The organism is Prauserella sediminis, from assembly GCF_014195435.1.
In the GTDB taxonomy this organism is placed as follows: domain Bacteria; phylum Actinomycetota; class Actinomycetes; order Mycobacteriales; family Pseudonocardiaceae; genus Prauserella; species Prauserella salsuginis.
This window is the reverse complement of record NZ_JACIBS010000001.1, coordinates 346029-403699: the sequence shown is the minus strand read 5'-3', so window position 1 is coordinate 403699 and position 57671 is coordinate 346029. Positions and strand designations below refer to the sequence as shown.

The 57671-nt window shown below is 71.0% G+C and carries 50 protein-coding genes (1 of these 50 only partly in view); 31 read left to right on the top strand and 19 right to left on the bottom strand.

Annotation, left to right across the window (positions count from 1 at the left end; translation table 11 throughout):
• Positions 1-561, top strand: the 3' portion of a protein-coding gene (locus FB384_RS01830; RefSeq protein WP_372497690.1) for a uracil-DNA glycosylase. It extends 132 nt beyond the left edge of the window; only the last 561 of its 693 coding nucleotides appear in the window; its start codon lies beyond the left edge, outside the window; it ends in the stop codon at positions 559-561.
• Between the two features lie 487 nt (positions 562-1048).
• On the opposite strand, the gene FB384_RS01825 is transcribed toward FB384_RS01830, so the two are convergent.
• A complete protein-coding gene (locus tag FB384_RS01825) occupies positions 1049-1555 on the bottom strand; it encodes a CGNR zinc finger domain-containing protein (protein ID WP_183778549.1) in 507 nt (168 codons plus the stop codon).
• A 63-nt stretch (positions 1556-1618) separates the two neighbouring features.
• Between FB384_RS01825 and FB384_RS01820 the strand changes: the two genes are divergently transcribed.
• The gene (locus FB384_RS01820) at positions 1619-2251 is read left to right on the top strand and encodes a LysE family translocator (protein ID WP_183778547.1); all 633 of its coding nucleotides are present in this window, start codon (positions 1619-1621) and stop codon (positions 2249-2251) included.
• A 350-nt stretch (positions 2252-2601) separates the two neighbouring features.
• Here the strand turns inward: FB384_RS01820 and rpmB are convergent, their stop codons facing one another.
• Positions 2602-2793, bottom strand: coding sequence for a 50S ribosomal protein L28 (gene rpmB, locus FB384_RS01815; RefSeq protein ID WP_075846683.1), 192 nt, complete (start codon positions 2791-2793; stop codon positions 2602-2604).
• A gap of 147 nt (positions 2794-2940) precedes the next feature.
• Between rpmB and FB384_RS01810 the strand changes: the two genes are divergently transcribed.
• The 6 genes from FB384_RS01810 to FB384_RS01785 all read left to right on the top strand — a co-directional run bounded on the left by FB384_RS01810 (position 2941) and on the right by FB384_RS01785 (position 14032).
• On the top strand, positions 2941-4680 hold the full coding sequence (locus FB384_RS01810) for a DAK2 domain-containing protein (protein ID WP_323985093.1): 1740 nt from the start codon (positions 2941-2943) through the stop codon (positions 4678-4680).
• 114 nt (positions 4681-4794) lie between these two features.
• On the top strand, positions 4795-6951 hold the full coding sequence (recG, locus tag FB384_RS01805; RefSeq protein WP_183778543.1) for an ATP-dependent DNA helicase RecG: 2157 nt from the start codon (positions 4795-4797) through the stop codon (positions 6949-6951).
• Between the two features lie 252 nt (positions 6952-7203).
• Positions 7204-10578: a pyruvate carboxylase gene (locus FB384_RS01800; RefSeq protein WP_183778541.1), complete on the top strand. Its 3375-nt coding sequence runs from the start codon at positions 7204-7206 to the stop codon at positions 10576-10578.
• 219 nt (positions 10579-10797) lie between these two features.
• On the top strand, positions 10798-11676 hold the full coding sequence (locus tag FB384_RS01795) for an arginase family protein (RefSeq protein ID WP_183778540.1): 879 nt from the start codon (positions 10798-10800) through the stop codon (positions 11674-11676).
• 267 nt (positions 11677-11943) lie between these two features.
• Positions 11944-13194, top strand: a complete 1251-nt coding sequence (locus FB384_RS01790; RefSeq protein WP_183778539.1) for a PucR family transcriptional regulator — start codon at positions 11944-11946, stop codon at positions 13192-13194.
• A 208-nt stretch (positions 13195-13402) separates the two neighbouring features.
• The gene (locus FB384_RS01785) at positions 13403-14032 is read left to right on the top strand and encodes a hypothetical protein (RefSeq protein WP_183778538.1); all 630 of its coding nucleotides are present in this window, start codon (positions 13403-13405) and stop codon (positions 14030-14032) included.
• Between the two features lie 129 nt (positions 14033-14161).
• On the opposite strand, the gene FB384_RS27250 is transcribed toward FB384_RS01785, so the two are convergent.
• The 3 genes from FB384_RS27250 to FB384_RS01770 all read right to left on the bottom strand — a co-directional run bounded on the left by FB384_RS27250 (position 14162) and on the right by FB384_RS01770 (position 18512).
• Positions 14162-15217 carry a SagB/ThcOx family dehydrogenase gene (locus FB384_RS27250; protein ID WP_221212608.1) on the bottom strand — a complete coding sequence of 352 codons (1056 nt, stop codon included), beginning with the start codon at positions 15215-15217 and terminating at the stop codon, positions 14162-14164.
• A gap of 287 nt (positions 15218-15504) precedes the next feature.
• Entirely contained in the window at positions 15505-16215 is a 711-nt protein-coding gene (locus FB384_RS01775; protein ID WP_183778537.1) for a hypothetical protein, read from the bottom strand.
• Positions 16216-16379: 164 nt separating this feature from the next.
• On the bottom strand, positions 16380-18512 hold the full coding sequence (locus FB384_RS01770; RefSeq protein ID WP_183778536.1) for a HelD family protein: 2133 nt from the start codon (positions 18510-18512) through the stop codon (positions 16380-16382).
• A 238-nt stretch (positions 18513-18750) separates the two neighbouring features.
• On the opposite strand from FB384_RS01770, the gene rsmD reads away from it, so the two are divergent.
• The 7 genes from rsmD to mutM all read left to right on the top strand — a co-directional run bounded on the left by rsmD (position 18751) and on the right by mutM (position 23669).
• Positions 18751-19347, top strand: coding sequence for a 16S rRNA (guanine(966)-N(2))-methyltransferase RsmD (rsmD, locus tag FB384_RS01765; protein WP_183778535.1), 597 nt, complete (start codon positions 18751-18753; stop codon positions 19345-19347).
• A 159-nt stretch (positions 19348-19506) separates the two neighbouring features.
• Entirely contained in the window at positions 19507-19989 is a 483-nt protein-coding gene (gene coaD, locus FB384_RS01760) for a pantetheine-phosphate adenylyltransferase (protein ID WP_183778534.1), read from the top strand.
• 154 nt (positions 19990-20143) lie between these two features.
• Positions 20144-20923, top strand: a complete 780-nt coding sequence (locus tag FB384_RS01755) for a DivIVA domain-containing protein (protein ID WP_323985092.1) — start codon at positions 20144-20146, stop codon at positions 20921-20923.
• 194 nt (positions 20924-21117) lie between these two features.
• The gene (locus tag FB384_RS01750; protein WP_183778533.1) at positions 21118-21753 is read left to right on the top strand and encodes a YceD family protein; all 636 of its coding nucleotides are present in this window, start codon (positions 21118-21120) and stop codon (positions 21751-21753) included.
• An 87-nt stretch (positions 21754-21840) separates the two neighbouring features.
• Positions 21841-22023 (top strand): 50S ribosomal protein L32, encoded by a 183-nt coding sequence (gene rpmF, locus FB384_RS01745; protein ID WP_030531269.1) that lies wholly within the window; start codon positions 21841-21843, stop codon positions 22021-22023.
• A gap of 11 nt (positions 22024-22034) precedes the next feature.
• Positions 22035-22778, top strand: coding sequence for a ribonuclease III (gene rnc, locus FB384_RS01740; RefSeq protein WP_183778531.1), 744 nt, complete (start codon positions 22035-22037; stop codon positions 22776-22778).
• A gap of 18 nt (positions 22779-22796) precedes the next feature.
• A complete protein-coding gene (mutM, locus tag FB384_RS01735) occupies positions 22797-23669 on the top strand; it encodes a bifunctional DNA-formamidopyrimidine glycosylase/DNA-(apurinic or apyrimidinic site) lyase (protein WP_183778529.1) in 873 nt (290 codons plus the stop codon).
• A 33-nt stretch (positions 23670-23702) separates the two neighbouring features.
• Here mutM and FB384_RS01730 read toward each other — a convergent pair whose 3' ends face one another.
• The gene (locus FB384_RS01730; protein ID WP_183778527.1) at positions 23703-24275 is read right to left on the bottom strand and encodes a hypothetical protein; all 573 of its coding nucleotides are present in this window, start codon (positions 24273-24275) and stop codon (positions 23703-23705) included.
• Positions 24276-24462: 187 nt separating this feature from the next.
• On the opposite strand from FB384_RS01730, the gene FB384_RS01725 reads away from it, so the two are divergent.
• Both FB384_RS01725 and smc read left to right on the top strand, forming a co-directional pair.
• Positions 24463-24750, top strand: a complete 288-nt coding sequence (locus FB384_RS01725; RefSeq protein WP_183784795.1) for an acylphosphatase — start codon at positions 24463-24465, stop codon at positions 24748-24750.
• A gap of 400 nt (positions 24751-25150) precedes the next feature.
• Entirely contained in the window at positions 25151-28786 is a 3636-nt protein-coding gene (smc, locus tag FB384_RS01720; protein ID WP_183778525.1) for a chromosome segregation protein SMC, read from the top strand.
• Between the two features lie 43 nt (positions 28787-28829).
• Here the strand turns inward: smc and FB384_RS01715 are convergent, their stop codons facing one another.
• The 3 genes from FB384_RS01715 to FB384_RS01705 form a co-directional block, all read right to left on the bottom strand.
• On the bottom strand, positions 28830-29471 hold the full coding sequence (locus tag FB384_RS01715; RefSeq protein WP_183778523.1) for a class I SAM-dependent methyltransferase: 642 nt from the start codon (positions 29469-29471) through the stop codon (positions 28830-28832).
• Positions 29472-29605: 134 nt separating this feature from the next.
• Positions 29606-31120, bottom strand: coding sequence for a sodium:solute symporter (locus FB384_RS01710; protein ID WP_183778521.1), 1515 nt, complete (start codon positions 31118-31120; stop codon positions 29606-29608).
• Positions 31121-31129: 9 nt separating this feature from the next.
• Positions 31130-32362: an anhydro-N-acetylmuramic acid kinase gene (locus FB384_RS01705; protein WP_183778519.1), complete on the bottom strand. Its 1233-nt coding sequence runs from the start codon at positions 32360-32362 to the stop codon at positions 31130-31132.
• Between the two features lie 260 nt (positions 32363-32622).
• Here FB384_RS01705 and ftsY point away from each other — a divergent pair, with 260 nt between their 5' ends.
• From ftsY to FB384_RS01680, 5 genes are all read left to right on the top strand, one after another.
• A complete protein-coding gene (gene ftsY / locus FB384_RS01700; protein WP_323985091.1) occupies positions 32623-34134 on the top strand; it encodes a signal recognition particle-docking protein FtsY in 1512 nt (503 codons plus the stop codon).
• Positions 34135-34309: 175 nt separating this feature from the next.
• Positions 34310-34978, top strand: coding sequence for a DUF4333 domain-containing protein (locus FB384_RS01695; protein ID WP_183778517.1), 669 nt, complete (start codon positions 34310-34312; stop codon positions 34976-34978).
• 191 nt (positions 34979-35169) lie between these two features.
• Entirely contained in the window at positions 35170-35466 is a 297-nt protein-coding gene (locus FB384_RS01690; protein ID WP_183778516.1) for a DUF4333 domain-containing protein, read from the top strand.
• A gap of 150 nt (positions 35467-35616) precedes the next feature.
• On the top strand, positions 35617-35967 hold the full coding sequence (locus FB384_RS01685; protein ID WP_183778514.1) for a DUF4333 domain-containing protein: 351 nt from the start codon (positions 35617-35619) through the stop codon (positions 35965-35967).
• Between the two features lie 309 nt (positions 35968-36276).
• Complete coding sequence (locus FB384_RS01680; RefSeq protein WP_183778512.1) at positions 36277-36585, top strand: DUF4333 domain-containing protein; 309 nt, start codon at positions 36277-36279, stop codon at positions 36583-36585.
• A gap of 177 nt (positions 36586-36762) precedes the next feature.
• Here FB384_RS01680 and FB384_RS01675 read toward each other — a convergent pair whose 3' ends face one another.
• Positions 36763-37512, bottom strand: a complete 750-nt coding sequence (locus FB384_RS01675; RefSeq protein ID WP_183778510.1) for an IclR family transcriptional regulator — start codon at positions 37510-37512, stop codon at positions 36763-36765.
• A gap of 110 nt (positions 37513-37622) precedes the next feature.
• Here FB384_RS01675 and aceB point away from each other — a divergent pair, with 110 nt between their 5' ends.
• The 4 genes from aceB (at position 37623) to FB384_RS01655 (ending at position 43119) form a co-directional block, all read left to right on the top strand.
• Entirely contained in the window at positions 37623-39200 is a 1578-nt protein-coding gene (gene aceB / locus FB384_RS01670) for a malate synthase A (RefSeq protein WP_183778508.1), read from the top strand.
• Entirely contained in the window at positions 39201-40418 is a 1218-nt protein-coding gene (locus FB384_RS01665; protein WP_183778506.1) for a DUF6986 family protein, read from the top strand. It begins immediately after the preceding gene.
• Positions 40419-41038: 620 nt separating this feature from the next.
• A complete protein-coding gene (locus FB384_RS01660) occupies positions 41039-42211 on the top strand; it encodes an HNH endonuclease signature motif containing protein (RefSeq protein ID WP_183778504.1) in 1173 nt (390 codons plus the stop codon).
• 152 nt (positions 42212-42363) lie between these two features.
• A complete protein-coding gene (locus FB384_RS01655) occupies positions 42364-43119 on the top strand; it encodes a LamB/YcsF family protein (protein ID WP_183778502.1) in 756 nt (251 codons plus the stop codon).
• An 86-nt stretch (positions 43120-43205) separates the two neighbouring features.
• Here the strand turns inward: FB384_RS01655 and FB384_RS01650 are convergent, their stop codons facing one another.
• The 3 genes from FB384_RS01650 to FB384_RS01640 all read right to left on the bottom strand — a co-directional run bounded on the left by FB384_RS01650 (position 43206) and on the right by FB384_RS01640 (position 46818).
• Positions 43206-43469 (bottom strand): hypothetical protein, encoded by a 264-nt coding sequence (locus FB384_RS01650; RefSeq protein WP_183778500.1) that lies wholly within the window; start codon positions 43467-43469, stop codon positions 43206-43208.
• Between the two features lie 185 nt (positions 43470-43654).
• Positions 43655-45346, bottom strand: coding sequence for an ABC-ATPase domain-containing protein (locus FB384_RS01645; protein ID WP_183778498.1), 1692 nt, complete (start codon positions 45344-45346; stop codon positions 43655-43657).
• Between the two features lie 53 nt (positions 45347-45399).
• On the bottom strand, positions 45400-46818 hold the full coding sequence (locus FB384_RS01640; RefSeq protein WP_183778496.1) for a PucR family transcriptional regulator: 1419 nt from the start codon (positions 46816-46818) through the stop codon (positions 45400-45402).
• A gap of 124 nt (positions 46819-46942) precedes the next feature.
• Between FB384_RS01640 and FB384_RS01635 the strand changes: the two genes are divergently transcribed.
• Genes FB384_RS01635 through pucD form a run of 4 tightly spaced genes read left to right on the top strand, consistent with a single transcriptional unit; the run spans position 46943 to position 51889 of the window.
• Positions 46943-47809: an FAD binding domain-containing protein gene (locus FB384_RS01635; RefSeq protein ID WP_183778494.1), complete on the top strand. Its 867-nt coding sequence runs from the start codon at positions 46943-46945 to the stop codon at positions 47807-47809.
• Complete coding sequence (locus tag FB384_RS01630) at positions 47800-48261, top strand: (2Fe-2S)-binding protein (protein WP_183778492.1); 462 nt, start codon at positions 47800-47802, stop codon at positions 48259-48261. Before FB384_RS01635 ends, FB384_RS01630 begins: the two co-directional genes overlap by 10 nt.
• Positions 48258-49595: an 8-oxoguanine deaminase gene (locus tag FB384_RS01625; protein WP_183778490.1), complete on the top strand. Its 1338-nt coding sequence runs from the start codon at positions 48258-48260 to the stop codon at positions 49593-49595. Before FB384_RS01630 ends, FB384_RS01625 begins: the two co-directional genes overlap by 4 nt.
• Positions 49592-51889, top strand: a complete 2298-nt coding sequence (gene pucD, locus FB384_RS01620; protein ID WP_183778488.1) for a xanthine dehydrogenase subunit D — start codon at positions 49592-49594, stop codon at positions 51887-51889. The genes FB384_RS01625 and pucD overlap by 4 nt, the downstream gene beginning before the upstream one ends.
• Before the next feature lie 285 nt (positions 51890-52174).
• Here the strand turns inward: pucD and FB384_RS01615 are convergent, their stop codons facing one another.
• From FB384_RS01615 to FB384_RS01595, 5 genes are all read right to left on the bottom strand, one after another.
• Positions 52175-53554, bottom strand: coding sequence for a nucleobase:cation symporter-2 family protein (locus tag FB384_RS01615; protein WP_258937399.1), 1380 nt, complete (start codon positions 53552-53554; stop codon positions 52175-52177).
• A 108-nt stretch (positions 53555-53662) separates the two neighbouring features.
• Complete coding sequence (gene pucL, locus FB384_RS01610; protein ID WP_183778484.1) at positions 53663-54559, bottom strand: factor-independent urate hydroxylase; 897 nt, start codon at positions 54557-54559, stop codon at positions 53663-53665.
• A 5-nt stretch (positions 54560-54564) separates the two neighbouring features.
• Positions 54565-54888: a hydroxyisourate hydrolase gene (gene uraH, locus FB384_RS01605; protein WP_183778482.1), complete on the bottom strand. Its 324-nt coding sequence runs from the start codon at positions 54886-54888 to the stop codon at positions 54565-54567.
• Positions 54885-55358 carry a 2-oxo-4-hydroxy-4-carboxy-5-ureidoimidazoline decarboxylase gene (locus FB384_RS01600; RefSeq protein ID WP_183778480.1) on the bottom strand — a complete coding sequence of 158 codons (474 nt, stop codon included), beginning with the start codon at positions 55356-55358 and terminating at the stop codon, positions 54885-54887. The genes uraH and FB384_RS01600 overlap by 4 nt, the downstream gene beginning before the upstream one ends.
• A gap of 100 nt (positions 55359-55458) precedes the next feature.
• The gene (locus FB384_RS01595; protein WP_258937403.1) at positions 55459-55950 is read right to left on the bottom strand and encodes a helix-turn-helix domain-containing protein; all 492 of its coding nucleotides are present in this window, start codon (positions 55948-55950) and stop codon (positions 55459-55461) included.
• A 48-nt stretch (positions 55951-55998) separates the two neighbouring features.
• Between FB384_RS01595 and FB384_RS01590 the strand changes: the two genes are divergently transcribed.
• On the top strand, positions 55999-56823 hold the full coding sequence (locus FB384_RS01590; RefSeq protein ID WP_183778477.1) for a hydroxypyruvate isomerase family protein: 825 nt from the start codon (positions 55999-56001) through the stop codon (positions 56821-56823).
• Between the two features lie 30 nt (positions 56824-56853).
• On the opposite strand, the gene FB384_RS01585 is transcribed toward FB384_RS01590, so the two are convergent.
• Positions 56854-57555 (bottom strand): helix-turn-helix domain-containing protein, encoded by a 702-nt coding sequence (locus FB384_RS01585; protein ID WP_221212606.1) that lies wholly within the window; start codon positions 57553-57555, stop codon positions 56854-56856.
• Positions 57556-57671: the final 116 nt, after the last annotated feature.

Below are 57671 nucleotides of genomic sequence, written 5' to 3'. Positions count from 1 at the left end.
CGGACCTACCTGCCCGCGGGCGAACACATCCTGCGGGCGTTCCAACAGCCGCTGGCCGACGTGCGCGTGCTGATCGTCGGCCAGGACCCGTATCCGACGCCGGGGCACCCGATCGGCCTGTGCTTCGCCGTGGCCCCGGACGTGCGGCCGCTGCCGAAGAGTCTCGTCAACATCTACAAGGAGTACTGCGAGGATCTCGGGCATCCGATGCCGTCCAACGGCGACCTGACGCCGTGGACCCGGCAGGGCGTGCTGCTGCTGAACAGGTCGCTCACGGTGCAGCCCGGCAAGCCGAACTCGCACCAGGGCAAAGGCTGGGAGCAGGTGACCGAGCAGGCCATCCGCGCGCTCGCCGCCCGCGACCAGCCGCTCGTGGCGATCTTGTGGGGCAGCAACGCGCGCAAGCTCAAGCCGATCATCGGGGCCGAGCGGTGCGTCGAGTCCGTACATCCCAGCCCGCTGTCGGCCCACAACGGCTTCTTCGGCTCGCGCCCGTTCAGCCGCGCCAACGAACTGCTCCAGGCTCAGGGTGGCGAGCCGGTCGACTGGCGCCTCCCGTAACGATTCCCGCCGCGTGTCCTGAGCCCGCCCGTCGCCCCACCACCGCCCCAACACCGCGCTGTCGCGCGACTGCGTCCCCGCGCGTGTTCTGCACTCAGCACCGCGTGTCCTGCGTTCGGCACCGCGTGTTCTGCGTTCGGCACCGTGTGTTCTGCGTTCGGCACCGCGTGTTCTGCGTTCGGCACCGTGTGTTCTGCGTTCGGCACCGCGTGTTCTGCGTTCGGCACCGCGTGTTCTGCGTTCGGCACCGCGTGTTCTGCGTTCGGCACCGCGTGTTCTGCGTTCGGCACCGCGTGTTCTGCGTTCGGCACCGTGTGTTCTGCGTTCGCGGCTGTCGTGTTGTGTGTTGTGGGGCCCGAGTTGTGAGTCGAGGGGCGTGTGTTGCGCCCGCGCGTGTCCCTACCGCCGCCCCGCGGGTGAGCCGCTGAGCCCGTCGGGGCCGTGGGTGCATCGGTGGGCCCGGGGTGCGCGTCCTCGGGGCCGGGGATCAGTCGGTGCCTGCGGCGCGACGCCGGTGGGCGGCGACCTTGTGCCGGTTGAGACAGGTCGTCGAGCAGAACCGGCGGCGGCCCGCGGGAGAGGCGTCGGCGTAGACGTCGACGCAGTTCGCGCCCCGGCAGGTGCCGAGCCGGTCCGGCCCATGCCGCAGAAGCCACGCCAACACGGTGGTGGCGAGCGCGGCGGACAGCGTGTCGGTGGGGTGGTCCACGGTCCAGCGCAGCCCGTCGACCGCGGCCACGGGCGTCGGCCGCAGGTCGCGCAACCGGTCGTTGAGGCGTTCGCGGGCGGAGGTGCCGGCGGCGAACACCGGGTGGATCGCGTTGGCCGCGGCCACGAGGCCGTCGACGTCGGGCAGAGGTCCGGTCCAGGTCAGCAGCTCCGCGGCGTCGGGGTAGGCGGTGTGCTGCTCGCCCGCGGCGTCGCGGGCCGCGTCGGCGTACTCGTTCACGAACTCGACCACGTCGTGCATGTCGAGCACAGGCACATCCGGCATCCTGCAACACTAACTCGTTGCGGCGCTTTATATGGTTACACGATCTGTGTAACCATATAAAGTATGTTTTCGGGTTACATCGACGTCGGTGTGCTGCCCGCGTTCCTGGGTGCGGTCGTGGTGCTGATGGTCGTGCCCGGGCCCGACATGGCGTTCATGGTCGCCACCGGTCTGCGCGACGGGCGGCGTGCGGCAGCGCGGGCGGCGTTCGGCATCACCGCGGGCGTGAGTGTGTACGTCGTGCTGACGGCGCTCGGTCTCGGCGCGCTCCTGGCTGCGATGCCGCAGGTCGGCGACGTGATCCAGCTGTGTGGAGCCGTGTATCTCGGCTATCTGGCGTGGACGACGTGGCGTTCGGCGGGCGGCCCGGTCGCGGTCGACGAGCCGCCGCAACCGCGGGCGTTCCGGCGCGGATTCCTGGTGAACCTGTCGAACCCCAAGATCCTGCTGTTCTTCACCGCGTTCCTGCCACAGTTCCTGGGCGAGACCGGGGGCGACCCGACGCTGCAGCTGCTCCTGCTCGGCGTGCTCCTGCAGGTGATCGGCCTGGCTGTCGACCTCGTCACGGGGCAGCTCGCTGGCGCGGTCCGGGATCGGGTCCTGGGCAGTCCGCGCGTGCGTACGGCGTTCGAGCGGCTCGCCGCAACCGTCTACGGATCGTTGGCCGCCGCGCTGGTCGTCGACTCGCTCCGCTGACGGGCCGCGGTGCCACGAGCGCCGGCGACCCACGAGTGCCGGCGACGAGGTGTCGACTGTCGCGGCACGAGTGGAGGGTGCGCGAAGAGGCAGCCGTGCGGCGGCGCGTCGGTGGGGGTGGGTGACGCGCCGGCGCAGGGCTCGCGGTGCCGAGTGCAGGGCTCGCGGTGTTGAGCGCAGAACACGCGGTGCCGAGTGCAGGACACGCGGTGTTGAGTGCAGGACACGCGGTGTTGAGTGCAGAACACGCGGTGTTGAGTGCAGAACACGCGCGAAGTGGGTTGCGCACAGCACGAAGCCCCGGGGATCGATCGATCCCCGGGGCTTCGAGAGCTTCGGATTCTGAGGCGTCAGCCCCGAACGACCTTGCCGGCCTTCAGGCAGGAAGTGCACACGTTCATACGCTTCTTCTGGGAAAGCCCGAGCTTTGCGTGCACGGTCTGGATGTTCGGGTTCCACCGGCGGTTGGTCTTCCGGTGAGAGTGCGAGACCGACTTGCCGAAGCCCGGCCCCTTGCCACAGACGTCGCACACGGCAGCCACGTCGAACACTCCTCGAGAAAGTAGGTAAACACAATCCGCCCGGGAATGCCGGGCATCTCGAACAGGGTAGCCGGTGCGGTCTCCGCCGCTCCATCCGGGTCGATACGCTCGCGTCGAACCCACCTTTTCCCTGCAGGAGGACAAGCGGTGCACTCCCTGGACGCGGCAGCCGTGCGCGCGTGGGCGGGCGCCTGCGTACGGAGCCTCGAGGAGCTGCGCGCCGACATCAACGGCATCAACGTCTACCCGGTCGCCGATTCCGACACCGGTTCCAACCTGCTGCACACCGTCACGGCCGCCCGCGCCGCGCTGGAAGGACGCCCCGAGGTCGCGCATGCGGGCGAGGCGCTGCGCGCACTGGCCGAAGGGGCCGTCGCGTCGGCGCGCGGCAACTCCGGGGTGATCCTGTCACAGGTCCTGCGCGGGTTCGCCGAGTCAGCGGGCGACGCCGCGGTGCTGGACGGCCGGGGCCTCGCCGTCGCCCTGCAGCACGCCGATGCGCGCGCCACCGGCGCGGTCGCCCGGCCCGTGGCGGGGACGATGCTCAGCGTGCTGCACGCCGTCGGTATCGCGGTGGCCGGACCCGACGGCGGCAATCCCGACGACGGCGGCAACCTCACCGCCGGCGGCGCCGCAGGAGACGCCGCCCGCCCGCACGCCGCCTACGGCTACGGCACCCACCCGCACGCCGCCCACTCTCACGCCGTCCAAACCCGCGCCCACGCCGTCGCGGCGGATGGCGCCGGCACGCTCGAGGACGTGGCCCGCACCGCTGCGCGGACCGCGGCCGAGGCGCTGGCGGAAACCCCGCGCCAGCTCGCCGCCCTGGCGGCCGCGGGCGTGGTCGACGCGGGAGGCCGCGGGCTGGTGGCCGTGCTGGACGCGCTCGCCGCGGTCGTCGCGGGCGAGACGGCCGTCGCACCGGATCGTCCGGTGGCCGCCACGGCGGCGCTGCCCGCGCCGCAGGCGTGGGAGGTGATGTACCTGCTCTCCGACCTCGACCCCGCCGCCGAGGACGCCGCGCTCGCCGCCCTGCGCCGGGATCTGGCCGAACTGGGCGACAGCGTCACGGTCGCAGGCGACGGGGCGGGCAACCACGCCGTGCACGTCCACTGCGACGACATCGGGGCGGCGCTCGAGGCCGGGCTGCGGCACGGCAGACCGCACCGGGTGCGGGTCGAACCACTCATGACGCCGGCACCGCCGGAGAGCACGGCCGCCGACCGTGCCGTCGTCGCCGTGCTCCGCGGGGAAGGCGTGGCCGAGCTGGTCGGCGCGGAAGGCGTGCCGGTGCTGGCGGTCGCCGCGGGAGCGGAGCCGACGACGGAGGAGTTGCTCGGCCTCATCGGGGAGACGGCCGCGGAACACGTGACGGTCGTGCCCGGCGGGGTGGACCTCACGGCGGTCGCCGAACGCGCGGCGAGTCATCCCGTGCTGGCCGAGCGTGAGGTCGTCGTCGTGCCGTGCGCCTCGCCGACGCAGGCGCTGGCGGCGCTGGCGGTGCACGATCCGGAACGCAGGGCCGGTGCCGACGTCGTCGCGATGGCCGAGGCCGCCGCTGCCACCCGGCGCGGCGACATCGTGATCGCGGGCGAGGACGCGCTCACGTGGGTCGGCCAGGTGCGTGCCGGTGACGTGCTCGGGCTCGTCGACGGCGAGGTCGTGCGTATCGGCGAGTCGGGCGACGTGACCGAGGCGGCCGTCGAGGTGCTGGAGCGGATGCTGGCGGTCGGTGGGGAACTGGTCACGGTCCTGACCGGCGCCGGCTCGCCGCCAGATGTCGAGGACGTGCTGTCGGAGCATCTGCGCGTCGGCCATCCGGAGGTCGAACTGGTGTGCTACTACGGTGGGCAGTCCGATGCGGTGCTGTTGATGGGCGTCGAATGAACCGGCGCAGCGTGAACCGGGCCAGTGTGAAGCGGCGCCGTGTGAACCGGGCCAGTGTGAACCGGGCAGCGGCACGGACGTGCGAGGACAGGGCGACGCGGGCAGGCGAGTGACATGACGACGATGGCCGACAGGCTTTCCGGTGTGCTGGGTGCCAAGACGGCGAAGGCGCTCGCCGCGTCGCTGGACCTGCACACGGTCGCCGATCTGCTGCGGCACTACCCGCGCCGGTACGCGCGCCGCGGCGAGCTCACCGACATCGTCGGTCTCGAACTCGGCGAGTACGCCACGGTGCTGGCGCGGATCGAATCGACCAAGCGGCGCCCGATGAAGAACCGCAGGGGACAGATCCTCGAGGTCGTGCTCACCGACGGCAGCCGCCGCATGTCGTGTGCCTTCTTCGGTCAGGAATGGCGGGAGAAGGAGCTGCGACCCGGCAGGAGCGGTCTGTTCGCGGGCAAGGTGTCGGCGTTCCGCAGCAACCTGCAGCTGTCCAATCCGGAATACGAACTGTTCGACGATGACGACGACAGCTCGTCCACGGTGGACAGCTTCGTCAAGCAGATCATCCCCGTGTACCCGGCGGCGGCGGGCATCACGTCGTGGGCGGTCTCGCGGGCGGTGCGGCAGGTGCTCGACACGCTCGATCCGGTCGACGATCCGCTGCCCGAGGTGTTGTGCGCCGAGCACGGCCTCACCGACCTCGACACGGCGCTGCGCCGGATCCACCGCCCGGAGAGTCAGGAGGAACTCGATTCCGCGCGAGAGCGCCTCAAATGGGACGAGGCGCTGTCGATCCAGTTGATCTTCGCCCAGCGCAGACAGTCCGAGGTGAGCGATCCGGCGCCGGCCTGCCCGAGGATCGACGACGGTATCGCGGCGGCGTTCGACGAGCGGTTGCCGTTCGAACTCACCGAGGGGCAACGCGAGGTCGGGGAGGCGGTCGCGGCCGACCTGGCGACGGCGCATCCGATGAACCGGTTGCTGCAGGGCGAGGTCGGCAGTGGCAAGACGATCGTGGCGCTGCGGGCGATGTTGCAGGTCATCGACGCGGGCAGGCAGGCGGCGATGCTGGCGCCGACGGAGGTCCTGGCCGCCCAGCACGAGCGGTCGTTGCGGGAGCTGCTCGGTGATCTCGGCAAGGCGGGCGAGCTCGGTGCGGCCGATCCCGCGACGAAGGTGACGCTGCTGACCGGATCGATGAGCGCGAAGGAACGCAAACACGCGCTGCTCGAGGCGGCCTCGGGCGAGGCGGGCATCGTCGTCGGCACACACGCGCTGATCCAGGACCACGTGACGTTCGCCGATCTGGCGCTGGCCGTCGTCGACGAACAGCACCGCTTCGGTGTCGAACAGCGGGACGCGCTGCGCACGCGCGGTGCGGACGGCACCAGTCCGCACGTGCTGGTCATGACGGCGACGCCGATCCCGCGGACGGTGGCGATGACGGTCTACGGCGATCTGGAGACCTCGGCGCTGCGTCAGCTGCCGTCGGGCCGGTCACCGATCGCCACGACCGTCGTGCCGGTCGCGGAGAAGCCGTCGTGGCTGGACCGGGCGTGGCAGCGGATCACCGAGGAGGTCGGCAAGGGCAGGCAGGCGTACGTCGTGTGCCCGCGGATCGGTGACGAACCGCCGGGCGACACGGGTGACCGCCGCCCGCCGATCGCCGTGCTCGACCTCGTGCCGATGCTCGAACAGGGTCCACTGCACGGCCTGCGGATCGGCGTGCTGCACGGCAGGCAGCCGACGGAGGACAAGGACGCGGTGATGCGCGCGTTCGCCGCCGGGGAGGTCGACGTCCTCGTCGCCACGACGGTCGTCGAGGTCGGCGTGAACGTGCCCAACGCGACCGTCATGGCGATCATGGACGCGGAGCGGTTCGGCGTGAGTCAGCTGCACCAGCTACGCGGACGCGTCGGCCGTGGCTCGGAGCCGGGACTGTGCCTGCTCGTGACGGAGATGCCGGACGGCACGAGCACGCGGCAGCGGCTGGCCGCGGTGGAGTCGACGACCGACGGGTTCGAGCTGTCGAAGCTGGATCTGGAGCTGCGCAGGGAGGGCGACATCCTCGGTGCGGCGCAGTCGGGGACGAAGTCGGCGCTCAAACTGCTGTCGCTGCTGGACGACGAGGACGTGATCGCGCGGGCACGCACCGTCGCGCAGCAGGTCGTGGGTGCCGATCCGGAACTGGCGGGCAGTCCCGGTCTCGCGCGGATGGTCGCCGAGGTCATCGATTCCGAGCGGGCCGAGTACCTGGAGAAGTCCTAGCCTCACCCCGGTGCCCGGTGCCCGGTGCCCGGTGCCCGGTGCCCGGTGCCCGGTGCCCGGTGCCCGGTGCCCGGTGCCCGGTGCCCTGAAGCGCACCTTTGGGGCACCGGGCACCCCGAAGTGCCCTTCGGGGAACCCTGCGTTTGCCTTTGGGGCACCCTGTGTTCCCGATCCGTGGGAAGGAGCTCCCACGAGACGGGAGGTAGCGGGTAACGTGCCCCGCGACCGATCCGAGGGACGGAAGGACCGGGAATGTTCCGCAAAGTGCTCGTCGCCAACCGGGGCGAGATCGCCATCCGCGCGTTCCGCGCTGCCTATGAACTGGGTGCGGGAACCGTGGCCGTGTTTCCGCGCGAGGACCGCAACTCGCTGCACCGACTGAAGGCCGACGAGGCCTACGAGATCGGCGAACCGGGACATCCGGTGCGGGCCTACCTGTCGGTGGACGAGGTCGTCCGCGCCGCGCAGCGCGCCGGCGCGGATGCCGTCTACCCGGGGTACGGCTTCTTGTCCGAGAACCCCGACCTCGCGCGCGCGTGCGAGGAAGCCGGCATCACGTTCGTCGGCCCGGACGCCGAGACCCTCGAACTGACCGGCAACAAGGCCCGCGCCGTCGCGGCCGCCCGCGAGGCCGGGGTGCCGGTGCTCGGCTCGTCGGCCCCGTCGGCCGACGTCGACGAGCTGGTCGCCGCCGCTGAGCAGCTGACGTTCCCGGTGTTCGTCAAGGCCGTCGCCGGCGGTGGCGGGCGCGGCATGCGGCGGGTCGAGGATCCGGCGCAGCTGCGGGAGGCCATCGAGGCTGCCTCCCGCGAGGCGGAATCGGCGTTCGGTGACGCGACGGTGTTCCTCGAACAGGCCGTCGTCGAGCCGCGGCACATCGAGGTGCAGGTCCTCGCCGACGGCCAGGGCAACGTCATCCACCTCTACGAGCGCGATTGTTCGGTGCAGCGCAGGCACCAGAAGGTCGTCGAGCTGGCGCCGGCGCCGAACCTCGACCCGGACCTGCGCGAGCGGATCTGCGCCGATGCCGTGAAGCTCGCCCGGCAGATGGGCTACCGCAACGCGGGCACCGTCGAGTTCCTTGTCGACCGCAGCGGCAACCACGTCTTCATCGAGATGAACCCGCGGATCCAGGTGGAGCACACGGTGACCGAGGAGGTCACCGACGTCGACCTGGTGCAGTCGCAGCTGCGCATCGCCTCGGGGGCGAGCCTGGCCGATCTCGGGCTGTCGCAGGAGGCGATCTACCTGCGCGGCGCGGCGATGCAGTGCCGGATCACCACCGAGGATCCGGCCAACGGGTTCCGTCCCGACACCGGCATGATCAGCGCCTACCGTTCGCCGGGTGGGTCCGGTATCCGCCTCGACGGCGGTACGGCTTTCTCCGGTACGGAGATCAGTGCGCATTTCGATTCGATGCTGGTCAAGCTGACCTGCCGCGGGCGGACGTTCGACACGGCGGTGGGCCGTGCCCGGCGCGCGCTCGCCGAGTTCCGCATCCGCGGTGTCGCGACGAACATCCCGTTCCTGCAGGCCGTGCTCGACGATCCGGATTTCCAGGCGGGACGGGTCACCACGGCGTTCATCGAGGAGCGGCCGCATCTGCTCACCGCGCGCCACTCGGCCGACCGCGGCACCCGGCTGCTGACCTATCTCGCCGACGTCACGGTCAACAAACCGCACGGCGAGCGGCCGCGGCTGGTCGACCCGGAGGAGAAGATCCCGGCGCTGCCGTCCGGTGCGCCGCCCGCGGGGTCGAAGCAGAAGCTCACCGAGCTCGGTCCCGAGGGTTTCGCGCAGTGGATGCGCACCTCCGGCACGGTCGGTGTCACCGACACGACGTTCCGTGACGCCCACCAGTCGCTGCTGGCCACGCGTGTGCGCACGAAGGACCTGACGGCCATCGCACCCGCCGTGGCCCACACGATGCCGCAGCTGCTGTCGGTGGAGTGTTGGGGCGGCGCGACCTACGACGTCGCGTTGCGGTTCCTGGCCGAGGACCCGTGGGAACGTCTCGCGCTGTTGCGGGAGGCGATGCCGAACGTGTGCCTGCAGATGTTGTTGCGGGGGCGCAACACCGTCGGCTACACGCCGTACCCCACCGAGGTCACCGACGCGTTCGTCGAGGAGGCCACGGCGACCGGCATCGACATCTTCCGCATCTTCGACGCGCTCAACGACGTATCGCAGATGCGGCCCGCGATCGACGCCGTGCGGGCGAGCGGGAAGTCGGTGGCCGAGGTGGCGTTGTGCTACACCTCGGACCTGTCCGAGCCGGGCGAGAAACTGTACACACTGGACTACTACCTGCGACTGGCCGAACAGATCGTCGAGGCGGGCGCGCACGTCCTGGCGATCAAGGACATGGCGGGCCTGCTGCGTGCCCCCGCAGCCGAGAAGCTCGTCACGGCGCTGCGCCGGGAGTTCGACCTGCCGGTGCACATCCACACCCACGACACCGCGGGCGGTCAGCTCGCCACGTACCTGGCCGCGATCCGTGCGGGAGCCGACGCGGTGGACGGGGCGGTCGCGTCGATGGCGGGCACCACGTCGCAACCGTCGCTCTCGGCCATCGTCGCCGCGACCGATCACTCCGACCGGCCGACCGGGCTGGACCTGCGGGCGGTCGGCGATCTCGAGCCGTACTGGGAGACGGTGCGGAAGATCTACGCCCCGTTCGAGGCGGGGCTGGCCTCGCCGACCGGCCGGGTCTACGACCACGAGATCCCCGGCGGTCAGCTGTCCAACCTGCGCACGCAGGCGAAGGCGCTCGGACTGGGCGACCGGTTCGAAGAGGTCGAGGCGATGTACGCCGCGGCTGACCGGATGCTCGGTCACATCGTCAAGGTCACGCCCTCGTCCAAGGTGGTCGGTGACCTGGCGCTGCACCTCGTGGGTGCGGGCGTGGCACCGGCCGAGTTCGAGGCCGATCCCGGCAAGTTCGACATCCCCGACTCCGTCGTCGGATTCCTGCGCGGCGAGCTCGGCGACCCGCCGGGCGGCTGGCCCGAGCCGTTCCGTACGAAGGCCCTTCAGGGGCGTGCCGAGGCCAAGCCCGAATCGACGTTGTCCGAAGAGGACCGGAAGGCGCTCGACACGGATCGGCGGGCCACGCTGAACCGGCTGCTGTTCGCCGGCCCCACCAAGGAGTTCGACGCCCACCGCGACGCGTACGGCGACACGAGTGTGCTGCCGAGCAAGGACTTCTTCTACGGCCTGCGGCCGGGGGAGGAGTACACGGTGGACCTCGAGCCGGGAGTGCGGCTGTTCATCGCACTCGAGGCGATCGGTGAGGCCGACCAACGCGGCATGCGCACCGTGATGTCCACACTGAACGGTCAGATGCGGCCGATCCCGGTGCGCGACCGGTCCGTGGCCACGGACGTGCCCGTGGCGGAGAAGGCCGACAGTCGCGATCCGAACCAGGTCGCGGCGCCGTTCGCGGGCGTCGTCACGCTGCAGGTCGGCGAGGGCGACTCGATCGAGGCGGGCGACACGGTGGCGACCATCGAGGCGATGAAGATGGAGGCCGCCATCACCGCTCCCACGGGCGGCACGGTGCGACGGCTCGCCATCACCACGGTGCAGCAGGTCGAGGGCGGCGACCTGCTGATCGTCCTGGAGTGACCGCCGGCCGGTGCGTCACCCGAGTGCGGCGAGGGTGTCGTCGAGCTCGGTGACGCACCGGTGGCGCCGGTCGCCCGCGGGCTGCAGCAGGCCGCGGGCGACCGTTGTCGAGGAGCCCGGTCGGTTCGGCCGGCGACGTACATCACGAACGCCCGGTCGCGGCGGCCGGGCGGCCGAGGTCACCCGCGTGCGGTGCGGCTGACGAGTACCGTGCCCCCGGTGACGATTCAGGCGATACCGCAATGGCAGGGTGCTCTCTCCGACGACGCGGCACGGCGGCTCCCCGCGGGATGTCGCGCTCTCGCGGCGTTGGCAGGGGAGGTCCTCGGCGCCGAGGTTCGCGGGGTGCCCGTGGTTGCGGACGCCACGGCCACTGTGGATGGTGTCGGACACCGGAATGCGTTGGTACGCAACCGGGACGCCGTGTTGGCTGCATTGGGTCCCGGCGGGCCGGTGCTGACCGTGGGCGGGGACTGCGGCGTTGATCTGGTCCCGGTGGGATTCGCGCGTCACCGCTACGGTCCGGAGCTGACGGTCGCGTGGTTCGACGCGCATGCGGATTGCAACACGGCCGACAGCACGCCGTCCGGGGCGTTCCACGGTATGGTGCTGAGTGCGCTGTGTGGTCGGATGGAGCGTCGTAGCGCGCCGCCCGGCCGGCACTCCGGTGCCGACGCCCCGGCCGCAGACGCCGTCGACCGGGACTTCGACGCCAGTCCTGCCGTCGAGCGTGGGCGTGCGGTGCTCGTCGGCACGCGGGTGTTCGATCCGGAGGAACGCCGCGCCGTGGCCGAGGGTCTCGTGCGGCACGTTCCGCCGCCGGCCGAACCGGCCGCGGTGCGCGACGCCGTGGCGGATGGGCCGGTATATCTCCATGTCGACCTGGACGTCCTCGACCCCGCCGCGTTCGACGGCACGCGGTACCGCGAACCGGGTGGGCTCACGGTCGACGGGCTCGTCGCGGCCATCGACGCCGCATCGCAGGGCCGAGTGGTCGGCGCCTCGCTGACCGAGTGCGCCACCACCGACCCGGTGTCGCTGCGGCGGCTCGTGCCCGTCCTCGAAGCGCTCGGCAGGGCCCTGGAACCCGGTCGCTGACACGGAAAGCGCGCGCCTGCCCGGCAGGAAGCCCCGCCCCGCCCCGCCCCGGCGTGGCGTGGTGACCCCGGGGGCGAGATGTGCGACCCGGGGCAGATGTGTGGCCGGGCAGCTGGTCCCCGCGCCTGCCCGACCCACCGGTCGTACTGGGCTGCCCGGGTGAGTGCCGTGGTGCCTCCGCCAGTGCCGGTCTTCCGCCCCGCTGTTTCGTGTGGTGTGCTCGCTTCGTCCCTCCAATGACTGTGGGGAAGGGAGTTGTCACTGCCCGTGAGTGCTCACCGTGCACGAGAAGCGTCGGAGTCCGGCCTGTTGCGGGGCATCGGCGGGATCATGCGTCCCGAACTGGAGGATGTCGCCGGTGAGATCACCGCGGCGATCCGCGCGGCGATCCCCGAGTACCAGGGCTCGTTCGACGGCCCCTACGGCCGGTGGATGACCGAAGGTGTGCGACAGGCGATCGCGCTGTTCGTCGACCGGCTCGGTGACCCCGCCGCGGTGTCCGCGACGCCGACGAACCCACGCGGTTCCGCCGCACTGGACGGCCACGAGGTGCACCGCAGGATCGGCAGGCAGGAACTGCACGAGGGCCGCAGCCTGGACACGCTGCAGCGCGCCTACCGCATCGGGGTACGGGTGGCGTGGCGGCGGATCATGCTTCTCGGCAGGCGCAGCGGCTTCTCGTCGGCGGTCATGTCGCAGCTGGCCGACCGGATGCTGGCGTTGATGGACGAGCTCTCGTCCGTGGCGCTCGACGGCTACCGGGAGGCGGAGTCGGAACCGGCCGATCCGGTGACGGCGGCGCGGCGACGGCTGGTCCGATTGCTGGTCTGTGGGCGCCCCGTCGCCCGGGACGACATCGAGGATCTGGCCCGGCTCGCCCGCTGGCCCGTGCCCGACACGGTCACCGCGATCGCGTTGTGCCCTCCGGTGTGGCCGTCGTCGGGAGAGGTGCCCTGCGACATGCTGGCGGATCTGACCGGCACCAGTCCGTTCCTGCTCGCCCCCGGCGCCGTGACGGCCGACGAGGCGGCGCGGTTGCAGGCGTCGCTGGTCTGCGGGCCCGTCGGCGTCGGCGTGCCGGTCGAGCCGTTCGCCGCTGTGGACTCGTTGCGGCTCGCGCGGCGCGTGCTGGCGCTCGCCGGTGACGGCGCCCCGCCGTCGGAGGTCGTCGTATGGGCGGAGGAGCGTCTGCCCGAACTGCTGCTGCAGACCGCGGACGTCGTCACGGCCCAACTGCGCCGAAGGTTGTTCGAACCATTGTCGGATCTCACGGACCGGCAGCGGGAACGCACGATCGAGACACTGCGCGCGTGGCTCGAGGAACAGGGCAACGCTCATGCCATGGCCGACCGGCTGGGACTTCATCCGCAGACGGTCCGGTATCGGATGCGGCGGATCGAGGACGCGTTCGGGCCGCGGCTCCGCGACGCCAGGGGACGGTTCGAACTCGAAATGGCCGTGTACAGCCTCAGCGGCGATGCGTCCGGCGGCACCGGGAGCGGATTCGTCAGCCGGTGACAACGCGGCCGGAAAAGTTTGTGCCACCGGTGAGCGCTGAGTGGGCCGCGGTGCGAATGTCTTGTTTCGGCCGATCCGACCGACCTAGCGTCGCATGAGGCGATCCGGCGCGCCGGGTCATCGCCACGAGATCGGCCGGTCTTGCACGAGTTGTCGCACCAAGAGTCTGTTCCCCCAAGAGTCTTCGCCCAACGGAGGATGGAGTTCGATGCGTACACGTATGCCGGGCATCATGAGTGGTCTGGCCCTGTCGGCGGCGATCGCCCTCGCGGCGGCACCGGCCGCATCGGCGGCGCAGGACATCACCGTCACCAACCCGAACGAGGACGGAACGGTGGCCGCCACGGCCTCCGACGTCCGTTTCACCGACAGCGACACGGGCACCGAGGTGACCTGCTCGTCGTCGGCCGCCGACGGCACGATCGCCAGTGGAGACCACACCACGCCCGCGGCCATCGGCGACCTGTCGGTGAGCTTCGAGGACTGCAACGGCCCGCTCGGTAGCGTGTCGTTGACGCCGAACGGCCAGCCGTACCAGCTGCACATCGATGCCTTCGACAGCGGAACCGGCGTCTCGACCGGTTGGGTCGGCGAGGTCAACGTCAGCGTCTCGACCTCCACTTGCAGTTTCGAGGCCGTCGGCAACGCGCCCGGCCGGTACGACAACGGCACGGGCGAGCTCACCCTGACCCCGGACGTCGCGCTGCCGGACGGTGTCGCGCCGCTCGAGGCCAGGAACGTCGGCGGGTGCTTCGGAATGGTCAACGAGGGTGACGCACTGACCTTCGAGGCCGTCTACGAGGTCACCGACCCGGACACGCCGATCACCATCAGCTGACGCGGCCCCGGCGAATCGACAGCCCCGAGGGCACCCTGGTTGCTCCCGCCACCGCCGGCCGGACACGTTCCGCGCGGGCAGTGCCGACGGTTGCGACCGGGGTGCCCCGGGGCGTCGGTGCGTTCGGGGTCATTCCGGCGGGTGGCCGACCGGGACGAGCATCGTCGGGATCTCCGATTCGGGAACGCCGAGCAGCTGGGACAGGTTGGCGTCGTCGAAATCGGACACGGCACAGCAGGCCAGGCCGAGTGCCGTGGCGATGAGGTACACGTTCTGCACCGCGATACCGGAGTCGACGTGCATCGTCCGGTAGTGCCGCAACGGTTTGCGCTGGAACGCGACGTCCATCTGCGTCGTCAGCGCGATCGTGACCGGTGCCGCGGCGAACTCCGGCTGCCAGTACACCTGCTGGAGCGGCCGCACCGGATCCGCCGTGGTGAGGCGGGTGAGCTCGTGGGCGATGGCCTCGTAGCGGTACACGCCCGGTTCGAGGATATCGGTGCCACGGATCAGGACGTACGCCCGCAGCAGGTCCAGACCATCACCGCTCGGAGCCATGCCCATCGGGTGGTGCTCGGACCCGTAGGCGGGTTCGAACCGCTGCACGCCGAGGGCGAACCGCAGCAACCCGCTCAGCGCCGCGAGGTCCAGGCCACGGTGGGCGAACACGTCCCAGGACCGGCGCTTGACCAACGTCTTCACCAGGTCGGTGCGGGGCGGCTCGACGTCGGGAAGGGGGATCCGGCGCAGTGCGGGCAGCGTGTCCGGCGACGGTGGCGTCTGGCCGTTGAGCAGCCGGTGCACGGCGAGCGCGCGCTGGACGGTGTCGCGTACCGCGGGGTCGGTGGCGCCGTCGTCGGCGGGCTGCGGCGGGGCGGGTTCGGGTTCCGGCGGAGTCGCCGTGCTGTCCGGTGCACTGTCGGCCGGATACGGCGGGTCGTCTGGGTCGGGGAGGGCGTGGCGGCCGCTGGTGCTGGTGGGCCGGGCGGTGGAGTGACCGGGGTCGGCGGCGTGCTGCGCTGGGTACGGCTGCTGCGGCGGGTAGGGCTGCTGCGGCGGGTGCGGCTCCTGCGATGGGTACTGCTGCTGTGGTTCGGCACCGACACCGGGGAGCCACTCGTCGTAACCGGCCGCGTGGTGGCGGTCGTACTCCGAACCCCAATCGTGGCTCAGCGGCTCACCCATTGGTCCCTCCCCGTTACGCCTGGTCACGTCGAGCGCACGCCAAAACGCATCGTAACCGGTTCGGTCTAGTAATCGGGCCGTGTGAGCGAAGCCACGAGTTCACCGAAGCGCTTCCGGTCGGCGCGATCGCGGGCCATCGTGGTGATGATCACCTCGTCGCCCCGGTGCCGGCGGTCGGCCGGTCCGGTCGTGACCGCACGGTCGCCGGGCAGCAGACGAGCCGGAACGCCGACCGGTCGCGCCTCGCGACGAGGAGCGAGTCGCTCCGATCACGGCCGAGGTGGGGTTCAGCCGCCGGTCAGATACCCGTAGTGCTCGCCGAACGGACCGTCGAGGTGGACGGTGATCTCGTCCCCGCCGACGTCGGTGACCTGTTCGATCCGGTCGCCGCCGTCCCACCAGTACACCGCGGGCGTGACCCGGGTCCGCTCGTCCCGAGCGAAGGCGTCGGCGGCCATGCCCGCGAGCTGTTCCAGCGCGACGGCGAGGTCCGGACCTGCCGGCACGTGGTAGAGCAGCGCGGAGTTGACCGGGGTCGCCATCAGTGCACCGTGGCGGAACTCGTCCCGCCCGGTGCACTGCGACAGCACCTCCGGTAGGAGCAATGCGAGCGCGCCCGCGTGGTCGCCGGTCATCATCCACACGTCGTGACCGAGCTGTTCGGGACCGTCCACCGGCGCGGCCCGCAGGTTGCTCATCGCCGCATCGAACAGCTCCTCAGGGTCGTACCGCGCGACCGTGTCGCTGCCCAGGTAGCGATACATGTCCGGCAGGTCGTGCACGTAGAGCGTCAACGTGCCTTGCAGCATCGACGTCGCGTACTCCCAGCCGAGTTCGTGGAGGTCGACCGCCGCGGGAACCATGCGCGGGAAGATCGTGCCGTCGGGCGGCGTCGTACCGCTGGGCGGTGCCGTGCCGGCAGGGGCGCCGGGGCCGAGGATCCGCGCGAGCCGTTCGTCGTCGGTCTCGTCCTGTCCGCCGAACAGGGGCGTGCTCATGGTGCTCCCCGGAAGGTCGCGTGTCGTGAGGCGGGCAGCCTAGCGCCCTCGGCAGCGCGGCGCGGGCGAAACGGGCGAATCGGCGCCCCTCGACACGACGCCTCGTTTCCCAGCGAATCGGCGCCCCCGTGTCCCAGAATCTCGGCGCCCCGGTGTCTCGGTTCTCAGCGCCAGTCGTCGTCCGAGGCGAGGATCGTCAGCTGCTGCGTCGCACGGGTGAGCGCCACGTACAGCACCCGCCTGCCGGTGAGCGACTCGGTGATCAGTTCGGTCGGTTCCACCAGCGCGACGGCGTCGTACTCCAGACCCTTCGAATCGAGACTGCCGACGACCTTGAGCCGATCCTCCGACTGCCCGGCCAGCCAGCGCTCCACCTCGGGCACGCGGTCCATCGCACAGATGACGCCGACCGTCCCGTCGACCGCGTCCAGCAGCTCCTTCACCGCCGCGTGCACAGCCGTCTCGCGGCAGGCCGCGTCGGTGGTGCGGACCTCCGGTTCCAGACCGGTCGTGCGTACCGCGTTCGGCAGGTCCTCGTCGTCGGCGGCGCGGCCTGCGACCACGCGGGCCGCCAGGTCGAAGATCTCCGCCGAGTTCCGGTAGTTCGTGCGCAGCGTGTACCGGCGGTGCTTCGTCTTCGCCCCGAACGCCTGCGTGCGGGCCTGCTCGGCCTCGACGGGATCCGGCCACGAGCTCTGCACCGGGTCGCCCACGATCGTCCAGCTCGCGTGGCCCCCGCGCCTGCCGAGCATGCGCCACTGCATCGGCGACAGGTCCTGCGACTCGTCGACCACGATGTGCGAGTACTCGTCGTAGTGCGCGGGGCGCGACGTGCGCAGCCGGGCCGGATCGTCCGAATCGCGCGTCTGCTCGGCGTCCAGCTCGATGTCCTGCGCGCGCTTCCTGCGCTTCGGCGGCGGTCCGATCAGCACGCGGACCTCGTCCAGCAGCGCCACGTCCGCGACCGTCCAGTCGTCGCCGTCGCCGCGCAGCGATTCGGCCAGCAGCCCGACCTCGTCGGACGTGAGCACGTTCTTCGCCGCGCGCGCCAGGCGGTCGTCGTCGCCCAGCCACCGCAGCACCTGGGCCGGATACAGCACCGGCCACCACGTCACCAGGAACCGGTGGAAGTCGATGCGCTCGCCGAGATCCTGGATCACGTCGGCGCGGTCGAGCTGCGGACCACCGGAGGCCGCGTTCTGCTCGGCCTTGTCAGCCAGCAGTCCCAGCAGCGTCTCCGCGGCCCGCACCCGGGACCGGTTCGGCGGTCCACCCGCCGAATGCACCTTCTTGCGCGCCTTGTCCAGTTCCTTGGTGCCGAGCTTGAGGACCTCGCCCTTGTAGACGATCCGCAGTTCCGTCGGAGCGTCCGGGGGAGTGTCACGCACCGCCTTCAGCAGCACCTTCCGCATCCGCAGCGATCCCTTGACCGCGGCCAGCGGGGCGGGGTCGTGCCGGGTGGCCTCCATCCCGTCCAGGACCTCGCCCAGCGCGCGCAGCTCGACGTTCGTCTCACCCATCGACGGCAGCACCCGCGAGATGTAGGACGTGAACACCCCGGAAGGGCCGACCACGAGCACGCCCGCACCGCCCAGTTGCCTGCGGTAGCGGTACAGCAGATACGCCGCACGGTGCAGCGCCACGGCCGTCTTCCCGGTGCCGGGCCCGCCGGTGATCTCCGTGACGCCGCGCCACGGCGCACGGATCACCTCGTCCTGTTCCTTCTGGATGGTGGCGACGATGTCGCGCATCTTCTCGCCCCGGGCCCGGCCGAGGGCGGCCATGAGCGCGCCCTCACCGACCACCGGCATGTCGTCGGGCACCGACTCGGGCATCAGCACGTCGTCGTCGACGTCGAGCACCTGCTGCCCGGAGCACCGGATCACCCGGCGCCGCACGACGTCCATTGGAGCCTCGGCCGTGGCCTGGTAGAACGCGGCAGCCGCCGGCGCGCGCCAGTCGGTGACGAGGTTCTCGAAGTCGGAGTCGCGGATGCCGAGCCTGCCCACGTACACGGGTTCGGCGGCGGCGTGGTCCAGCCTGCCGAACACCAGGCCCTCGTACTCGGCGTCCAGCGACTGCAGCGTCTGGTTCGCGTGGAACACCATCATGTCCCGCTCGAACAGCATCGACGCCTGCTCGAACACGGCCTCCCGCTGCGCACCGTGGCCGATCTCGTAGCCCTTCGCACGCATGTCCTCGGCCTGGCTCCGGAGTTCGCCGAGCCGGCGGTACACCCGGTCCACGTGGGACTGTTCGATCGCGATCTCGGCCCGTCTGACCCGAGGTTCCGACACTGACGCGCTCCTGCCGCAAAGTCGCCGGGAAGGGGAAGAACGACAATACGCGAGTCGGCAGCCCGCCAGCACAAGGTCCGGCCAAGAGTCACACTCGCCACCATCGACCGTCGGACCCCCGATCCTCCCGGCGCTCCGGATCCGGTCCGCACCGGTAGCGCGTGCGGCCCCTAGGGCCCGCCTGTCTCCCACCACCGCCCAACCCGACAAGCTTCGCGTGACTGCCTAGGATTTGGGTGTGACCAGGATCGTGGCCGGACAAGCGGGTGGACGGACCCTGCGCGTGCCGCCGCGTACGACGCGGCCGACGTCGGAGCGGGTGCGGGAAGCCCTGTTCAACTCTCTCGAGAACGCGGGCGACCTCGACGGGACGCGCGTGCTCGACCTCTACGCCGGATCCGGCGCGCTCGGGCTCGAGGCGCTCTCCCGCGGCGCCGCCGACGTCCTGTTCGTCGAATCGGACCGCCGTGCCGCCGAGGTGCTGCGCGCCAACGTGGCCGCCGTCGGGCTCGGTGGGCACGTCCGGCAGGCCCCGGTCGAGGCGGTCGTGGCCGAGGGCAGCCGGGAACCGTTCGACGTCGTGCTGGTCGACCCGCCGTACGCGCTCACCGGCGACGCGCTCGCCGGGGTGCTGTCCGGGCTGGTCCGCGGCGGCTGGTTGACCGACCGCGGGCTCGTCGTCGTGGAGCGTCCGGCGGCTGGTGGCGACCCCGACTGGCCCGCGGGTCTGGCACCGCTGCGGACGAAACGCTACGGCGGCACCGCGCTGTACCGGGCCGAGGTCGACACCGATGCCGACGTCGCGACGGCGGGGACCGCGGTGGCCGGCGACTGACCTGCCGCGGCGGCCGGGGTCCGCGGGGCGAAGCCGACATCCCGGACAGGTGGAGATCGGCCACATCCGTGCCCGGTGCGGATGGGCGGTTGCTAACGTCCGCCCGTCCTTCGATCACACGAGCAGCGGTGCTCGGCATCGCGGTTAGGGTTCTGTGCCATGCGGCGAGCGGTATGTCCCGGTTCTTACGATCCGGCGACCAACGGGCATCTGGACGTGATCGAACGGGCCGCGAACCTGTTCGACGAGGTCGTGGTCGCGGTGCTGATCAACAAGAGCAAGCGGGGCATGTTCACGATCGCCGAGCGCATGGAGCTGCTCGAAGAGGCGACGGCGAAGCTCCCGAACGTGCGGGTCGACTCGTGGCACGGCCTGCTCACCGACTACTGCAAGGAGCAGGGCATCCAGTCGATCGTCAAGGGGCTGCGCTCGGTCAGCGACTTCGACTACGAACTGCAGATGGCGCAGATGAACCGGGAGATCTCCGGCGTGGAGACCCTGCTCATGTCGAACAACCCGGCGTACAGCTTCCTGTCCAGTTCGCTGGTCAAGGAGGTCGCGACCTACGGCGGCGACGTGACCGACATGGTGCCGCCCGTCGTACACGAACGTCTCCTGGCGCGGATCGCCGAACTCGACTGACCATCCGCGCCCCGGCCGGGGCGCGCGCCACCTTCTGGGCGTTCCGGCCGGGCACGCGGAGACTTGACACGCCCGGCCGCGCCCGGTCACCGAAAACCCGCGCCAGGACCGGCACACTGGTACGCGGCCACGTTCAAGTTCCAGGGGAGTTGCCGTGTACCGGGTGTTCGAGGCGCTCGACGAGCTCGTCACGATCGTCGAAGAGGCGCGGGGTGTGCCGATGACCTCGAGCTGTGTGGTGCCCCGCGGGGACGCGCTCGAGCTGCTCGACGACATCCGTGAGGCGTTGCCCACCGAGGTGGACGACGCGCAGGACGTGCTCGACAAGCGCGACGAGATCGTGCAGACGGCGCGCACCGAGGCCGACACGGCGATCTCGAACGCCAACGAGCAGGCCGAGCGCACCGTGTCCGAAGCCAACGCCGAGGCCGAACGGCTCGTCTCCGAGGCCAGGGCAAGGGCCGAGCAGCTCGTCACCGACGCGCAGGCGGAGGCGGAACGCACCGTGTCCGCCGGTCAGGCCGAGTATCACGACCTGACCGAGCGCGCGCGCACCGAGTCCGAGCGCATGGTCCAGGCCGGCAGGGACGCCTACGACCGCTCCGTCGAGGAGGGCCGTGCCGAACAGGCCCGGCTCGTCGCCCAGACGGAGGTCGTGCAGGCGGCCCACGGTGAGGCGTCCCGCATCGTCGACGAGGCGCACGCCGAGGCCGACAAGCAGCGCGGCGACTGCGACGCCTACGTCGACGGCAAGCTCGCCGAGTTCTCCGAGTTGCTGTCGACGACGCTGCGCACCGTCGACTCCGGCCGTAACCACCTCCGCGGCAGCGGTAGTTACAACGGCTCCGGCGGTTCCGGTTACAACGGCTCGGGCTCCGGCTCGTACACCTCCGGCGCGGGTGGCCGCGGCTTCTACGACTTCCAATCCCACTGAGCGTTCGTGATCACCGGCATCGGTGCCCGTGCGAGCGTGTCGGGTGCCGCCGCCGGCCCGTCCGGGCCCGTCGGGTTCTGCCCGGCCGCCGGGGACGGGTCCGCGCTGCTCGCGTACGCTGGATTGACGGCTCACGCCGGCCGGTGTGATCGCCGGCGCCGGTCGTTCCAACCTCCCTCGAACCGAGAAATCCGATGTCTGACGAACGTTCCCCGTATCCGAGCTCCGAACGTGCCGACCGCAACCCGTGGCTGGTCGACACGCACGAGCTGGGCCGCCGCCCCGGCGCCAGCCGGCCGCTGCAACGGGACATCCCCGTCACCGAGCCGCTGGGTGTGCCCGATGTGGTCACCGTGCCGTCCGGTGCGGCCATCGCCGTCGACCTGCTCATGGAGTCGGTCGTCGAAGGTGTGCTCGTCACCGGCTCGGCGAGCGCGTCGACCACCGGCCAGTGTTCGCGGTGTCTCGACCCGATCACCGGTGACGTGGCGATCGACGTCACGGAGCTGTTCGCCTATCCGGAGTCGACGACCGACGAGACGACCGAGGAAGACGAGGTCAGCCGGGTCGTCGACGATCGCATCGACCTGGAACCGGTGGTCAGGGACGCGCTCGTGCTCGCGCTGCCGTTGGTGCCACTGTGCAGCGACGACTGCGCCGGATTGTGCGCCGGATGCGGCGTGAAGTGGGCCGATCTCGAGCCCGGACACGGGCATGAGACGATAGATCCTCGGTGGGCCGCGCTCGTCGAGCGACTGCAGGACACGGAGGACGTCTCGGACGTCCCGAGTGACCGGGCAGAAGAAGGATCCGACGGCTCGGACCGGTGACACCGCACGTCGGTGCCGCATCCCACCCCGGAGTTCGAGCAAGCAGCTCGCGCGATCGCGGGCAGATTTTGATGAGGAGAATCAGCCGTGGCTGTCCCCAAGCGGAAGATGTCGCGCTCCAACACCCGCGCCCGCCGTTCGCAGTGGAAGGCGACGCCGGTGCAGCTCGTGGAGTGCTCCAACCGCGCCTGCAAGGCCAAGAAGCCGCAGCACGTCGCCTGCCCTGAGTGCGGTCAGTACGCCGGCCGGCAGGTCGTCGAGCCGGCCTGAGGTTTCGCGAGATGGGGGGTAAGGCACCGGCAGGCCCGGCTACGGATCCCGCACCGCTGCTCGAAGCGCTCGGTGTCGGCTTCGACAGCGAACTGCTGACGCTCGCGCTGACGCACCGCTCGTACGCGTACGAGAACGGTGGGCTGCTGCCGAACGAGCGGCTCGAGTTCCTCGGCGATGCGGTGTTGGGCCTGGTGGTGACCGATCACCTGTATCGCAAGCATCCCGATCTGCCGGAAGGGCAGTTGGCGAAACTGCGAGCGAGCGTCGTCAACATGCACGCGCTCGCGGGCGTCGCGCGTGAGCTCGGCGACGGTGGTCTCGGCACGTACCTGCTCCTCGGCAAAGGGGAGGAGCTGACGGGCGGCCGTGACAAGGCGAGCATCCTGGCCGACGGGCTCGAAGCCGTTATCGGCGCGACCTACATCGCGCACGGCATCGAGACCGCGCGTGAGCTCGTCCACCGGCTGTTCGGCCAGTTGCTCGAAGAGGCGCCGCTGCGCGGAGCCGGCCTGGACTGGAAGACCAGCCTGCAGGAGCTGACCGCGTCGGCGGGCCTCGGCGTGCCCGAGTACAAGGTCGAGGACACCGGGCCCGACCACCGCAAGGAGTTCACGGCCACGGTGTATGTGAGTGGCCGCGACCTCGGCAGCGGCAGCGGCACGACGAAGAAGGAAGGCGAGCAGAAGGCCGCCGAGACGGCGTGGCGTGCGCTGTCCGAGGAGCTCGACCTCGGCAACGAGTCGTCCTCCTGATCCCGTCCGGAGTCGCACGTGCCTGAGCTTCCCGAGGTAGAGGTCGTGCGTGCCGGTCTCGAACGGCACGTGGCGGGCCGGGTTATCGCCTCGGTCGACGTGCTGCATCCGCGGGCGATCCGCAGACACGTGCCGGGTGCCGACGACTTCGCGGGCAGGCTCACCGGCGTGAAGATCACCGCCGCGCGCAGGCGCGGCAAGTATCTGTGGCTGGATCTCGCCGACGGCGAGGCCATGCTCGCCCATCTGGGCATGAGCGGCCAGATGCTCGTTCAGCCGGCGTCGGCACCGGACGAGAAGCACCTGCGCGTGCGCATCCACTTCGCCGACGACGGCCCCGAGCTGCGGTTCGTCGACCAGCGCACCTTCGGCGGACTCGCACTCGACGACCTCATCGACGCCGACGGCACCCTCGTGCCCGCGAGCGTCGCCCACATCGGTCGCGACCCGATGGACCCGCGGTTCGACCTGGCCGCCGCGGTCGCGGGCCTGCGGCGCAGGCGCACCGAGATCAAACGGGCGCTGCTCGACCAGACGCTCGTCTCCGGTATCGGCAACATCTACGCCGACGAGGCGCTGTGGCGGGCGCGCCTGCACGGCGCGCGCCCCACCGAACGGCTCACCCGAGCGCAGGGCGAACTGGTGCTGACCGCCGCCAGCGAGGTCATGGCCGACGCGCTCGCCGCGGGTGGCACCTCGTTCGACGCGCTGTACGTCAACGTCAACGGCCGGTCCGGCTACTTCGAACGCTCGCTGGCCGTCTACGGCAGGGCGGGCCAGCCGTGCCGTCGCTGCGGCGCCGACATCCGCCGCGAAGCGTTCACCAACCGGTCCTCGTACTTCTGCCCGCGCTGTCAGCGCAGGCCCCGCCGGAGTCCCGCGGCCCGCTGAGCGTGTGCCGAGGCGGTGTCGACGGCCCGACGGTTACCGGCTGGACGTGCTCGAGCCGGTCGGTTCGGAACTCGGTCCGTCCGGAGTGGTGGTAGTCGTCGGCTCCGGTTCGGAGGACGTCGTTGTCGTCGTCGTGGTGGTCGACGAGGTGGTGCTCGACGTCGTCGGGTCCGGGTTGCCCGTCGGCTCCGGACCGGGGTCGTCCGGCTGGTCGTCGCGGGACGACGAGGACCGCTGCGGGTCGTCGGTCGTGGTGACGACGGTGGTCGTCGGTGTGCCGTCGGGCCCGATGCTGACCATGGTGCTCGTGGTCGACGTGGGCTCCGTCGAGGCGGGCACCGGCTTGCCGTCGACCATCACGGTCGTCGCGCCGGGCTCGGAACTGCCGGGGTCGGCCGTGGTGCTGTCGTTGCCCGCGTTGTCCACCTGGGAGCTGTCGTCGCCGTCTGCGGTGGCCTGGTCCCCGCCACCGGTCGTGACCTGGGCGAGCGCTCCGAAGGCGGTGGCCAGCACGAGGCCGCTCGCCGCCAGTGCGAGGTAGCCGGTGCGCTGCCAGCGTCCGGACGACTCGCGTGGGGGTGCGGTCTCGTCGTGCGAGGGGGCCATGCGGTTTCCTCCGACTCAGACAACCCGGATGGACGACGGCGGCACGCTATCACTGTCGGGTAAAGCCTGGGTGCGCGCAGGTGGGTAGGCCGGGTGGGCGGAGACTGCGCCGACGGAGCGCCATCATGGACGCGTGGGTGAAGGAGACGACACCGTGGGTACGGGCGAGACCGTGGATACGAACGACATCTCGCGGCCGGACGACTCGGCACGGGTGACCGCGTGGGTGCACGGAGCGGTGCAGGGCGTGGGGTTCCGGTGGTGGACCCGCAGCCGTGCGCTGGAGCTGGAACTGGTGGGAAGTGCGACCAACCTGCCGGACGGCAGGGTGCAGGTGGTCGCCGAAGGCTCGCGCGAGCGGTGCGAACGGCTGCTGGAGGCGTTGCGCGGCGGACAGCCGCCGGGCCGGGTGGATCATGTGGCGGAGCTGTGGGCCGAGCCGAAGGGCGGTCTGTCGGGGTTCGTCGAACGCTGACTCCCCGGACGCCGACCCCCTGAGTGCTGTTCTGGAGCGCTGATCTCGAGCACCGGGGGCACCGGGGCGCTTGGACACCGGCGCACTTGGACGCCGGGCGCTTGGACACCGGGGCACTTGGGCGCTGAGATCGAGCACTGATGCCGGACACTGACGTCGGACACGCACATCGGGTGCTGCCGCCCGCGCGGCCCACGGTGTGACGCCTGTGGTCACGGGGCGAACTGTGCCGGGTGGGGCGGGTGAGGCGAAAGCGGCTGGTCGGCGGGCCTCGGCGGTCGCGATGCGGGTGCGGCCGAGGTGGGCCGCGCCGGGGCGTCGTCCGACGGCGCGCGAGGGCACCCGGGTAGCATTCACCGATCGGAGATCGCCCCGGATGTGAGCGAAAGGTCGACGCCGCGTGTACCTCAAGAGCTTGACGCTCAAAGGCTTCAAGTCGTTCGCGTCGGCGACCACGCTGCGGTTCGAACCAGGTATCACGTGCGTGGTCGGCCCGAACGGCTCGGGCAAGTCCAACGTCCTCGACGCGCTGCGCTGGGTCATGGGTACTCAGGGCGCCAAGGACCTGCGCGGCGGCAAGATGGAGGACGTCATCTTCGCCGGCACGTCGGGTCGCGCGCCGCTCGGCCGCGCCGAGGTCACCCTGACGATCGACAACGCCGACGGTGCGCTGCCGATCGAGTACTCCGAGGTGTCGATCACCCGGCGGATGTTCCGGGACGGCGCCAGCGAGTACGAGATCAACGGCAGCGGGTGTCGGCTGCTCGACATCCAGGAACTGCTGTCGGACTCCGGTATCGGCCGCGAGATGCACGTCATCGTCGGACAGGGCCAGCTGTCGGAGATCCTGCAGGCCAAGCCCGAGGAGCGCCGAGCGTTCATCGAGGAGGCCGCGGGTGTGCTCAAGCATCGCAAGCGCAAGGAAAAGGCCGTGCGCAAACTCAATGCGATGCAGGGCAACCTGGACCGGCTCAACGACCTGACGACGGAACTGCGCAGGCAGCTCAAACCGCTCGGCAAGCAGGCGGAGATCGCGCGCAAGGCGCAGACCGTCCAGTCGGAGCTGCGCGACGCGAAGCTGCGCCTCCACGCCGACGATCTGGTGACCCAGCGGGAGGCGATCGCCAAGGAGGAGGCCGACGAGAACGCCGCGCGTGCCCGCCGGGCCGAGGTGGAGCAGGCGCTGGAGGTCGTCAGTTCCGAGCAGGCGGACCTGGAGCGCTCGCTCGCCGAGGACGCGCCGATGCTGCAGGCGGCGCAGGACACCTGGTACAAGCTGTCGTCGCTGGCCGAGCGGCTGCGCGGCACGGTGCGACTGGCCGTGGAGCGGCAGCGGCACCTGTCGGAGGAGATCGACACCGGCGGCACCGGCCGGGACCCGGAGGAACTACTCGCCGAGGCCGAGGAAGCCGCCGAGCGCGAGGAAGAACTCAACGAGGCCGTCACCGAGGCCCGCGCCGCGTTGTCCGACGCGACCGAACGTCGCGAGCATCTGGAACGGGTGGTGCAGGAGGCCGAGCGCGCCCACATGGCCGCGGTGCGCGCCATCGCCGACCGGCGGGAGGGCATCGCGAAGCTGTCCGGCCAGGTGGAGGCGCTGCGCAGCAAGAACAACGCCACGGCCGACGAGGTCGAGCGGCTCACCAGCGCGATCGAGGAGGCCGAAGCCCGTGCGGAGGCCGCCGCCGAGGAGCTGGAGGCCGCCCGTGCCGAGGGCGGGGTCGAGGACTCCGACGACGCCGGCCTGCAGGAACGCCACGAGCGCGCTGTGGCGGCTGCCGAGGCCGCCAAGCAGCGGGTCGACGAACTGGTCAAGGCCGAGCGCAGCGCCGAGCGGGACATCGCGTCCGAGAAGGCCAGGGTCGATGCGCTCTCGATGGGCCTGAGCCGCAAGGACGGCGCGGGTGCACTGCTCGGCGCGACGGACGAGCTGCCGGGCCTGCTGGGGTCGGTCGCGGCGCTGCTGACCGTCGAAACCGGGTTCGAAGTCGCCTTGGCGGCGGCACTGGGACCGGTCGCCGACGCCGTGGCCGTGTCCGCGGGTGAGGAAGCCCTGTCGGCGCTGCGGTACCTCAAGGACAACGAATCCGGCCGTGCTGGTCTGTTGCTCGGCGGTGCCCGCGGCTCGGTGGACACGTCGGCGTGGCCCGCGCTGCCCAGCGGTGCGCGGTGGGCCCGCGAGGTCGTGACGGCGCCGGACGCGCTGCGGCCCGCCGTCGAGCGCGCACTGGACCGCGTCGCGGTGGTCGAGACCCTGGACGACGCGCGTGAGCTGGTGCTCGCCGAGTCCGGGATCACGGCCGTCACCCGGGACGGCGACGTGCTGGGTGACCACTGGGCCGTGGGCGGATCGGCCAAGGACGAGAGCGTCATCGAGGTGCAGGCCGCCGTCGACGAGGCGCAGGACCGGCTGGCCGCCGCCGAGCGCGCCCTGGAACGGGCGTCCTCCGAACTGGAGGGCGCGCGCGCCGAGCAGGAGGATCGCCAGGCCGAGGTCACCGCGGCGAAGGACGCGCTGGGCGAGGCGAAGGTCCGCAAGGCCCGATCCACCGAGCGGCTCAGCAGCCTGGAACAGACCGCGCGGTCGGCCGAGTCCGAGGTGGAACGGCTGCGGAATCAGCGCGCGAAGGTGGAGCAGAGCCGCGAGGAGATGCTGACGCAGCTCGCCGAGCTCGAGGATCGCCTGGCCGCGGTGTCGGAACAGCCCGTGGAGGAGGACCCCGACACCTCGGAACGCGACGAGGCAGCCGAATCGCTCACCGAGGTGCGGCAGGAAGAGGTCGACGCGCGGTTGGCGCTGCGAACCGCCGAGGAACGCGCCCGGAGCATCGCGGGCAAGTCGGACGCGCTGGTGCGGGAGGCCGAGGCCGAGCGGCAGGCGCGGGAACGTGCCGAGCAGGCGCGCATCGCCCGCGAGCGCGGCGCGGCGATCGCCGAGGCGGTCGCCAGCGGCGGTGAGGTGGCGCTCGACCGTATCGAGACGTCGTTGCAGCGCGCCGCCGCCGAACGGGACGCCGTGAAGGCCCGCCGGGAAGAGCGTGAGACGGCGCTGACGCAGGTGCGCGGCAAGGTCAAGGAGCTGACCGGGGAGTTGGAGAAGCTCACCGACGCGGTGCACCGGGACGAGGTCGCGCGCGCCGAACAGCGGCTCCGACTGGAACAGCTCGAAGTGAAGATCACCGAGGAGTTCGGCATCGGGCTGGACGACCTGGTCGCCGAGTACGGGCCGCACGTCGACGTGCCGCCCGGCGCGGGCGAGTTGGCCGAGTACGAAGCCGCCAAGGAACGCGGCGAGACGGTCGCCGAGCCGCAGCCGATCCCGTACGACAGGCCCACGCAGGAGCGCCGTGCCAAGCGCGCGGAGAAGGATCTCGCACAGCTCGGCAAAGTCAACCCGCTCGCCCTCGAGGAGTTCGCCGCGCTGGAGGAACGCTACAAGTTCCTGTCGACCCAGCTCGAAGACCTCAAGGACACCCGCAAGGATCTGCTGCAGGTGATCCAGGAGGTCGACGACAAGATCCTCGAGGTGTTCAGGAGCGCCTACGAGGACGTCGCGCGGGAGTTCGAGACCGTGTTCTCGGTGCTGTTCCCCGGCGGCGAGGGCCGCATGGTGCTCACCGAGCCCGAGGACATGCTGGCCACAGGGGTCGACGTCGAGGCCCGCCCGCCGGGCAAGAAGGTCAAGCGGCTCTCGCTCCTGTCCGGTGGCGAGAAGTCGCTGGTCGCGGTCGGGATGCTGGTGGCGATCTTCCGTGCCCGCCCGTCGCCGTTCTACGTGATGGACGAGGTCGAGGCCGCACTGGACGACACGAACATGCGCAGGCTGATCGGCCTGCTGGAGCAGCTGCGCGACAGCTCCCAGCTCATCGTCATCACGCACCAGAAGCCCACGATGGAGATCGCCGACGCGCTGTACGGCGTCAGCATGCAGGGCGACGGCATCACGAAGGTCATCTCGCAGCGCATGCGCACCGACACGGGTGAGCCGGAACCGGATTCGTCGGACCGCGACCAGGCCGAGCCCATCGAGGCCTGAACCGCAACGGCCTGTGGGGACCGCGGGCGGGCGTCGCAGGCCGTCAGCGCCGGCGACGGGCGAAGACGACAGCGCCAGGCACGTCCTCGTCCGGCCGCAGGATCAGCTCGGCGTCGATCGTGAACCCCGCGTCGCGGAGCAGACCCGCGACCGCGTCGGGCCTGCGGTCGTGGCTGTCGACGTTGACCGATCGGCCCGTGTAGCCCTCGGATGTGTGCCGGATGCCGTCGCCGACGTGGAAGCCGACCAGGACGGGGCCCCCGGGGCGCACCACGCGGTGGAACTCGTCGAACACGCCGGGCAGGGCGTGGTCGGGCACGTGGATCACGGACCAGAACGCGAGCACCCCCGCGACGGCACCGCCGGCGAGGTCGAGGTCGGTCATGGTGCCGACGTCGAAGCGCAGGTGGGGGTAGGTGCGCCGGGCGAGGGCGACCATCTCGGGGGAGAGGTCGATGCCGAACGCGTCCACTCCCGCCTCGTGGAGGTGATCGGTGACGTGGCCCGGTCCGCAACCGACGTCGGCGACCGGGCCGCCTCCGCACTCGTGCACCGCTTCGACGAACACCGCCAGGCTCGCCCGCAGGTGCGGCATCTCGTCGAGCAGCCCGCGCACCTTGTCGGCGTATCCGGACGCGTCGGTGTCGTACGAGGAGCGGGTGTCGGACAGCCAGGCGTCGGCCATGAGGTGAACGGTAGTCGCTGCGCGGGCGGGCGGCCGGGCGCCGAACCGGTGGCGGCCGTCCGGGTGCGGGCGCGCGAAGGCCGGCGGGCGATCCGATCGCCCGCCGGCCTTCGCCGTCGTGGTACCCGCCGGTGCTAGACGGGTTCCTCCTCCTGCGTCTCCATCTCGGCCGCGCGGGGGTCGGGGCCGCTGTGCCGCAGCGACAGCAGGCCGCCGATGACCAGCGTGACGACCACGCCGAGCGGCACGTACCAGGGGAAGGCCAGGCCGACCTCCTCACCGTCCACGGTGAACGTGACACCCAGGACGAACACGGCGGCCACGACGACGGTGCACGCGAACGCGATGATCGCGTCGGTCTGCCGTGCCTTCTTGACGATCATGCCGAGGAAGAACGCGCCGAGCAGCGCACCGTAGGTGTAGCTGGCGATGCTCAGTCCGAGTTCGACGACCGGGGTGTCGGTGCTGGTGAACATCGAGGCGAACACGACGAACACGACCGCCCAGATGATCGTCCAGATCCGCGCCTGCTTGAGCATCACCGCGTCGGACATCTTCTTCTTCGTGAACCGCTCGTAGAGGTCGGCGATCGTCGACGTCGACAGCGAGTTCAGCGACGAGGAGATCGTCGACATGGCGGCGGAGAGGATGCCGGCGATGAGGATCCCGGACAGCCCGACGGGCAGTTCCTCGAGGATGAACCTGGGGAACAGGTCGTCCGGGTTGGCCAGGCCCAGCGCGTCGATGCTCTGCCCGCCGTAGAACGAGAACAGCATCGCACCGACCAGCAGGAACACCGCGAACTGGAAGAACACCACGACACCACTGGCGATCACGGCCTTCTGGCTGTCACGCACGTTCTTGCACGCCAGCAGGCGCTGCACCATCAGCTGGTCGGCACCGTGCGAGGCCATCGCGAACAGCGCACCGCCGACGACCGCGGTGATGAACGCGTACTGGTCGGTGATGATGTCGGAGCCGAACTCGAAGAGCTGGAACTTGCCCGCGTCGGCGAGCTCGCCGAACCAGCCGCTGGGCAGCTGGCCCGCCAGCACGAAGATCGCGGCGATGGCGCCGAGCACGTAGATGGCCATCTGGACGACGTCGACCCAGATGACGGCGCGGATGCCGCCGAAGTAGGTGTAGATGACCGCCACGAGCGCGATCGCGGCGATCACGACCCAGTACGACACGTCGAGGCCGATCCCGTCGAGCACGAGTTTGACCGGGATGGCCGTGGCGAACAGGCGAACGCCGTCCGCGAGCAGACGGGTGACCAGGAACGTCACCGAGGCGGTGCCCTGCAGTCCGCCACCGAAGCGCTTGCCGAGGAAGCCGTACGCGCTGACGAAGCCGCCTGCGTAGTACTTGGGTAGCAGCACGAATGCGACGACGACGCGGCCGATGAGGTAGCCGATCGCCAGCTGTAGATACGTGATGTTGCCGAGGTAGGCAACGGTCGGCACGCTCAGCACGGTCAGCGTCGAGGTCTCCGTGGCGACGACCGAGAAGGTGACCGCCCACCAGGGCACCTTCCGGCTGCCGACGAAGTAGTCGTTCGACGATCGCTGCTTCCCGCTGAGCAGGATGCCCAGGATGGGCGTTCCCACCAGGAAGATCGCGATGATCGCGAGGTCCAGTGCGCGCATTGGTCTCTCCTACCGTGTCTCGCGCGAGTTGGCCACCCTCAGCCGCGAAATCGGCGACGTCGGTGGGGTCGGAAGGGCGAGCCGTCGCTCACCAGGGGTGATGCTGCCGAGGACGCGTGGCCCGCGGGCGCCGGTGGCGCTGGGAACATTGCCCGCGGCGCCGTGCCACGACAGCCAGCCGAGCACGGCCGTCAGGTAGGCCTCCTTCGCGTCGGCGGGCAGCCCCAGCTCGTCGCTCCTGTGGACGACGAGACGGCGGCCCAACGCGCGCATCAGGGTCGGGTTGTGCACCCCGCCGCCCGAGGCGTACACGGTCGTGGCGCCGTGGCGGGCGCAGGCGTCGGCGATGGTGACGGCCGTGAGCTCGGTCAGCGTCGCCAGCAGGTCGGTGTCGCCGACCTGGGGCAGGCCGCCGAGTGCCGCGGCGAGGTATGTGCTGTGGAAATGCTCCTTGCCCGTCGACTTCGGCGGCGGGGCCGCGTAGTAAGGATCCGCGAGCAGCCGCTCGAGCAGGTCGGTGCGGACCGTGCCGGCCGCGGCGAGCGCACCGTCGACGTCACTGCGGGCGGCGCCGCCGGTGACCTGGGCGGCCGCGAGGTCGAGCAGCGCGTTGCCGGGGCCGGTGTCGTAGGCGAGCACGTCGCCGACCGCGCCGGAGCCGTCGTCGGAGTTGTTGCCGGAGCCGCCGGGCGGCACGACGGTGATGTTGCTGATGCCGCCGATGTTCAGTGCGACCGTCGGGGATCCCTCCCGGTCGGCGACCGTGCGCAGCAGCAGCGCGTCGAGCGTGCTCGCGAGCGGCGCGCCGTGACCACCGGCGGCGACGTCGCGCACTCGCAGGTCGGAGACGACGGGACGGCCGGTGCGCTCGGCGATCCAGGCGGGTTGGCCGAGCTGCAGCGTGCCGAGTGCCCGGCCCTCGTCGATCCAGTGGAAGACCGTCTGGCCGAGCGAGGCGACCACGTCGACGGGGCCGGCATGTGCCTCGGCGTGGCTGACGGCGTCGGCGAACGCCTGGCCGACGTGGGTGTCGAGTTTGGCGAGTTCTTCGGCGCTGCACGGTGCGGGCGGCAGCGCGGCGAGCAGTCGTGCCCGCAGCTCGTCGGGGTAGGGCAGCTCCCACTGGCCACACGGCGTGAGGACGAGCTCGCCGTCCGACTCGGCCAGTTCGGCGATGGCGACGTCGATGCCGTCCACGGAGGTGCCGGACAGTAATCCGGCGATACGGAGCGAAGGGGACACGGGAGTGGTCTAGTCCAATCAGCTGGTCTGTGCAACACGTTCGGTGGGTACCTGGCCTAGATCTATGCGAGACCGTTAACTTCCCACGCCGCGAGCCCTGACGCACCGTCCGACGCCCGGAGCGTTGCGCCGAGCGTCGAGCCGGGCGTCCGGGTTCGGCGCTACCGCGCTCCGGACGGACCCGGGCCGGTGGAGACGGCCGGCCGGGGCGCGGGGCGAGCCGTGTCAACCGGATCGGAGGCCAGTGGGAGGATGGCGGCGTGTCGAGCACAGCCGTGATCTGGATCGTTGTCGTTGTGGCCGCCCTGCTGGCGGTCGCCCTCGTCGTGGGGCTGACCCTGTCCCGCAGGCGCAAGATCAGCCTGGAGCAGGACCAGGAGAAGCAGGTCCCGAAGGGCGGCGGGTACCAGGCAGGGGGCGGCATCTCGCTCGCACCCGGCGGGGAGAGCGCCACCACCCGGCCGTCGGACGCGCCCTCCCATCCGGTCGAGGAACGCACCGAGGTCGACGGCCAGCCCGGGGTCGGCGACGACGCATCCGTGCCGCGTGATGCACCGCGTCGCGACATCGTCGACGTCGGACTGCCGGACACCGACCAGGAACCGGCGTCCACCGGCACCGCGGAGCCGGCCCCGGACACCGTGCGCGCCGACGACACAGCGACGGCCGCTCCAGGCACGACCACCCCGGACACGCCTGCCCCGGACACGGCGCCCGCGGAGCCGGCCGAAGCTCCGAAGACGGGCGAGCCCACGCCGGCCGCCCCGGAGCCGGCCGCCCCGGAAGCCGAGGCACCGAAGACCGCAGCGCCGGAGCCGGAGACCGAGGTCGAGGAGCCCGAGCCCGCCTCGGGTCGTATCGAACGGCTGCGGGGACGGCTGTCGAAGTCGCGGTCGGCACTGGGGCAGGGGCTGCTCGGTCTGCTGGGCGCGGGCGACCTCGACGAGGACTCGTGGGAAGAGATCGAGGACACGCTGCTCGTCGCCGACCTGGGCGCGTCGACCACGACCGAGATCGTCGAGAGGCTGCGCGAGGAACTGTCGGCCCGCGGCGTGCGGACCTCCGACGACGCGCGGGCGGCGCTGCGCGACGTGCTCATCGAGACGCTGTCGCCGGAGGCCGACCGTTCGGTGCGGGCGCTGCCGCACGAGGTGGACGGTGCGAAGCAGCCCGCCGTCGTCCTGGTCGCGGGTGTGAACGGCACTGGCAAGACCACCACGACCGGCAAGCTCGCGCGCGTGCTCGTGGCGCAGGGCAGGCAGGTGCTGCTGGGGGCCGCCGACACGTTCCGTGCGGCCGCCGCCGACCAGCTGGAGACCTGGTCGCAGCGGGTCGGCGCCGAGGTGGTGCGCGGTAAGGAAGGTGCCGACCCGGCCTCGGTCGCGTTCGACTCCGTCAAGCGTGGCGTCGACGCGGGTGTCGACGCTGTCCTGGTCGACACCGCGGGCAGGCTGCACACGAAGACCGGCCTGATGGACGAGCTCGGCAAGGTCAAGCGCGTCGTCGAGAAGCAGGCGAAGGTCGACGAGGTGCTGCTCGTGCTCGATGCGACGACGGGGCAGAACGGTCTGGCGCAGGCGCGGGTGTTCTCCGAGGTCGTCGACGTCACCGGCGTGGTGCTGACCAAGCTCGACGGCACGGCCAAGGGGGGCATCGTGTTCCAGGTGCAGCGCGAGCTCGGCGTGCCCGTCAAGCTCGTCGGTCTCGGTGAAGGGCCGGACGACCTGGCACCGTTCGAACCCTCGGCGTTCGTCGACGCCCTGCTGGGCTGAGCACGACCGACGTCACGGCCGCGCCCGGAACCGGCGCTGTGTGACGGAAGCCTGATATGTCGTGGTTCGGCCCGCTGTGCGGGTCGTGGTCTTCGCCCGGCCGAACCGGGCGGCGCCCGGAGAATCCTGCCCGACCCGGTTGCGGGTGGGCGTCACCTGTCGAGGAGTGCCTGTCATGTCCCGTCTGGCCCGTGTCGTCTTCGTGCCGGTCGCCTGCGCGGCGCTGGCGTTGACAGGGTGCTCGTTCGAGTTCTCCGTCGGGTCGACGGTCGGCAAGGACGAGCTCGAGAAACAGGTCATGGGCGCCCTGTCCGAACAGGACCGGCGTCCGAAGGACGTGACCTGCCCCGACGACCTCGAACCGGAGGTCGGTGCGACGACGACGTGCACCTCGACCGGGCAGGACGGTGTCCAACGCGATGCGAAGGTGACGGTCACCGAGGTCGGCGAGGACGACCGGGTTCAGTTCGACGTCGTACTCTCGGGCGGCTCCGGTGACGGCGACGGGCAGGCCGGCGGCGACCGGTCCGCGGCACCCGACGCCACGCCGGCAGGCGACGACGGCCGGGCGTCCGACGCGCCCGCCGGCGACGAGATCGACCGGGCCGTGCTGGCGCGGGAGGCTGCCCGGTCGCTCAGCCGCGAGGCCGGGCAGCACCTCGGTGAGGTCGGATGCCCGGAACACGTCGAAGCGACGGTGGGCGCCAGCACGCGCTGCGTGCTCACCAATCCGGCGGGGACCCGGTTCGGGGTCACGGTCGAGGTGACCGAGGTCGACGCGGAAACGCAGAACGCGAACTTCCACGTCCAGGTCGACGCGCAGCCGCTGAGTGGCGGTCGCTGACCGGGCGGAGCACGTCAGCCGGCCGAACTGAGGCGGGCGCGGCGATGCGGCGGATACGCCGCTGGTAGCTGCTGCTCGTATGTGACCTGTAACACCGATATGCCGGGGAACGAAAAGCGCACATGTGCGGTCTGACCGAAACATGAGGTTTCGGCATCCGGCCGGAGCCGCCGCGCCCTCAGGAGATCGTCATGCCCCGCGTGTCGCGCGCTCCGGCCCTGTCGGTTGCCGGCGTTTCCGTTCTCGGGCGGACGGCGTGTTCGGCGCACGTCGAGACGGACGAGCTGGAGAAACAGGTGGCGACGACACTCGTCCAGCGGGGCGACGTGGAGGTCGACAGCGTGCACTGTCTTGAGGAGCTCGACGCAGAACCGGATGCCACGACAGCGTGCAGCGTGACCGTCAAGGGTGGACGGAAGCTCACGGCGAACGTCACGGTGACCGACACCGGAGGTGACCTCGTCCAGTTCATGATCGATACCGAGTAGTGCGCCTCGCCGTAGCCGTCCGCCCACTCCGCGCCAGGCCCCGCGGATGCGCGCACACGCGCGGGCACGGATTCGGACCCGATTGCGGTGCGGCACAGTCCTCAGGACGCCCTCGTTTCTGCCCTCTCGTTTCTGCACTGAAGGAGACCCATGTCCACGACCGCTCGTTTCGTTGCTGCAGCTGCCGCCTGTCTGACGTTGGGGCTGGCCGCGTGCTCCGCCGAAGTGTCGGTCTCCACGGGCCCGCAGATCGAACAGGGTGAGCTCGAGAAACAGCTGCTGGCGTCGGTGACGGCGGAGGTCGGACAGCGACCGAAGGATCTCACGTGCCCGGGTGACGTCGATGCCGAGAAGGGCGCGAGGACCGAATGCACCCTGGTTGCCCCGGACGGAACCGCCGCGCCGGTGTCGGTGACCGTGACGCGTGTCGACGCCGACTCCGGTGATTTCGGGGTCGACTGGGAGGTCGGTCAGCCGGAATCGGCCACCGCCGACTCTTGATTCGGGCGCAGGCCGCTCGCGGTCCGAAGTAGACGGCGGCCTCGGCCCGCCGGTGCGACGGCCCGGCCTCGCGACGACAACCCGCTCCGGCCGGACGTGTATTCGTCATGTCGGATTGCGGCGCGGTGTGGATTGCGGCGCTGTGTGGATTGCGGCGCGGTGTGGATTGCGGCGCCGCGGGGGATGAGATGCCGTGTGGTATGGGACACCACGTAGCAACGGAACGCGCCGGGCGACTGTGAAGTCGGAGTGAAGTATGAGGCTGCGGCTGTCCGGCCGGAGCTCCCTTCACGTCTTCAGGAGATCGTCATGCCCCGCGTGTCCCGTGTTCTTGCACTGTCCGTCCTCGGCGTCGCCGTGTTCGGACTGGCCGGGTGCTCGATGTACGTCGAGAAGGACGACCTCGAGGAGCAGGTGTCGTCGTCGATCTCGCAGCAGGGCATGCCGGTGGACAGCGTCGACTGCCCCGACGATCTGGACGGCGAGGTGGACGCCACGACGACGTGCACGGTGACCGTGCAGGGCGGTACCGAGGTCAAGACCGATATCACCGTGACCAGTGTCGACGGTGACGAGGTTCGCTTCGACATCACGCCGCAGCAGACCGCGGGGGAGTGAGGGCGCCGGCCGCTCATCACTGACGACGGCGGGCGCCGGGACATCCGGCGCCCGCCGTCGTCGTATGCACGCCCGGCGCCGGTCGCGGTGTGGGCCGGCAGTGGTGTCGGCCGGGTGGTGTGGGCCGGGCGTGGTGTGGACCTGAGCGTGGCCCGCCGGTGCCGCGCCGCCGCGGCGTCACCCCGGTAGTTGTTTCGCCAGGGCCTCGGCGGTGCGCTGGACAGTCGGGGCGATGCGCACGACGGCGTCCTTGGTCAGCCTGCCCTCCGGTCCGGACACCGAGACCGCGGTCGGGGTCGGCGTGCCGGGAACCGGTACCGCTATGCACCGCACGCCCAATTCCTGTTCGCTCTCGTCGAGCGCGTACCCCTGTCGGGCGATCTCGGCGAGGTGTGCCAGGAACGCCTCGACGTCGGTGTGCGTGTGCTCGGTGTAGGCGGGCATGCCGGTCCGGTCGAGGAGGGCACGGACCTCGTCGGTCGGCAACTGCGCCAGGATCGCCTTGCCGACGCCCGTGCCGTGGGGCAGCAGTCGCCTGCCCACCTCGGTGAACATTCTCATGGAGTGTTTCGAGGGCGCCTGGGACACGTAGACGACCTCGTCGCGTTCCAGGACGGCCAGGTTGGCCGTCTCGCCGATCTCGTCCACCAGTTCGGCCAGCAGTGGCCGTGCCCAGGTGCCGAACTGCAGGCTCGCCTGTTCGCCCAGTCGGATCAATCGTGCCCCGAGGGCGTAACGCCGGTTCGCGTTCTGCCGTACGTAGCCGCAGGCTACGAGGGTGCGGATCAACCGATGGATCGTCGGCATGGGCAGCCCCGACGACGTCGCCAGCTCGGACAGACTCGCTTCGCCCCCGGCGTCCGCGAGCCGTTCCAGCAGCTCGAACGCCCGCTCGAGGGACTGCACTCCACCGCTCGTGGCCACCATGACTCCTTTCACCCTCGCTGCAGGGTTGCTCACATTGAGCTTCCGTAATGTAGAAACTATAGTCCGACATATAGAAGATCGATGCTCAACGACGTTCCCTGAGGTGTTCCATGTCTGATGTTCGTGTGCTCGGCGACGCGATCGAGCGCGGCGACGAAGTGCTGACGCAGGAGGCACTCGACTTCGTGGCCGGCCTGCACGAGAACTTCGCGGCCACTCGTGACCAGCTGCTGGAGGCTCGTAAGCAGCGCCGCGAGGAGGCCAAGCGCACCGGACGCCTGGACTTCCTGTCCGAGACCAAGCAGGTTCGCGAGTCCGACTGGCAGGTCGCCGACGCTCCGCCCGCGCTGCGCGACCGCCGTGTGGAGATCACCGGCCCGACCGAGCGCAAGATGACGATCAACGCGCTCAACTCCGGTGCCAAGGTGTGGCTCGCCGACCTCGAGGACGCGAACACGCCGCACTGGAGCAACGTCGTGAACGGGCAGATCAACCTGTCCGACGCGATCCGCGGCACGATCGAGCTCGAGTCGAACGGCAAGCACTACGCGCTGCGCGACGACGTGGAGCACGCCACCATCGTCGTCCGCCCGCGCGGCTGGCACCTCGACGAGCGCAACCTCGAGTTCAACGGCCGCAAGGGGGTCGGCGCGCTCGTCGACTTCGGCCTGCACTTCTTCCACAACGCGAAGGAACTGCTCGCCCGCGGCAAGGGGCCGTACTACTACCTGCCGAAGATGGAGAGCCACCTCGAGGCGCGGCTGTGGAACGACATCTTCACCCACGCCGAGAAGGCGCTCGGCGTGGAGCACGGCACCATCCGTGCCACGGTGCTGATCGAGACCATCCCCGCCGCGTTCGAGATGGAGGAGATCCTCTACGAACTGCGCGAGCACGCCTCGGGCCTGAACGCGGGCCGCTGGGACTACCTGTTCAGCGTCATCAAGTACTTCCGCGACGCGGGTGAGAAGTTCGTCCTGCCGGACCGCAACGCCGTCACCATGACCGCTCCGTTCATGCGCGCCTACACCGAGCTGCTCGTGCGCACGTGCCACAAGCGCGGCGCCTTCGCCATCGGCGGCATGTCGGCGTTCATTCCCAGCAAGGACCCCGAGGTCGCCGAGAACGCCACGAAGAAGGTGCACGCCGACAAGTCGCGCGAGGCCGGCGACGGCTTCGACGGTTCGTGGGTCGCCCACCCCGGCATGGTCGGACTGTGCAAGGAAGAGTTCGACAAGGTCCTCGGTGACAAGCCGAACCAGCTCGACCGCCTTCGCGAGGACGTGTCCGTCACCGCCGACCAGCTCCTCGACGTGGCCGCGACCGACGCGCAGTGCACCGCCGCCGGCCTGCGGGGCGCCGTGGACGTCGGCGTGCGCTACATCGCCTCCTGGTTGGGCGGTAACGGTGCCGCCGGTATCCACAACCTCATGGAGGACGCTGCGACCGCCGAGATCTCCCGGTCGCAGGTGTGGCAGTGGGTGCAGAACAGCGTCGTGCTCGCCGACACCGGGGCGACCGTGACCCGCGAGCTCGTGCGCTCCGTGCTCGACGAGATCAAGGGCGAGCTGGCCGACGAGATCCCGTCCGACCTGCTCCAGCCCGCGGTCGAGCTGTTCGAGGAGGTCGCGCTCGCCGACGAGTTCGCCGACTTCCTGACGCTGCCCGCCTACGAGCGGATCAAGTAAGTGACCGCCGGCCGGCTCACCGAGGACGTCTACGCGCGCATCGACGCCTCACTCGCGGCGTCCGACGCCCGTGTGGCAGCCGCCTATCCCGGTGAGCCGGCCGGACGGCAACCCGTTCACACCGTCTACGTCCCCGCGGGCCGTTACCACGCCGGGTTGGCGGGCCAGTGGGGCACTCGTGCCCTCGACGTCCTGACGTCCCACGAGCTGCCCGCGACCGACGACGTGCTCGCACGGGTGCGCACCAAACTCGCGTCGGAACCGATCGAAGACCTGCGCATCGACTTCGAAGACGGTTACGGCAACCCCGGCGACGACGTCGAGGACGCCGAAGTCGTGCGCTGCGGACGGGAACTCGCGTCCGAAGTGGCCGGTCGCGGCGACCCCGACAGCGGCCCCGTCGCGCCGTTCTGCGGTATCCGGTTCAAGAGCTTCGAGGTCGGCACCCGCCGCCGCGGCATGCGCACTCTCGACCTGTTCCTCGAAGCGCTCGGCGGTCCGCCGCCCGGCTTCGTCGTCACGCTGCCGAAGGTCACCGACGTCGACCAGGTCACCGCCGCCGCGGACGTGCTCAGCGAGCTGGAGAAGGTCCACGGGCTCGCCGTCGGGACGCTGCGGTTCGAGGTGCAGGTCGAGACCACCCAGTCGGTGTTGCGGGCGGACGGCACCGTCGCGTTGCCCGCCATCGTGCAGGCCGCCAACGGCCGCTGCAGCGGGCTGCACTTCGGCACCTACGACTACAGCGCGAGCCTCGGCATCGCGGGCGCGTACCAGAGCATGGACCACCCGGCCGCCGACTTCGCCAAGCAGTTCATGCAGGTCGCGGCCGCCGGCCGGGGTGTCCGGCTGTCCGACGGGTCGACCAACCGCCTACCGGTGGGCGAGGCCGTAGCCGACGGGTGGGCCGAGCATCTGCGATTGGTACGCCGGTCCCTCGAACGCGGCTTCTACCAGGGCTGGGACCTGCATCCGCACCAGCTGCCCAGCCGGTTCGCCGCCACCTACGCGTTCTTCCGCGAGAACCTCACGTCCGCCGCCGACCGGCTGCGCGCCTACGTCGGGGACGTCGACGGAGCGGTGCTCGACGAGCCCGCGACCGCCCAGGCACTCGCGACGTACGTGCTACGCGGCCTCGACTGCGGCGCCGTCGACGAGACCGAACTGGACGGTGGACTGGACCGGCGAGCACTGTCCCGGTTGGCCGCGCGCGCGGGTTGACCGCCGGCATACGGACGCGCGTGTCCTGCGTTCAAGAGCCCGTGTTGCAGATTCCGGGGCCCGTGTTCCGCATTCAGGGGCCCGTGTTGCGGTTTCCGGGCGCGTGTTGTGCAAACGGGGTTCGTGTTGTGGTTTCCGGGGCTCGTCGCCCTCGCCGGGCGGGCAGTTCTCCGGGATCAGGTGGAACTCCGCGTCATCGCCGCCGTGTGGCCGCGTGTATCACGCGGTCTTCAAAGCGCACGGTGTCGTCGGTGTGCGGCTGTTTCGTGTGCCTGCGTACTCGGTAGGTGTGCTGCTCGGGCTCGTTGGTGACAAGCCGGCACGCAGTTGATGATCTCGATATGGGTGGGTGCCTCCGCGCTCGGTGCGGATCACCACGAACAACACGCCGATCCGAGTAGGTCCTCCGGTGGTCCACCGTGACGCTCCACAGTGGTCCGCCATGGGGTGATGCCGCCGGGTGTACTCCCTCACGTTGACAGTCCTCCCGAAGCGCCCGGCCATCACGGTTGACGTCGTCCCCGAGTTGGCACTGTTCGGCACGACGACCGAAATCGGCACCGCGATATCGGCACTATTGGGTGAAGTTATTCGTACTGGTGTTCGGTAGTGTTGGTGGGGTGCTTGGTACTGGGGACATGGTCGCGGCTGCGCGTTCGCTGCGGGAGCAGCGGGCGCGGGTCGATGCTGCCGAGGTCGAGTTTCTCGCCGCGGTGGACACTGGTCCGGCCGAACGGCGGGGGCTGGCCGAGACGTTGGCACCCGAACTACGTATGTCGCCCCAGGAAGTCGAGGCACGGATCCAGGCAGCAGTGGACCTGGCCAGCCGGATGCCGCAGATGCTGACGGCCATGCGCCATGGGTTGACCGACGGCTACGGGGCGCGCCGGGTGCTGCGGGTGACCGCACCGTTGTCCGACGCTCACGCCCGGCGGGTGGACGAGCTGTTGGCCGATAAGCTGACGGATGCGCCGGTGTCGACGTGGCAGCCGGGCAACCTGGCCCGTCACGCGGCACGGCTGGTGCAGCGCGTCGATCCGGGCGGGCAGACGGCCCGCGCCCGCACTGCCGACGAGGACCGCAAACTCCAGCTCGATCACGGCGAGCACGCCCAATCACGCCTGACCGTCGACCTGCGCTCCGAAGTGGCCTCGGCGTGTTACGCCCGAGTCGATGCCATGGCCCGCCGACTGCGTCGAGGCGGCGAGACCCGCACGTTGGAGCAGTTGCGGGCCGATGTCACCGCCGACCTGCTACTCGGCAACGACCCCGGTGTTCAGGTGCCGCAGGCGGCGGCGCAGGTGTATGTGCACCTGCCGGTCGACGCGGCCCTGTCCATCAGCGACACCGGCTGCGAACTCGACGGCTACGGCCCCATCCCCGCCCCCATCGCCCGGGAGATCATGACCGGTCCGGAAAGCGTGTGGCGGGCGGTGTTGTGCGACTCGGCCACGGGCGAGCCGCTCGACCTTGGCCGGACCCGGCGCCGACCGACGGCCACCATCCGCGAACTCGTCCGCGTACGCGACCGCGAATGTGTTGTTCCCTGGTGCCGGAGGCCCGCGCGGCACTGCGACCTCGACCACGAACGCGAATGGGCCGCCCACCACGGCCCCACCTCGCTGACCAACACCGGACCACGCTGCCGACGACATCACCGGATGAAGAACGCACCCGGGTGGGTCACGCGCTACGACCCGATTCGCGCGCCACAACGATCACCACGCCCACCGGCGCCACCTACACCGGCGAACGCGAACCAATCCTCACCCCACGACGGCAGTCACCGCTGAGCCGTGACGAACCGCCACCCTTCTGACGGGAACGGCGGCCCAGGTCGGGCGTCGCCACGGGTACCCCGAGGAAACCGCTACCTCCGTGTCTGGTGGCTCTTCGGTGCACGCGCGCACGCCGCCGACCCGGGGCCTGCGTTTACCCTGACGGCATGGTGCTCGACCTCAACAGCGACCTCGGTGAAGGTTTCGGGATCTGGCCGTTGACCGACGACGACGCGCTGCTCGACATCGTGACCAGCGCCAATGTCGCATGTGGATTCCACGCGGGCGATCCGACCGTGTTGCGCCGCGTCACCGAACGCGCAGCCGAGCGCGGGGTGGCGATCGGTGCGCAGGTCGGCTACCGCGACCTGGCCGGGTTCGGTCGGCGGTTCATCGACGCAGACCCCGCCGAACTCGGCAACGACGTCATCTATCAGATCGGTGCGCTCGACGGCTTCGCGCGCATCGCAGGCACGCGCGTCCGCTACGTCAAACCGCACGGCGCGCTGTACAACGCCGTCGCCCACCACACTGCTCAGGCCGAAGCCGTCGTGGAGGCGGTACGGACCTACGACGCGAACCTGCCGATCCTCGGGTTGCCCGGTTCCGAACTGCTGCGGCTGGCCGGCGAGGCCGGGCTGCCGACGGTCGCCGAGGCGTTCGCCGATCGTGCCTACACGCCGGAAGGCAGACTCGTGTCCCGCCGGGCACCGGGCGCCGTCGTGCACGACGCCGACACGGTCGTCGCCCGTAGCGTGCGGATGGCGACCGAAGGAATGGTCACCGCGATCGACGGCACCGAGATCGAGGCGCGGCCGCGCTCGCTGTGCCTGCACGGCGACACAGCAGGCGCGGTCGAACTCGCCCGGCGAGTCCGGGAAGGGCTGCTCGACGCGGGCGTCGAGCTCGCGCCGTTCGCATAGCGGAAGCGCCGTCCTGTAACCCCAGAATCGCGGGAAACCACAGAGCTGCGCAGCGCTGCCGCTGCTGTCCGGCCGCGTGTAGCTGTTCACCGCCCGTCGGTGTCGGCGCGGCCGACCTCGCCGGTGTGGTCGGAGGCCGACCGCCGACGTCGCGGCCGGGAACGCCAGGCCGCCACGGTCATCGTCGCGCCCGCACCGACCTGCGCCGCGGACAGCCAGACCGGGTTGTCGGAACCGATCGCCAGAAAGAGCCCGACCAGAGCGACGAAGACGCCGCACGCGAGCTGCAGCACAGTGCGCTTGCCCAGGATCGTGCCTGCCTCGCCCGAGCCGTCCCGCACGTCGATCATCGTCACCGAGGTTATCCCCCGGTCCCGGGCCCGCGAGGGGTTCGTCGCCGGGACCGGCGGGTCGTGGACGGGCGCTCGGTTCGGCGCACCGTCGTCCGCGGTCAGGCACCGTTCGAGCCGTGAGCGGCCGGCGCCGAGCCACAGCCGCAGGTGCCGGCTCGTTTGCCGTCGCCAGTCGCCAGCCGTCAGCCGTCGCGGAGCCGGGCCACGCGTAGTGAGCGCAGCCGGGACAGTGCGGCGGCGACCTCGAACCGGCGCGGCACGACGTAGTCGCCGAGGAAGCCGTGGCGGATCGCGTCGGCGCCGTCGGCGAGGTCGTCATCGAGCAGGTCGAGGAACTCGGCGATGGTGCGGTCACCGTCGACCAGTCCCGCTTCGACGCCGTGAGCCAGTGCCAGGCCGATGCCCATCACCTGACCGGGGTCGACGATCTGTTCCACGGCACGCAGGTCGATGTCCGTGTCGCCGTAGGTGAGCGTGTCGATGCCGCGTTGCTTGACCTTGCGCCTGCCCTTGTGTTCGGGCGAGAGCGACGCGGGGTCGCACACCCGGTGCGCCGCGGCGGGAAACCCGCTGGCCTCGACCGTCCGGTCGGCCCGGCCGCGTAGCTGCTGAGCCCGTTCCGTCGCGTCCTCCGCGTGGTAGGACGCCATCATGATCACGCGGTCGGCGATGTCGAGGTAGTCGCCGGAGCCACCCATCACCAGCACGGTCGACACGCCGTGTTCGGTGTAGAGCGGCCGCACGAGATCCACGAACGGTGTCAGCGGCTCGTTGCCCTTGGCGACGAGCTCCTGCATCCGGGCGTCGCGGATCATCAGGTTCGTCGCCGCGGTGTCCTCGTCGATCAGCAGCACCTCGGCGCCCGCCTCGAGGGCCTCGACCGTGGTCGCGGCCTGCGAGGTCGACCCGGAGGCGTTCGACGTCGAGAAGTCCCTCGTGTCCGCGCCGGTGGGCAGCCCGCCGACGAACGCGCTGACGTCCACCCGCTCCACGCTGCGTCCGTCCTCGGCGCGGATCTTCGCCGTGGCAGACCGACTGACCACCAGTTCCCTGCCGTCGCCGGGAACGTGGTCGTACACGCCGCGCTCGAGCGCGCGCAGCAACGTCGACTTGCCGTGGAACCCGCCGCCGACGATCAACGTGATGCCCTCGGCGATGCCCATCCCGGTGACCGTCCCCCGGTTGGGCAATTCCACAGTGGTGCGCAGCGACTCGGGGGATTCGAACGGGACGCCGTCGGCCAACGGCCGGTCATCGGTGCCGCTGCGGCGTGCCAGCATCGCGCCATCGGCGACGAACGCCACCAGCCCGCGTTCGGGCAGGGCCTTCCGCAGCGCATCGGTGTCCTCCACGGAGTCGACGAACGCGGCGAGGTCGTCGGCGTCGAGCGCGTCGTAGCGCAGCGACTCGACGGCGCGGGGGAGCTGCTCGCACAGCGCCTTCCGCGCGCCGCGGCCGTCGATGCGGCGGCGCGGCCCCGGCAGGTCGATGCCCAGCCGTACGGTCAGTGCGCCGCCGGAGATCCGCAGCGCACTGCGGTCCAGCACCTGCTGTCCGCCCACGTCGGCGCGCAGCAGCGACCCGCGCAATTGCTGACCCAGTACCCGCAGCAGGCGGTCCGCGAGCGCACGTGCGCGGACCGGCGTGTGCCACAGTTCCTTCGGGAACCCGGCGTAGTCCGCCGAGATCCGCACCTCGATGCGGCTCGCCGGGGCGAACGGATCCGTCTGCGCCTTGCGGACGCCGACCGTGTATCCGCCCGCGTCCCAGTCGCCCTGGAGACTCTTGTACCTGCCGTAGCTCTGACCGTCGAGCCGGGACAGTGTCGCCCCCAGCTCGGCGAGCGTTCGTTCGTCACTCCTGTCGCGTGCCATCACTTCACACGGTACGGCCCACAGCGGTGTCGCGAAGGCCGCGGCGGGTCCTGTCAGGACTCCACGGACAGCGCGAGGAAGACCTCGACCTGGGTGCGGAAGTCCGTGAGGTCGGCGTCGAGGATCTCGCCGGCCCGCGCGATGCGGTACCGCAGCGTGTTCACGTGGACGTGCAGTTGCTTGGCCGCCTTCGCAGGGGATCCCGAGCATTCCAGGTAGACGCGGACGGTGCGCAGCAGCTCCGGATGCTGCGGTAGCGCCCCGAGTACGCGCCCGGCCAACGTGCGGCGCAGTTCGTCCGGCGCTCCCGCGAGCAGCAATCGGTGCATGCCCAGGTCGTCACCCGAGGCGACGGCGACCCGTTCGGGGCGGCGCTGTGCCGCCTGCACCGCGTGCCGAGTTTCGTCCGCCGCACCCCGCAGTCCCGGTACCTGCACCGGACCGCCCGCACCGACGAGGACGCGGCCTCGCCCGAGCGCCGCGAGCGCGTCGGTCGCCCGCGCGGCCCAATCCTCGGGCCAGCCGGCGCCCGCGGGTACGACCGCCCACGCCTCCTCCACGAGATCCGGGGCGCCCGGTCCGGTGAAGGCCGTGTCCTCGGCCGACAGGACCGCGAGCAATTCGTCGAGGATCTCCGCGGCCGCACCCGAACCGGGAGTGCGTGCGAGCAGGACCCGCACGGGCTTCTCGCCGGACAGTCCCGTCGCGGCCAGCGCCCGGGTGAGTTCCTCGGTCGTGCTCGCGGGGTCGGCCAGTGCCTGCACCAGGGGAGCGGCGACCTGCATGCGGGTGCGGCGTACCTCGTCCTCGCGGCCACGGGCCAGCCCGACCAGGCTCGCCAGTTCCTCGGCCACCTCCGATGCGCCGGGGCCCAGGTCCGCGTCGACGACGAGCGACCACGGCACCGCGTTCCTTCCTCCCACGGCGAGCACGCTGCGTCGCCGCGGCGGCCTCGGGTCGTTGGCGGCCACGACGCGGCCCGTCGGGGTGACGACCCAGCAGTCCGCGCCGAGTTCGGCGGCGCCGCAGGCCAACAGCGCGGGCAGCGACGCGTCGTCGGCCGCCGCCGACAGCAGCCGTTTGCGGGAACCGCCGGTCTCCGCGGCCAGGGCCAGCACGACCCGTTCGGTCACCACGGCGAACGAGAGGTCGGCGGGTACCTCCAGCAGCGGAATCCGATGCCGCCGGCACGCCTCGACCAGGTCGTCCGGGATGCCGCCGGTGTCGGCCCCCGACGCCGCCAGCCCGGCGCACCGCGCGTGGGCGAGCGCGTGCACGAACGGCTCCGCATCGCCCGGTTCGCGCCACCACAGCAGTCCCGACAACACGAACTCGCCCTCGGACAGGTAGCGGCTCGGATCGGGCAGTTCGGTCACGTAGATCCGGCTGACCTCGCGGTCGAGCAGATTCCCGCCCGTGTGCACGCGCAGTCGCAGGCTCGGGATCTCCAGCAGAGTCTTCACCAGCGTCATCAGATTTGTAGGAAAACACAAAATCAGCCGGTCGTGGGGCCACGCTTTCATGTGTGCGCGCCGTTGCCGCGGACCGGGTCGGGCTGTCTACTGACAGAAGCAACCCGACACCTGGAGCGAGGCCGTGGAATTCGTCCGACCGGACAGCCTGCAGGAGGCGCTCGCCGCGAAGGCGGAGCGTCCGGGGGCCGTGCCCATCGCAGGCGGCACCGACGTGATGGTCGAACTCAACTACGACCACCGGCGCCCCGAGGCGCTACTGGACCTGACGCGGATCGCCGAGCTCGCCACCTGGTCCGCGTCCGGCGGGTACGTCCGACTGGGGGCGGGCGTGCCCTACACCCGACTGATCGACGAACTCGGTGACACGCTCCCCGGCCTGGCGATGGCCTCCCGCACGGTGGGGTCGCCGCAGATCCGCAACCGCGGCACGGTCGGCGGCAACCTGGGTGCCGCCTCGCCCGCGGGCGACACGCACCCCGTACTGCTCGCCGCCGGCGCGGAGATCGAACTCGCCTCGGCTCGCGGCGTGCGGCGGATTCCGGCGACAGATTTCTACACAGGCGTCAAGCGCAGCGTCCTCGAACCCGACGAGCTGATCACCGCCGTGCTCCTGCCCACGGCGGGAACGGCCGCGGAACAGTTCAGCAAGATCGGGACGCGCAACGCCATGGTGATCGCGGTGTGCTCGCTGGGCCTCGTCCTCCGCGACGGCCGCGCCGGCGTCGCCATCGGATCGGCCGCGCCCACCCCGCGCCGGGTGTCGGGAGCCGAGGAGTTCCTCGCCGCCGAACTGCCGTGGGACGACGACGCGCCGCTGCCGGACTCGCTGAAGCGGCGGTTCGCCGAGCTCGTGGCCGCGGCCACGGAACCGATCGACGACGTCCGGGGTACCGCCGACTACCGCACCCACGCCCTCGGCGTCCTCGCGCGACGGACGCTGACCTGGGCCTGGGACGACTACCGAGGGAGCGTGCGAGCATGCGCCTGAATCTGACCGTCAACGGCGAGCGGCGCCGGGCCGACGACGTGTGGGAAGGCGAGAGCCTGCTGTACGTGCTGCGGGAGCGGCTCGGCCTCCCGGGGTCGAAGAACGCCTGCGAACAGGGCGAGTGCGGCTCCTGCACGGTGTATCTGGACGAGGTGCCCGCGTGCGCCTGCCTCGTCGCCGCGGGGCAGGCCGAGGGCAGGGAGGTTCGTACCGTCGAAGGGCTCGCCGACGGCGACACGCTCGATCCCGTCCAGCAGTCGTTCGTGGAGTGCGGCGCCGTCCAGTGCGGATTCTGCACGCCGGGACTGGTCGTCGCCGCGCACGACCTGCTGCGCCGCGAACCGGATCCGAGTGACGAGGAGATCCGCGAGGCCCTGGCGGGGAACCTGTGCCGCTGCACGGGTTACGAGAAGATCCTCGACGCGGTGCGCTCGGCGGCGAGTGCGCGATGATGATCATCGAGAACGCGGCGGTCGCGACCGTCGACGCCCAGGGGACCGAGTACCGCAACGGCCACGTCGTCGTCGACGGCGAGGTCCTCGTCGCCGTCGGGGACGGCCCCGCGCCCGCGCGGTACACCGGAACCCGGGTCGACGCCTCCGGGCGTCTCGTCACCCCAGGGCTGATCAACACCCACCACCACCTGTACCAGTGGGCCACGCGCGGCTACGCCGCCGATTCGACACTGTTCCAGTGGCTCGTCGAGCTGTATCCGGTGTGGGGCGGCCTCGACGCCGAGATCACCCACGCCGCCGCGTCCGCCGGACTGGCGCGCCTCGCGCTCACCGGCTGCACCACGGTCGCCGACCACCACTACGTCTTTCCGCGCGAGGGCGGCGACCAGCTGGCCGCCCTGGTGTCCGCGGTGGACCGGGTCGGTGTGCGCGGCCACCTCGTGCGTGGCTCGATGGACCGCGGGCAGTCCCACGGCGGACTGCCGCCGGATCACCTCGTCGAAGACCTCGATGCCGCCCTCGCGGGCACGGAAGCGGCCATCGACGCCCACCACGACCCGGCGCCCGACGCGCGGGTGCGCATCGCCGTGGGCCCGTGCTCGCCGTTCACCGTCACCGAGCGGCTCATGATCGATGCCGCGGACCTCGCGCGGCGCAAGGGCGTCCGGCTGCACACGCACCTGGCCGAAACGCTCGACGAGGAGCGGCAGTGCCTCGCCGAGTTCGGGTGCACGCCCGCCGAGTACGCCGACAAACTCGGCTGGCTCGGCGACGACGTGTGGCTGGCCCACACCGTGCACCTCGCCGACGACGCGGTCCGCCGCATGGGCGCCACCGGAACGGGAGCCGCGCACTGCCCGACCTCGAACGGCAGGCTCGGCACGGGCATCGCCCCGGCGCGGGCGCTGCTCGACGCGGGCGCACCCGTCGGCCTCGGTGTCGACGGTGCCGCGTCCAACGAATCCGGCGGCCTGGGGGAGGAACTGCACCAGGCCCTGCTGCAGGCCCGGCAGCAGGGCGGTCCCGAGGCGCTGACGACCCGGCAGGCGCTGTGGATGGGCACGATGGGCGGGGCACGCTGCCTCGGCCGCGAGGGGGAGATCGGTTCGCTCGAACCCGGCAAGTTGGCCGACCTGGCCGTGTGGGATCTCGGCGGACTGCGTTACGCCGGTATCGACGACCCGGTCGCCGCGCTCGTCCTCGGCGCGACACCCGATGTGAGCATGCTGCTGGTCGGCGGCGAGACCGTCGTCGCCGACGGGCGGCTGGCCACCACCGACGAGGAGGCAGTGACCGCGGAACTCCGCACCGCGAGCAGGAGGATGCGATGACGTCGACGACCGGCGGCCGCACCGCAGCCACGACCGTGAACGGGGTAGGCACCAGCCCGGCCCGCCCGGACGGCACCAGGAAGGTGCGGGGCGAGTTCGCCTACTCGTCCGACCTGTGGCACGAGGACATGCTGTGGGGCGCGACGCTGCGCAGTCCGTATCCGCACGCGCGCGTCACCGGCGTCGACATCGCCGCCGCCGTCGCCGTGCCCGGCGTGTACGCCGTGCTGACCCACGACGACGTGCCCGGCCTGAACCGCTACGGCCTCGAACACCCGGACCAGCCCGTGCTCGCCGACGACGTGGTGCGCTACCGCGGTGAACCCGTCGCCGTCGTGGCCGCCGACCACCCGGAGACCGCGCAGCGGGCGGTGAAACTCATCGACGTCACCTACGACGTGCTCGACCCGGTGACCGACGCCGAGGAGGCGGTGCGCGGCGACGTTGCGGCGGTGCACCCGGGCGGGAACGTGGTGCGGCACGCGGCGATCCGGCGGGGCGAGCAGGCCTCGCAGGCCGACGTCGTCGTCACCGGACGCTACGAGGTCGGCATGCAGGACCAGGCGTTCCTCGGCCCCGAGTCCGGTCTGGCCGTGCCCGACGGCAGCGGCGGCGTGGACCTGTACGTGGCGACCCAGTGGCTGCACGTCGACCAGCAGCAGATCGTCGCCGCGCTCGGCGTGTCGCCGGAGCAGGTGCGGCTGACGCTGGCCGGTGTCGGTGGTGCGTTCGGCGGGCGTGAGGACCTGTCGATGCAGATCCACGCCAGCCTGCTCGCGCTGTACACCGGCAACCCGGTGAAGATGGTCTACAACCGTGAGGAGTCGTTCTACGGCCACGTTCATCGGCACCCCGCGACGATGTACTACGAGCATGGTGCCACCCGCGACGGCAGGCTCGTCTATGTCACCGCCCGGATCTACCTCGACGGCGGCGCCTACGCCTCGTCGACGGGTGCCGTGGTGGGCAATGCCGCGACCCTCGGCGTCGGCCCCTACGACGTGCCGAACGTGCGCATCGACTGCTGGGGCACGTACACCAACAACCCGCCGTGCGGGGCGATGCGGGGATTCGGCGCGGTGCAGGCGGCGTTCGGCTACGAGTCGCAGATGGACAAACTCGCCGCCGCGTGCGGGCTCTCGCCCACCGAGGTCCGGCGCCGCAACGCCATGTGCGAGGGCACCGTCATGCCCACCGGGCAGACCGTCGACTCGGCCGCACCGGTGGCCGAGCTGCTGGACCGACTCGACGCCATGCCGCTTCCTACCGGTCCCTCACGGGACGCGGGCGTGGCCGATCTGCGCAGCCTTCCCGGCGGCGTGTCCAACACGACTCACGGTGAGGGCGTCGTGCGCGGCGTCGGCTACGCCGTCGGCATCAAGAACATCTGCTTCTCCGAGGGATTCGACGACTACTCGACCGCCCGCGTGCGATTGGCCGCCGTCGGCGGCGAACCCGCCGTGACGGTGCAGACCGCGGCCGCGGAGGTCGGCCAGGGGCTGGTGACGATCCTCCAGCAGATCGTCCGCACCGAGCTGGGCGTCGACCAGGTGACGATCCTGCCGGCCGGCACCTCGATCGGCAGCGCAGGCTCGACGTCGGCGTCCCGGCAGTCCTACATGACCGGTGGCGCCGTGCGGGCGGCGGCGCTGAAGGTACGCGGAGCGCTGTTGTCCCATGCCGCGACGACACTGTCCCGCACCGCCGCTGAGCTGCACCTCGACGGCGGCAAGCTCGCCTCCGCGGCGGACGGCGTGCTCGCCGACCTCGTCGACGTGCTCGGCGAGGCGGAGTTCGACGAGACCGTCGAATGGCGGCACCGGCCCACCGAAGCGCTCGACCCCGAGACCGGCCAGGGCAACGCGCACGTCCAGTACGGGTTCGCCGCCCACCGCGCCGTCGTCGACGTCGACGTCGAGCTCGGCCTCGTCAAGGTGGTGTCGCTGGACTGCGTGCAGGACGTCGGCAAGGCGCTCAACCCCCAGGCCGTCGTCGGCCAGATCCAGGGCGGCTCCGCCCAGGGGCTCGGCCTGGCGCTGATGGAGGAGATCCGGACCGACGGCGGCGTGATCCGCAACCCGTCGTTCACCGACTACCTCATCCCGACGGTGCTCGACATGCCGCCGATGAACATCGAGGTGCTCGAACTGGCCGACCCGCACGCCCCCTACGGCCTGCGCGGCGTCGGCGAACCTCCCACGATCTCGTCCACCCCGGCCATCGTCGCGGCCATCCGCGCCGCGACCGGCAAGGAACTGCTCCGAGTCCCGGTGCGCCCCGACCACCTCATCTGAGATCGCGGATCCGCGTTCCCGGCCTCGGACCGTCCCCGGAGCCGCGCAGGCCCGTGTTGCAACTTCCGGGGCCCGTGTTGCGTTTTCCAGGGGCCGTGTTGTGCGTTGCGGGGTTCGTATTGCGGATTCCGGGGCGGCGCCACCCCGCCGACTGGGAACCATCGGCACACGAGTCCGCAACACGGCCCCCTGGGTCCGTAACACGTCCGCCTGGATCGACAACACGGCGCCGTTGAAACCCGCCGGTGTCGTGCTCCCGGTGGCGATCGGGCACGCGGGAAACGGTCAGCTGCCGGACGACTCCGTCGGGTTCGGATCCGTCGAGCTCGTGCTTGCCGTGCCCGTGGGTTCCGTGTCCGTGGATTCCGGGTCCGCGGCGGACCGCCGTACACGGTCGCCGAACACGAGGTTGAGCACCACGGCGGCGAGACAGCCCGCGCTGATCCCGGAGTCGAGCACGGTGCGCAGCGCGGACGGGAACCCGGCGTAGAACTCGGGTGCCGCGATCGGGATGAGCCCGATTCCGAGCGCCGCGGCGACGATCGTGACGTTGGCGGGCCGTTCGAACGATGCCTTCGCCAGCGTCCGCAGGCCCGACACGGCGACGCTGCCGAACAGCACGAGCCCGGCACCGCCGAGCACGGGCTGCGGCACGAGGGCCACGATCCCTCCGGTCACCGGGAACATGCCCAGCAACACGAGAATCAGTCCGCTCGCCGCCACCACGTACCGGCTCACCATGCGCGTCAGGGCGACGAGTCCGACGTTCTGCGCGAAGGCCGTGCAGGCGAAGCCGCCGAACACGGTCGCCACGGCGGTGCCGAACCCGTCGGCGCGCAACCCGTCCGCCAGCGTGCGCTCCGAGGTGGGCCGGTCGACGATCTCGCCGAGTGCCAACATGTCCGCGGTGCTCTCGGCCATGATCACCAGCGCCACGATCGCCATCGAGACGATCGCCGCGATGTCGAACACCGGCGTGCCGAAGTGGAACGGTGTGACGATCCCGAAGGCGGGCGCCTCCGCGAGTGTCGACGTGTCGACCTCGCCCAGTGGCCAGGCGACGAGCGTGCCCAGCACCAGGCCCAGCAGCAGCGCGATCCGGCTCCAGAAGCCCGACAGGAACCGGTTGAACGCGAGAACCGCCACGAGCGTGATGCCCGCCAGCAGGAGGTTCGTCCCGCTCGCCGATTCCTCCTGCTGCGCGATCCAGCCGACCGCCACCGGCAGCAGCGACACCCCGATGAGCGTGATGACGGTGCCCGTGACGATCGGCGGGAAGAACCGAGTGAGCCGGGAGAAGAACGGTGCCGCCAGCACGATCAGCGCACCCGCGACGATCGTCGAACCGTAGACGACGCCGAGCGAGGCCTGCTGTCCGTGCTGTTCCACGATGGCCAGCACGGGCGCGACCGCCGCGAACGTCACGCCGTTCACCAGCGGAAGCCGGGCGCCGAACCGCCACACGCCGAGGGTCTGCAGGAGCGTGGCCAGGCCGGCGGTCAGCAGGCTTGCGCTGATCAGCAGGCTCAGCTGGCCGGGGGAGAGGCCCACCGCCCCGCCGATGATCAGCGGCGGGGCGACGACGCCCGCGTACATGGCTGCGACGTGCTGCAGGCCTCCGGCGATCAGTTGTGGCAGCGGCGGTTTCGTGTCGACGGGATGCACGCAGAACCCCTCCAAAGTGGTCGGTGGCTGCCTGGCGACGGTGACGGACGGCGGTACCGGTCGGCGGGGTGCGGTCTCGGCCGGTCGCGGCCGAACCCGGTCGGTGACTCAGAACTCGGGCAACGAGTACCAGGCGAGCCCGGCCGCGTCGGCGGGTTCGTCGTCCCGGAGCACGGTGCCCTCGATGAGGCCGTACGGGCGGTCGGCCGCGTGGAACACCTCGTTCTCGTTGGACAGCCCGAACGGGCTCAGGTCCACGAGGAAATGATGCTTGTTCGGCATGGCCAACCGGATCTCGGCGACCTCGGGCCGTGCCTCGAGTACGGCTTCGCCCATCGCGTACAGGGTCTGCTGCAGCGACAGGCTGTGTTTGGTGGCGAACGTTTCGAGCAGCGTGCGGCGGATCTCGTCGAACGACAGGGTCCAGTCGATACCGCTCGTGGCGGAATAGCGCCAGCGTGCCGTGACGGCCGTCGCAAGAATCCGGTCGTCGGTCTCGGCGAGCGTGGTGTATTCGTCGCGCGGGAATCCGTGGAACTCCGACCCGGTGGATTTCAGCACCGTCAGGCCGGTCAGGCCGGACACGACCCAGGCCTTGCCGTCCTGCAGCGTCACCGCCGTGGTGCGCTCCTCGCCCCCGGGGCGGCTGAACGCGTGATCGTGTGGTGTTCCGCCCACGTCGATGCGGTTCCACGCGTGTTCGGAGATCAGTATGCGGGCGCCCGTGATGTGTTCGAACGAACCGGTGAAGTGCTCGGCGAGCCGCAGTGCGAAGTCCTCGATCTCGCCGACCCCGCCGGCGGCGAAGGCGTAGACGGTGTTCTTCTGCGTGTCGGTGGCCACGACGTCGGCGTTGTCGCCCGTCAGGTGCGTGCGCTCGAGTTGGCCGCGCAGGGACGTCGACACCGTGAGGTCCTTGAGGTGGTGCACCGGCCCCTCGCGGTCGACGGTGACGAGCCTGACCTCGGCCTTGCCGTACTGGTTGGGCCCCAGCGTGATGCCCATGTGGATCAGCTCCCTCGGTAGGTGGAGTAGGCGAACGGGCTCAACAGCACGGGTACGTGGTGGTGCGCGGCCGGATCGGTGATGCGGAAGGCGACGGTCACCTCGGGCAGGAAGCAGCCCTCGCCCAAATAGGACTCGGTGTCGAACACGAGCCGGTACACACCCGCTGGCAGGGTGTCGGGTCCGAGGTCGCGGACGCGGCCGTCGTCGTCGGTGGTGGCGGCCGCGATGGTCGACCAGTCGTCGTCGCGGGCGTCCAGGCGCACGGGAACGCCCGCGGCGGGCCGTCCGCGCGCGGTGTCGAGGACGTGCGTGGTCACGAGGCTCATGCGGTCACTGCTTTCTCCAGGCGCAGCAGCGCGATCTCGACCAGTTCTTCGCCCGCGATGCGCAGCTCGGTGTCTGGGTCGTTGCCGAGCCGTGAGCGGAGGTTCGCGAGCAGTTCGGCGCCGCTGCGGCCGCTCGCGCACACCAGGAACACGTGGCCGAACCGCTTCTCGTACTCGACGTTGGCGGCGCGGAACCGCTCGGCGGCCGCATCGTCCACACCGGACTGTTCGGCGCGCGACGTGCCCGCGGCCGGTTTCTCGCCGATGCGCGGATGGGCCGCCGTTGCGGCGTGGATCTCCGCCGGTTCGAGCGTGATGCGGGCATGGGCCAGCAGCGCGCCGACGTCGGCGTACGGGCGGCCCGCCAGCAGGCGGTCGGCCCGCCGGTCGACGTCGAGGCATCCGGTCAGCAGTGGCCGGACGCGGTCGGGATCGGCCGAGTTGAACTCGGCCAGCCGCAGGTGGCTCATCCGTTGCAACGTAAGCGAGCCCCATCAGTGCGTCAACATTTTGTTGAAATCCGTGCGCACGCGGGGCGCAAGCGAATGCGCGTGAGCGCGTCCCTGGGGATCAGTCCTGGTCGAGGTGCCGGTCGCGGTTGAGGTAGTTGTACACCGTGAAGCGCGTGACGCCGAGCTGTTCGGCGACCGCTGCCACGGACCGGCGCAGCTGGAAGGCGCCCCGCTCGTCGAGCAGGCGTACCGCCCGCTGTTTGCCTGCTCTGTCCAGATCGGACAACCGGGTGCCGAGTTCGGCCTCCACCCGGCGCACGATGCCGTCCAGCACGCTGCCCGGTTCGGTCCCGTCCGGTTCGACGCTGGCGCCGGGCTGTTGCAGCCGCAGGGTGAGCCGGGTGGCGCCGCCGTCGAGAGCCGCGCGCGCGATCGAGGGGAGTGCGTCGAGCAGGGCCTCCGAGTCGCCGCTGACCGACGTGCCGAGCGGGCCGAAGTCCGTGCTCAGCCCAGCCGCCTCGGCCGCGGCGCGCGCCTGGACGGCGTGCTCAGGCGGCGTGCCCTCCCCATGGAAGGGTTCGCTCGTGAACTCGGCCTCCAGGTGTCCCACGAAGGGGAAGGTTACGGGGGAACGCGGCGGGCGGGCCAGAATGGGCGCATGAGCCCGGACCCCACCCTGCACGGCCTGCACTTCGACGCCCACCTGTCGACGCTGTTCACCGAGTTGCCGCTGCTCGAACGTCCCCGTGCGGCGCGCGAAGCCGGCTTCGACGCCGTGGAGTGCTGGTGGCCGTTCGACGCCGTGGCCGTCCCGGCCGATGCCGAGGTCGACGCGTTCGTCTCGGCGATCACCGACGCCGGGGTGCGCCTGGTCAGCCTGAACTTCTTCGCGGGCGACATGGCGGCGGGCGACAGCGGACTCGTGTCGTGGCCGGGCCGTGAGACGGAACTGGCCGACAGCGTCGACGTGGCTCTCGACATCGCGCGCAGGCTCGGTACCCGGCGATTCAACGCGCTGTACGGCAACCGGCTCGACGGCGTCGACCCCCGGGAGCAGGACGAGGTCGCGGCCGCTACGCTCGACCGGCTGGCACGCCGCGTCGGCGAGTTCGACGGCAAGATCGTGCTGGAGGCACTGTCCGGCCGCCCCGCGTACCCGCTGACCACGACCGCTGACGCCCTGGCCATCCTGGACCGCGTCGGCAGGCCCGAGCTGACGCTGCTCACGGACCTGTACCACCGCGCGGTCGTCGGCGACATCGACACCGTCGCCGAGCACGCCGCGCGCACCGGGCATGTCCAGCTGGCCGACGCACCCGGCCGCCACGAACCGGGCAGCGGCACCACCGACCTCGACCGCCATCTCGCCGCGCTCGAGGCGGCCGGCTACGACGGGTTCGTCGGCCTCGAATACCTGCCCACCACGGACACGGTCACGTCGCTGGACTGGCTGCCGCGCGGCCGCCGCTCCGGGCACCGCTGAGCGGGGTGCGGGAGCCGGTCGGCTCGGTGGTCAGTGCACGTTGATCCACACGGCGACCGCGGTGTCGGCGCCGTCGTTGCGGATGCGGTGTGGCCGCGCCGACGGGAACCGGATGCCGTCGCCGGGGCCGAGTTCGTGCCGGACACCGTCGACGTCGACGGTCAGCCGTCCGGCCGTGACGCTGCCCATCTCGTGGCCGGCGTGGCTGAGGTACTCGGCGTCCTGGCTCGAGGTCGACCCCGGTGGGTAGACGGTCTCGTACACCTCTGCGCCGGACAGCGGTACGGGGGTGAGGCTCCGGTACGTGACGCCGTCGCCGAGCGAGAGCACCGCGGACTCGTCCGCGCGCGTGACCACGACCGCGTCGCCGAGGTCGGACGTGCCCGCGCGCCGCGCGGCCCCAGTTCCGCCCGGCGGCGCGTCGCCGGTCTCCGTCCCGTCGGTCGGCGTCCCGCTCGGAACCGCCTCCGCCGCTGTCGCGTCCGCCGCGGTCGCTTCGGCAGTCGGCCCGCCGGGGGCCGTCTCGCCGAAGGCCGCGGACAGTGGCGCGTTCAGCGCCGACATGATCTGCAGCAGCCGGGTCACCGAGGGGCGCATCCGGCCGCGTTCTATCTGCGACAGCGCGCTCGGGCTGATCCCGAGTTCCGCCGACAGGGCGCGTAGGGACACGCCACGTCCGGTGCGTAGCGACCGGATGCGGGCACCGAGGTGCGTGTCGTCGGCGGGGAGCACGGATCGAATCTAGCGCGCGGGTCCCGGCCGCGGGGTCAGGCGCGGGGTGGTTACCGCGCACGGGGTCCGTAGCGCACCGTGGGTACGGCGCGGGTGTTTACCTATGACTTCACATG

Bases quoted from the DNA above. Each gene is read 5' to 3' on its own strand.
- FB384_RS01690 (WP_183778516.1), top strand. From the start codon at position 35,170: ATGCCCCGCGTGTCGCGCGCTCCGGCCCTGTCGGTTGCCGGCGTTTCC.
- FB384_RS01715 (WP_183778523.1), bottom strand. From the start codon at position 29,471: ATGGCCGACGCCTGGCTGTCCGACACCCGCTCCTCGTACGACACCGAC.
- FB384_RS01675 (WP_183778510.1), bottom strand. From the start codon at position 37,512: ATGGTGGCCACGAGCGGTGGAGTGCAGTCCCTCGAGCGGGCGTTCGAG.
- FB384_RS01800 (WP_183778541.1), top strand. From the start codon at position 7,204: ATGTTCCGCAAAGTGCTCGTCGCCAACCGGGGCGAGATCGCCATCCGC.
- FB384_RS01680 (WP_183778512.1), top strand. From the start codon at position 36,277: ATGCCCCGCGTGTCCCGTGTTCTTGCACTGTCCGTCCTCGGCGTCGCC.
- FB384_RS01750 (WP_183778533.1), top strand. From the start codon at position 21,118: ATGTCTGACGAACGTTCCCCGTATCCGAGCTCCGAACGTGCCGACCGC.
- rnc (WP_183778531.1), top strand. From the start codon at position 22,035: ATGGGGGGTAAGGCACCGGCAGGCCCGGCTACGGATCCCGCACCGCTG.
- pucL (WP_183778484.1), bottom strand. From the start codon at position 54,559: ATGGGCATCACGCTGGGGCCCAACCAGTACGGCAAGGCCGAGGTCAGG.
- FB384_RS01820 (WP_183778547.1), top strand. From the start codon at position 1,619: ATGTTTTCGGGTTACATCGACGTCGGTGTGCTGCCCGCGTTCCTGGGT.
- FB384_RS01655 (WP_183778502.1), top strand. From the start codon at position 42,364: ATGGTGCTCGACCTCAACAGCGACCTCGGTGAAGGTTTCGGGATCTGG.
- FB384_RS01645 (WP_183778498.1), bottom strand. From the start codon at position 45,346: ATGGCACGCGACAGGAGTGACGAACGAACGCTCGCCGAGCTGGGGGCG.
- recG (WP_183778543.1), top strand. From the start codon at position 4,795: ATGACGACGATGGCCGACAGGCTTTCCGGTGTGCTGGGTGCCAAGACG.
- FB384_RS01825 (WP_183778549.1), bottom strand. From the start codon at position 1,555: ATGCCGGATGTGCCTGTGCTCGACATGCACGACGTGGTCGAGTTCGTG.
- FB384_RS01590 (WP_183778477.1), top strand. From the start codon at position 55,999: ATGAGCCCGGACCCCACCCTGCACGGCCTGCACTTCGACGCCCACCTG.
- FB384_RS01600 (WP_183778480.1), bottom strand. From the start codon at position 55,358: ATGAGCCACCTGCGGCTGGCCGAGTTCAACTCGGCCGATCCCGACCGC.
- pucD (WP_183778488.1), top strand. From the start codon at position 49,592: ATGACGTCGACGACCGGCGGCCGCACCGCAGCCACGACCGTGAACGGG.
- FB384_RS01730 (WP_183778527.1), bottom strand. From the start codon at position 24,275: ATGGCCCCCTCGCACGACGAGACCGCACCCCCACGCGAGTCGTCCGGA.
- aceB (WP_183778508.1), top strand. From the start codon at position 37,623: ATGTCTGATGTTCGTGTGCTCGGCGACGCGATCGAGCGCGGCGACGAA.
- uraH (WP_183778482.1), bottom strand. From the start codon at position 54,888: ATGAGCCTCGTGACCACGCACGTCCTCGACACCGCGCGCGGACGGCCC.
- FB384_RS01685 (WP_183778514.1), top strand. From the start codon at position 35,617: ATGTCCACGACCGCTCGTTTCGTTGCTGCAGCTGCCGCCTGTCTGACG.
- FB384_RS01630 (WP_183778492.1), top strand. From the start codon at position 47,800: ATGCGCCTGAATCTGACCGTCAACGGCGAGCGGCGCCGGGCCGACGAC.
- FB384_RS01640 (WP_183778496.1), bottom strand. From the start codon at position 46,818: ATGACGCTGGTGAAGACTCTGCTGGAGATCCCGAGCCTGCGACTGCGC.
- FB384_RS01695 (WP_183778517.1), top strand. From the start codon at position 34,310: ATGTCCCGTCTGGCCCGTGTCGTCTTCGTGCCGGTCGCCTGCGCGGCG.
- FB384_RS01710 (WP_183778521.1), bottom strand. From the start codon at position 31,120: ATGCGCGCACTGGACCTCGCGATCATCGCGATCTTCCTGGTGGGAACG.
- FB384_RS01625 (WP_183778490.1), top strand. From the start codon at position 48,258: ATGATGATCATCGAGAACGCGGCGGTCGCGACCGTCGACGCCCAGGGG.
- FB384_RS01650 (WP_183778500.1), bottom strand. From the start codon at position 43,469: ATGATCGACGTGCGGGACGGCTCGGGCGAGGCAGGCACGATCCTGGGC.
- FB384_RS01785 (WP_183778538.1), top strand. From the start codon at position 13,403: ATGCGTACACGTATGCCGGGCATCATGAGTGGTCTGGCCCTGTCGGCG.
- FB384_RS27250 (WP_221212608.1), bottom strand. From the start codon at position 15,217: ATGGGTGAGCCGCTGAGCCACGATTGGGGTTCGGAGTACGACCGCCAC.
- FB384_RS01775 (WP_183778537.1), bottom strand. From the start codon at position 16,215: ATGAGCACGCCCCTGTTCGGCGGACAGGACGAGACCGACGACGAACGG.
- coaD (WP_183778534.1), top strand. From the start codon at position 19,507: ATGCGGCGAGCGGTATGTCCCGGTTCTTACGATCCGGCGACCAACGGG.